This window comes from Thermodesulfatator atlanticus DSM 21156, from assembly GCF_000421585.1.
GTDB lineage: Bacteria > Desulfobacterota > Thermodesulfobacteria > Thermodesulfobacteriales > Thermodesulfatatoraceae > Thermodesulfatator > Thermodesulfatator atlanticus.
Map to the genome: position 1 here is coordinate 1 of NZ_ATXH01000017.1, position 52,919 is coordinate 52,919.

The window sequence follows — 52,919 nt, forward strand, 5'->3', positions numbered from 1 at the left end:
CAGGGCCGCCTTGACATGGCGGTGCTTTTTGAGGGCAGGTGTTATCTTTTCGAATTCAAGGTAGTGGATGATAAACCTGAGGGCAACGCGCTTAAGCAGCTAAAAGAGAAGCGCTACTTTGAGAAGTATCAGGGAAAGTGCGAGAAGATCTGGCTCATCGGGGTTGAGTTCAGCAAGCGGGAGCGGAACATTGTTTCTTTTGAGGTGGAAGAGATTTCCTGAGATCGCCAGAGCTGACTTCGCCCTCCTCCCACACCCCGACCTGTCACCTCTTTCTCTTTCCGTGACACTTTCCTCAATAGGAAGGAGTCTCGTTTGATTGGCAAGAAGAAAACTCGGGTTTATCCTTAGGCTATGCTAAACTTCATACCCAAAGAAATAACCAGCATTCTTAAAATTTTGACTCCGCTTGAAGTATATGTGGCCGGAGGGCCTATTAGAGATGCACTCCTTGGCCGTAACTTTAAAGACATCGACCTTACCGTGCCCCAAGGGGCCAAAGAAATTGCCTTTGACGTGGCTCAAAAATACGGCGATGCCTTTATCCCCCTTGATGAAGAAGAAGGCGTTTACCGCGTGGCGATAAAGGGCTTTTTCCTCGATTTTTCTTCCTTTCGCAAAGGCACAAAAACCATCGAAAAAGACCTTCTTTTGAGGGATTTCACCATTAACGCCATGGCTGTACCCCTTAGGGACTTTCTGGAAACTTCACCTGCAAATTGGCCTATTATTGATCCCGCAGAAGGCCAAAAGGATCTTTCACGGAGGGTTGTTCGAGCCCTTGGCCGCGCAAACTTTTGCGACGATCCTTTGCGCATGTTGCGAGGCTATAGGCTTGCGGCAGAGCTTGGCTTTGAACTTGAGGCAGAAACAAGAGGCCTTGTGCGCGAGCTTCACCCGACCCTAGCTGACGTTTCTCCCGAGCGCGTAAGCACTGAACTTTTGGCGCTTTTTTCGCACCAAGCAGGGGCAATTGTCTCTCTCATGGCTGAAGACGAAATACTGTTTACCATATTCCCCGAGCTTTTAGCAGCCAAAGGCGTGGCCCAGCCTTCTTTTCACCATTTAGACGTATTTGGGCATTTGCTGCTTACCCTAAAGAGCGCTGATGCGGTGATCAAAGAGCCTGAGCGTTTTTTTGGCCCTCAGGCTTTAGCAGAAAGGGTCTTTGAGGGGATTTTAGCCGACCAGAAAAAACAGGCTGCGGTGCGGCTGGCCGCCCTTTTTCACGACATCGGCAAGCCCCATACCTTTGCCATCCGCCACCGCATTACTTTTTACGAACACGACCGGGTAGGAGAAGAGATCTTCTGGCAAATTGGCCGGCGCCTGAGATTTGCCAGAAAGTTTATCAAAGATGTGGCAAGCCTTATCAAGCACCACATGCGCCCCTTTCACTTGTTAAGAGAATACAGGGCCGGTCGTCTTTCCAAGCGGGCTATGCGTCGCCTTTTAAAAGATGTCCCGGATTACCGGGCACTTTTTATGGTAGCCATGGCCGACAGTCTGGCCTCTGCTGGACCAGATAAAGAAGAAGGCCTTGAAGACCTTTTGGCCTCGCTATTTTGGGAAATATACGCCTTTGAACAGGAAATATTTGCCAAACAAGAACAAGAAAGACTGGTTACTGGGCGGGACTTAATCGAAATCTTTGGGCTTGAGCCCGGACCACTTTTCAAAGAGCTACTTGAGGCGGTGGAAGAGGCCCGCGCTGAAGGGCAAATCAAGACCCGCGATGAGGCCCTTTCCTTCCTTACCCACCTGATCAAAGAAAGGTACGGTTTACACGGTACGTAATCCTCGAGGTCTGTTATAAGATCCATCTATCACCTCTGGATTCTTCAGTCGCCTTCGCTCCTCCAGGATGACGGTGGCGAGGCAAGCAAAAATTACCGCAGCAATTCATAAGACTGCTTTTGCATTCCAAAAAATTTTCCACTTAATGACCTTACAACCTTCGGAATGTGAAAAATTTTTCCCACAAATATCGAATATAAATGGAAAAATTTTTCCTACAGAGAAAAATTTTTCACTGCCTAGTTTGAAATTTAATATAAAAAGACCCGAACTTTCTTTAAAAATAAAGCTGATTTTGCTTAAAAAGAATTGGCACTTTTTTTGCTTAACCATAAAAGTAGCAAAAATTTGATATCAAAACGGAGGATTCAAATGAGGTACAAAATTTTAGTTTTGGCTCTATTTTTGGGATTGATCTTGGTTGGACCTAAAGTAAATGCCCAGATGTTTCATGACCTCAACGCCTTAGGAATTTCTGGTAGCGATGACGGAATAACAGGCATTTACGACCAATGGGGAATTTATGCCCGATCCATCATAAACATTGACTTGGGAGCTGATGGACAATTTTCTTCAGGCGATGTCTTTACAATTAACGGTCTGTTTAAATCAGGAACCCTGATAGATTTTACTGGAGGAGCTATCGGAGACGACGAGGGACTTAACTCAAAATACGAAATAACTGGTGTCTGGAATAACCTCACCGGAGAAATTACTTATGTTTCCCCTGCCATTTCCTTCCCTGGTGCAACCGATGATTGGTACTTAGCTACTTTTTCTTACGATCCTGGTACCAGGTTTACCGTTTACGTGGATGATACCCCTGACTTTGACTCATCTTATGACAGTAATGCGGCAACTTTTACCAATTTAGCCTCTGCGAGTGATGGGATCCCAATCCTTGATATAGAAACAACTGGCGGATCGGGAAGCATTATCCTGGTTGATTACGGTAGGGATGGAACCATTGACACTATGCAAAATGGATCTTTGACCTTGAATGGCAAAATCGTCAAAGTATATGAAGAAAATTTCATGTTCATTTATGGCAAAGACTTCTATGATCTTTGGCAGGCAGGCAAGAACATTTTCGCCACGCTGGATGGCAACTTGGACAACTTTGAAAAAATAGGCGATCCCTCTGCTAACTATTGGAAGTCAGACACCAACGGAAGCGTAGATTTTACCGTTCCAGAACCAGCAACTATTGTTCTCATGGGAAGCGCCCTTTTGGGAATTGGTTCCATACTTAGAAGAAAGACCAAGAAGAATTAGTCCACAGAAAAACCGCCAAAAAAGCGGGCCTTTTTGAAAGAAAGGCTCGCTTTTTATTTTCTCCGAATTGGTGCGGGAGGGGGGACTTGAACCCCCACGGGCTTACGCCCACTGGATCCTGAATCCAGCGCGTCTACCAGTTCCGCCACTCCCGCGGCGTGGAGGGCGCGGCGGGATTCGAACCCACGACCTCTGGCTCCGGAGGCCAACGCTCTATCCACCTGAGCTACGCGCCCTGCTAACCAAAGATTTTAAACCCAGGGGCTTTCATGTCAACTTGCCTCGTCTTCAAGCTGCCGCTGGGCATAGCGCTTTTGAATATGCGGGATTAGGCCTCCGTCTTTTAAAAGCTCGCGCATAAAAGGTGGAATGGGCTGGCATTTATAAGTCTTTCCCGTAGTCAGGTCTTTGATAATGCCGGTGTCAGGATCAACCTCCACCTCGTGGCCTTCTTCAATCTCTTGTGCTGCCTCAGGCGCCTCAAGAATCAAAAGCCCGGTGTTAAAGGCGTTGCGATAGAAAATGCGCGCAAAGCTTTCGGCAATAACGCAACCAACACCTGCGGCCTTTATGGCAATAGGGGCATGCTCTCGCGATGAGCCACAGCCAAAGTTTTTTCCGGCCACAATTACATCGCTAGGCCTTACTTCTTTAGCAAACTCAGGCCTTGCGTCTTCCATACAATGTTTGGCTAGTTCTTCGGGATCTGAAGTATTTAAATAACGCGCGGGGATAATGACGTCGGTGTCTATGTCGTTACCAAATTTCCACACGCGTCCTTTTATTTTTGCCATTTTTTTACCTCCGTAAATTAGAGTCCCAACTCCTCTGGGCTTGCAATACGACCGAGCACTGCTGAGGCTGCCGCCACCGCAGGGCTTGCGAGATATACTTCGCTTTCAGGATGCCCCATACGCCCTAAGAAGTTACGATTGGTCGTAGAAACCGCTCTCTCTCCTTTAGCAAGGATACCCATGTGTCCACCGAGACAAGGCCCACAAGTGGGAGGACTCACAATAGCACCTGCTTCCACAAAAACATCGATGTATTTTTTCTTAAGGGCTTCGCGGTAAACCCTGGGGCTCCCTGGAATAATAATGGCCCGCACGTTGGGATTTACTTTACGGCCAGCAAGTATTTTGGCAGCCACTGCCAGGTCTTCAATGCGCCCATTGGTGCACGAACCAATCACCACCTGATCGATATCGATATGACCTACTTCGCTGATAGGCTTGGTGTTAGAAGGAAGGTGAGGGAAAGCCACCTGGGGTTCAATTTTTTCACAATCATATTCCCGAACCTCTAGGTATTCTGCCTTGCGGTCAGGGCGAAAAACCAAAGGCTCTCGCGTGCTGTGTTTCCTCACGTAGGCAAGGGTCTTTTTGTCAGGCACAATGAGGCCTACTTTTCCTCCGGCCTCAATAGCCATGTTTGCCATGGTAAATCTTTCTGCCATGGAAAGACGTTTTATCACCTCACCGCTAAATTCCATGGCCTTATAAAGGGCGCCATCAACACCTATGTCGCCGATGGTATAGAGGATCAGATCTTTTCCGGTAACCCAGGGGCGCAGCTTACCCCGGTAAACAAACTTTATAGTCTCAGGGACTCGAAACCAGGTTCTGCCGGTAATCCAGGCTGCAGCAATATCTGTAGAACCCATCCCAGTAGCAAAGGCCCCCAGGGCACCGTAGGTGCAAGTGTGGCTATCAGCTCCAATTACAATGTCCCCTGAAACCACCAGGCCAAGTTCAGGTAAAAGCACGTGTTCAATGCCGCAACTTCCGCCTTCAAAGTAGTTTTCAATGCCCTGTTCACGGGCAAATTCCCGGCAAAAACGGACTTGTTCGGCACTTTGAATGTCTTTATTCGGGGTAAAGTGATCCATAACCAGGACGATCTTCTTACGATCAAAAACCTTGGGGGCACCTGCCTCGCGGAAGATTTTGATAGCAATGGGTGCGGTGATGTCGTTAGCAAGGACAAGATCCACCGGGGCGTCTATCAATTGCCCAGGCTCAACTACAGGAAGACCAGCCTTGTGCGCCAGTATTTTTTCCGCAAGGGTCATTGGCCTTTTCATGTAGCCCTCCTTAACCAAAGATGGAGCAAAATTAGCTTTAATGTAGCAATTGGGCAAGGGTTAAGAAAGAAATATCTTCTCAAGCACCGGCGCCCGGAATTGGCCATGATTAGTGATCTCCTGAAAGGAAACTTCGCATTCAAGTTCAGGACGAACCCAGATAGTCCCCTTAGGGAAGCCACTGCCTTTAAGGTTTTCAGGGCGTTTGCTTTCAAGTTTTTTAAGCCTGCCCAGAAGCTCGGCCGCAAGATGGGTATTTAAGCCACTGGCCACCCGCCCGCGAAAAACAAGCTCGTTTTCTTTTCTTTCAGCCACCAGCAGGCTTTTCAAGGTGCCATCAGGGCGCAAAAGATACCCCACCACCACACAGCGCCTGCGACCACGGGGCTTAAACTTCAACCAAAAATCAACACGTTTGCCAGGAACGTAGGGGCTTTCGATGTCTTTGGCCATCACCCCTTCAAAACCCATGGCCACTACTTTTTCAAAAAAAGCAACTCCCTTTTCAAGGATAAACGCTGACTCCGCCACAAAGGGACTACTGGGAAGCAATTCTTGCATTAGTTTTTTGCGTTCACGAAGGGGCCTATCAAGAAGGGGTTCTCCCCCTACGTAAAGCAGGTCAAAGACCATGTAAGTTGCGGGAAGTCTCTCAGAAAGCATCTTGATTTTTAGCGGACTTTTTACGTGTTCTCGTTCCTGAAGCAGCCTGAACTGGGGTTTTCCGTCTTTTAAAACAACGATTTCGCCGTCAAAAACCAGGCCGTCTTTTTTAATCAATTTGGGTAAATCCCAGAATTCAGGATATCGGTAAGTTATGTCGTTTAAACGGCGGTTTTGAAGCCTGATTTTCCCGTTTTCAATGAAAAAGAGGCAACGGGTACCATCCCATTTTATCTCGTAAAGAAACCGAGGCGAATCAAAAGGTGCCGAAAGCTTGGCAAGCATGGGCTTAATGTATGCCGGAAGCATTAAGCAGCCTTTTTCTCCGCCTTTTCAAGGCTTGCTTTAAGGGCCTCCATGAGGCTGATAACCTTGGCCTTTTCTTCAGCAGCTTTGAGTTCGAATTTCTCACCACGGGCCTTGGCCTCTACTAACTTTAATACCGCCTCGGCATAGTGATCTACCAGTTCTTCGGGCTTGAAGTGCTCAGTGAGAGAGTCTATAAGCTGGCCAGCTAGCTGTAGATAGCGTGGATCCAGCTTCTCCTCATCTATTTCCACCTTCAGGTCCTCTGCCCGGATAACATCCTGATAAAAATGAAGGCTTGAGGCCAAAAACTTTCCCTCATAGGGCTTGATTAGCAAGGGGTACTCTCGCTGGCGGATGATGGCCTGGCCAAGGGCAGCTTTGCCCTTTTCCTGCATGGCTTTGTAAAAAATGGCAAAGGCTTCTTTGCCCCCCTCGCCTTCTGGCAAAAGATAATGGGCATCAGCATAGTAAATCGGTGCAATTTCCCGTTCGTCAACAAAGTATTTAACCTCAATGGTGTCTGAGGTAGCAAGCTTTAGGCTTGCCAGTTCTTCGTCGGTGATTACCACGTAGTGGTCTTTGTCCAGAAAATAAGCCCGGACAATTTCGTCATCATCAAGGGTTTTATTGCAACGAGGACAAAACTTGAGATACTTGATGCGACTGCCACAATCTTTGTGTATGAGATGAAAAGAAATAGCCCGCTTTACCACCGCCGGGTAAAGCTTAACAGGTATGGTCACTAAACCTATACGCAAAAAACCTGACCAGGTGGCCTTCATACCAGCCTCCCTTATGTTTTCTTCTTAGCGGCCCGTCTGCGCTTCAATTTTTTCCCAAAAACAATGGGAAGGGCCTCTTCCACCCGTGAAACCGGGTGAAAAACAAGCTTGGCACGCACTTCTTTCGGAATCTCAACTAAGTCTTTTTCATTCAACTTCGGGATAATGATTTCTTTTATGCCGGCACTTTTAGCCGCAAGGACCTTTTCTTTTATGCCTCCCACGGGCAAAACCGCACCGCGCAGGGTGATTTCACCGGTCATAGCCACGTCGTGGCGCACGGTTTGTTCGGTAAGAAGGCTTACCAGGGCGGTAAGAATGGTAATCCCCGCACTTGGGCCATCTTTAGGAACTGCCCCTGACGGAACATGCACGTGGATGTCTATTTTCTGGAAGATGTCTTCGTCAATGCCGAGCTCTTTGGCACGAGAACGCACATAAGAAAGCGCTGCCTCTGCGGACTCGCGCATCACGTCGCCAAGCTTTCCAGTCAAAATAAGGCGGCCTGAGCCTTTCATCTTGGTGGCTTCCACGAAAAGTATTTCCCCTCCCACCGGAGTCCAGGCAAGACCTATGGCCACTCCGGGGACTTTTACCCTTTCAGCAACCTCAGGCAAATACTTGGGCGGGCCTAGATACTTTTCCACGTCTTTTAAGCGCACTTTTACCGGCTCCGTGCGGCCTTCGGCAAACTCTTTGGCTACCGCCCGGCAAATAGCGCCTATTTCGCGCTCAAGGTTGCGCACCCCGGCCTCCCGGGTGTAGTAACGAATAATCTGTAACAGCGCCCGGTCAGTAAACTTGAGGTTTTCTTTGGTAAGTCCGTGGGCGTCTAACTGACGCGGCACAAGATAGTATTTGGCAATCTTTAACTTGTCTTCTTCGGTGTAGCCCGGGATCTCGATTACTTCCATGCGGTCAAGCAAAGGCCCGGGGATGGTGTCTAGCATGTTAGCCGTGGCAATGAAGATTATCTTTGAAAGATCGAAGGGGATCTCAAGGTAATGGTCAGAAAAGTTCTTGTTCTGCTCAGGGTCAAGGACCTCTAAAAGCGCCGCTGCAGGATCCCCCCTAAAATCCGCGCCGATTTTGTCTATTTCGTCAAGCATAAATACGGGGTTGTTTACCCCCACGCGTTTTAGGCCCTGGATAATGCGCCCGGGCATGGCACCTACATAAGTGCGGCGGTGCCCGCGGATCTCCGCCTCATCGCGCACACCACCAAGGGAAATGCGCAAAAACTTGCGCCCCAGGGCCTTGGCTATCGAACGCCCAAGGGAGGTTTTTCCTACCCCTGGAGGCCCCACAAAGCAGAGAATTGGGCCTTTTACATCGGGCTTTAATTTGCGCACGGCCAGGTATTCCAAAATACGCTTTTTGACCTTTTCAAGGTCGTAGTGATCCTGGTCAAGGATTTTCTTGGCCTTCTTTAAATCAATGTGGTCTTCAGTGCTTTCTTCCCACGGGAGCTCAAGTATCCAGTCAAGATAGTTGCGAATCACCGTGTATTCCGCAGAGGTAGGGTGAATTCTGGCAAGGCGCTTTAGTTCTTTTTCGGCCTCCTTGCGCACGTAATCCGGAAGCTTTTTCTTGGCAAGCTTTTCTTTTAGCTCTTCGACTTCGGCCTCAATGCCTTCGGCCTCACCAAGCTCCTTGCGGATGACTTTGAGTTGCTCGCGGAGATAATATTCCCGCTGGGCCTTTTCCATGCGGCCGCGCACTTCTTCCTGGATCTTTTGCCCAAGCTCAAGAATTTCTAGCTGCTTTAACAAAAGTTGGTGTATTTTCTGGAGCCTTTCTTTGATGTCAAGGGTCTCAAGGACATCTTGTTTTTCCTGATGCGAGACGTTTAAGTGGCTTACTACCAGGTCCGCCAGGGCCCCTGGTTCATCAAGACCAAGGGCTACAGCCTTAAGTTCACCAGGAAGCTGGGGCGAAAGCTCAAGCACTTTGGTAAAAAGCTGGCGGATACTTGCCACCAGCGCGTCAACCTCGATATCATGAGCAAGATAATCCTCAAGGACCTGAACCTTTCCTTTCAAATACGGTTTATCAGAAATGATTTCCAGAAGTTCAATACGAGAGACCCCCTGCACCACCACCCGCACCTGGTCAGGTTCGATTCTGGTGGCTTTGAGGATTACCGCCGCAGTGCCTATATCGTAAAGCTCTTTTCTTTCTTCTTTGGGCTCTTTTACCGCCACAATGGCCACCATGCGATCACTAGAAAGGGCGTCGTCTATAAGTTTTAAAAGCCCTGGCTCATGCACCATAAAGGGCATGACCATGTGCGGGAAAAGCACCGCATCACTCGGGATAATAGGCATTTCTTTAGTTTGCTCACCTGCAGGTAGCTCTACTTTTTGCGGATCAACAGGCAGCTCTTTTTGTTCTTTTGTTTCTTTTTCCTGTTTTGCGCTCATAGGCAACCTCAGCGTCCTTGGAGTTTTTTTGTACCTAATCGGAAGTTAAACATTAATTTTCTTCTTTCAAATCTCTTGGCCAAAATTAAAACGGATCCGAATTGCGAATCCTTCCCTTGCAATGAAACCCAGTCATGCAGAAGGAACGTAGCCACCGAAACATCTATGAAGGGGTCGTCACCCTCGCTTAGGCTAACTTAACAGTTTGCAAATAGGTCTATTGTTGTTAGAAATGTTGGCATGTCAGAGGATAAGGGTTTTGAATTACGCTTTTGCAATAGTGCTTCCTGTGCTTTAGCAGTGGTAAATACCGAAGAATTACTGCCTAAGCTTGAAAAAATTTTAGAGAACGCCAACCTGGGAGCTTTTTATCAATCCCTGGGACTTAAAGGAAAAAAACGCCGCTGCTTTCGGGTGGCTGTGGCTGCTTGCCCCAATGCCTGCACCCAGGTTCACATTGCCGACTACGGGACTATTGGCCAGGCGGTCCCTGCCCTCGAGGGCGATTGCAACACCTGTGGCGTGTGCGTTGATGTCTGCGAAGAAGAAGCCATTACCCTTTTTGAAGACCGTTTCCCCATGATAAACTTCGAATATTGCATAAACTGTGGTGCTTGTATTAGAGCTTGCCCACAAGATGCCTTGAAAGCCGAGTCCCTGGGGTACAAAATTCTTGTAGGTGGAAAACTTGGCAGACATCCCATGCTTGCCAAAGAGGTTTTTGCTCTGGTTAGCGCAGAAAAAGCCGCAGAAATTTTAGACAAGACCATCTCCTTTTACCAAAAGCACTGTAAGAGCGGTGAAAGACTGCGCGTTATCATTGAAAAGCTTGGCTGGGATACTTATCTTGCCGCTATTTCGTAACCGTGGCTGCCATCCGCTTAAGGAAAATATCGCAGCACAACCTAAAGGGCTTTGACCTAGAGATCCCCCTTTATAAGGTCACCGTGGTTACCGGGGTCTCAGGTGCGGGCAAATCAAGCCTTGTCTTTGACGTGCTATACGCTGAGGGCCAACGACGCTACGTAGAGACCTTTTCGGCCTACCTGCGCCAGTATCTGGAAAGACTCCCCCGGCCTCAGGTGGAAAGCATCGAGGCCATTCCCCCGGCCGTAGCCATTGGCCAGACCAATCCGGTAAAAAGCTCCCGCTCAACCGTGGGGACCCTTTCAGAGATAACAAGCTTTGCCAAGATGCTCTGGTTTCGGGCGGCTTTGCCAGTATGCCCCCTTTGCCAGCGCGAAATCCACGTGGACACTGCGCTCTCGGCAGCCAGGAGGCTCCTTTCGCTTAACGAAAACGAGCCTGTAACCATCGTGGCCCCGGTTAAAGCCAAAGACCCTTTGCTTTTGCGCGAAGGGCTGCTTCAGGCAGGCTACTTTCGCATCATGATACAGGATAAGATTTGTGACCTTGACGAAATCGAAGACCTCCCCCATGAGGTGGAAGTTGTCCTTGACCGCCTAAAGCTTACCCAGGAAAACTTCTCCCGCCTGGTTGAGGCCTTTGAGCACGGCTTCAAAATGGCTGGTGAAGTGCGCGTGCGCATGGGCTACGCCCAAGAAGCCATTTTTGTAGGCGATCCCCGCTGCCCCGCCTGCCACTACCAAATCCCCAAAAAAAGCCCCAATCTATTTTCGTTTAACAGCCCTATCGGAGCCTGCCCCACCTGCCGTGGCTTTGGCCGGGTAATGGATATCGACTGGGACCTCGTGATCCCCGACCCGGGTAAAAGCATCACCGAAGGGGCCATCACCCTCCTTTCCATGCCTTCTTTTTGGGAAGACGAAGAAGAGCTCCTGGAATACTGCCGGGAAAAAGGCATCCCTCTTGATAAGCCCTGGCAGGAACTCCCGGAAGAAGTCCGCTGGAAAATCCTTTACGGTGACGGCAAGTGGTACGGCATAAAAGGAATTTTTGACTGGCTTGAGACCAAAAAATACAAGGCCCACGTGCGCATTCTGCTTTCCCGCTACCGGGCCTACCTCCCCTGCCCGGATTGTGGGGGCACGCGCTTTAAACCCGAAGCGCTCCTTTTCAAGATAGCCGGGCTTAGTATCGCCGAGTTTTACGCCTTAACCGTAGAAGAAGCCGCAAATTTCCTGGCTCAGGTAGAAACCCGCTCCCTTGACCGGGCCACGCTGAACCTCTTAAACGAACTCAAAAGACGCGTTGGCTATCTGAATGAAGTGGGGCTTTCGTATCTCACCCTTGACCGCCAGAGCCGCACCCTTTCTGGCGGGGAAGTCGCCCGGGTAATGCTCACCCGGGCCCTTTCTTCAGCCCTTACCGAGACCCTTTATCTCTTCGATGAACCCACCACCGGGCTTCATCCTCGGGACACCGCCCGCATCATCAAAATGCTAAGGGAGCTTGCCGCCAACCAGAACACCGTGGTGGTAGTGGAACACGATCCCGACGTGATTCTTGCAGCAGACTACCTAATCGACCTTGGCCCAGGGGCAGGAGAAGCAGGCGGCCACCTGCTTTTTGCCGGAAAAGGAAAAGACTTACTTAAAAAAGACACCCCCACGGCCAGGGCCTTAAACGCGACCCTTGCCCCCAAAAGGCTCTCCCCGCTAAGCCCGGTAACAAACGAATTTTTAGAAGTTTTAGGTGCGCGAGAAAACAACTTAAAAGACATAGACGTTAAAATCCCCCTTAAGTCCTTTTGTGTAATAACCGGGGTCTCTGGGTCTGGAAAATCCACCCTCCTTGAACTCATTCTTTACCGAGGGCTTAAGCGCCTGAAAGGCGAGACCACCGAGCCCCCGGGTAAATTTTCCGCGATAAAAGGGGCAGAAAAAATAGACCAGGTAGTCTTAATAGACCAGAGCCCCCTTGCCAAATCACCCAGGGCCAACCCGGCGACTTATCTTAAGGTTTACGATGTCCTGCGTAAGCTTCTGGCCAAAGAACCCCTGGCCAAGGAGCTTGGCCTTTCCGCCACAGCCTTTTCTTTTAACTCCGAAAAGGGCCAGTGCCCCCATTGCCAGGGCCTTGGCTTTGAAACCGTAGAGATGCAGTTTCTCTCCGACCTTTATTTGCCCTGCCCGGTGTGTCGCGGCACGCGTTTCAAAGAAGAGGTCTTGCGGGTGCGCTATCAAGGAAAAAACATCGCCGAAATCCTTGACCTTACCTTTGACGAAGCCCTCCTGTTTTTTGCGGAACACCAAGACATTTGCCAGCGCCTTTACGCGGCCAAGGCCCTGGGGCTGGGGTATCTTAAGCTCGGCCAACCCCTTAACACCCTCTCTGGGGGTGAAGCCCAGCGCCTGCGCATGGCCAAGCATCTTTTCCTAGAAAAAGGAAGAGGGCATCTCTTTTTAATGGACGAGCCCACGGTTGGGCTACACCTGGCAGATGTCGCCGTGCTGCTAGCCGCCATAAAAGGACTCATTGCCCAAGGGAACACCGTGGTGGTAGTGGAACATCACCTGGAAGTGATAAGACAGGCCAGCTGGATCATCGACCTTGGCCCTGAGGGAGGAAACGCCGGCGGGAGGCTCCTTTTCCAGGGTAAGCCCCGTGATTTTCTTAAGGAAGAAACCCCCACCAGCCGAGCGCTCAAGCATTACCTTGGGAGCGGGAGGCTTTAAGAGTAGGCAGACCGGAACGCTGATAAGAAAAAAAGGGAATTGTAGATTTGTGTTTTTCCATATAATACATCAGCAAATAAGGCGTTAAAATACCAATTAAACTACCAAACAATACATCACTTAAGTAATGAGAACCTATGACAACACGACTAAAGGCTATTACCGTTGCACAAAACCAAAAGAAATATTTATAACGCGGAAAAGCTATAGAAAGGGCGACAAAAGCACTAAAAGTAGCTGCAGCATGACCTGATGGAAAAGAATTAACTACATATCCGCAATCAAAAAAATGAAAACCATAAGATCCCGTTTCTAGAAGAGCTTTAGGACGATAACGAGCAAAAAGGATTTTGAGTATATTTACTACTAACCCTGAAAAAATTACTGACAAAAATACCAAAAAACAGTATAAAGACTTTCTTCGATATCCCAAAATACAACAAAGTAAAAACAAAATACAACTAGGAATTAAATAATACTCTCCCCTACCGTAGCGGGTAATACAACAAAAAATTTTTTTAATGTCAGGGCTCAAACTGTTAAAGTAGAAAAACAATGGCCTATCAATAAAACAAAAAAGAGAAGAAAGAAGAAGAAAAAAAAGAAAACACACTAAAAAACAAGACTCTTTTTTGACAATCATAATCTAAAGTCTCATCTTTCTAAATTTATTGAGGTCTTTGCAAAACACCTACCTGCAATCCGTTCCCATTTTTTTCGGAACAAAAAAATAGGAATAGATCCTTTGCAGTTATATTTACAACACTGATCTCACAAATCTTGTGAAAGTTTTTTGTTTGAAGGTATTTAACAGAGAGTTCGGAAGATTTGTTGACAAGATTGTTAAGAAATTAAAACATACAAAATTAGTCCTAGGATAAGAATGACACAACCTGTCAATCAACTACTACCACAAGACGAGAGCTTTACAAAACTACTTAATTCACAATATTTCTCATGATATCGCTAAAGAAATGACTACTCTATCATCTCCCGTTTCCGTTCTAACCTCAAATCCATGAACCTCTACCGGGAATGTTTTAACGAGCTCAAGCGTCAGCTCACTAAAAAGGGCTTTGAGATAAAAACAGGAAAGATTATTGACGCCCGTCTGGTCAAAGCGGCAAGGAATCCCGGCAAAGACGAAGATGCTTCTTTTACCAAAAAGGGCAAAAAGACGGTCAGGCGCCTTATCCAGTCAAGGTAAGATTTTTCGGTACTATAGGAGTATCGTTTGCGCGGGAAGTTTCTCTGGCCTTCTCCAGAGCCTCCGCCTATTCGGCCGCTGCCCTTTCAGTTGGAGATTTTTGGGATGAGGTATTGAGGAATTACCTTTTCTGAGCGAGGGTTAACTTTTGTCCGAAGGTCAGTCTTTATTCCTGCAGGGCCAGCACAGCATGAAGGGAGCCTATAATTCAAGAGACCTTTGAAAAATTTTCGAGATCAGTATTGCAAGCACAACCGCACGGGATCCGTTCTTATTTTTCGTAACGAAAAATAGGAACGGATCCTTGAACGGGCCTTAAGAAAAGGTATTTTGCAAAGGCCTCATTAGCTATCTTTATTTTGCAAAATTAGACAAATTTTGAACAAAAATGAAAATAAATATTTTTATCCTGCGTTATTGCAGAAAATTCATCATAAAATCTATAATTCCAATGTTCGCATTTTTATTGTGAAAAACTATCATCTTAGAAATATTGACAATGACAATATACTTTAAGTCTAAAAAAGTATAAAAATAATGTGAGGAGGAATTGAATAGGAGTTGAGTATATAGTTTGGATATTTATCTTGATTGGTTAAAGTTCTAAATAGAATTAAATCTTCTGGAGGGCTGATTTAATGCAAGTACACGAAATTATCGAAAACATTAAAAAATTGCCAGAAAAAGATTTAAAAATCCTCTTAGAGTGGATAGAAAATTTTGAACAAGAACTTTGGGATAAAGAATTCGAAAGAGATGTAAAGCTAGGAAAACTGGAAAAATTAGCTGAACAAGCCATTATAGATTTCCGGGACGGTAAATGTCAAAAACTTTAAACCATTATGCCAGCCCTTCTTTTTGGAAAGAATATGAGAAGTTACCCGAAGAAGTCAAAAGATTGGCCGATAAAAATTTTGAACTTCTTAAGAAGGATCCATACCATCCATCATTGCATTTGAAAAAGGTTGCTAATTACTGGTCAGTGCGGATTGGTAGGAAATATAGAGCTATTGGGATAGAAATAGAAGAAGGAATTATTTGGTTTTGGATTGGTAAACATTCAGAATACGAGAAGATTATAAAATCCTAACAATCCGCTTCAGCGGACCGGCGAACACTAATAGTATCTCCTTCCGATGTTGAATAAGAAAAAGAAATAGCAGTAAGAGTAATTCAAGAGTGGAATGATTTACACTCTTACTTTAGAAAAAATAGTTTTGTTGCCTTTACATTGGGAAAGCCCGATAGCCCCTGAACATGACATCCGTCCTCAAGTTATAATATTAGGGGAGCATGTTGTATCCGACAAAGAGTCATCGCGAGGCGACTTGTACCCCGGCGCGATCCCAGCTACACCGTTATCACGAGGCGTGCTATCGCACGCCGAAGTGATCTCATGAGATTGCTTCGCTTCACTCGGAATGACCGCGAAGGTGTCATCGCGAGGAGGCCTGTTAAGGCCGACGAAGCGATCTCCGTCCCGAATACAGAGAAGGATCTAGATTACTTCGTGCCTCGCAAGATAATGTTCAAAATGTCATCTGTTTTGTTGTTTTGTGCTCCTGGTAATATACCGATACACAACCTCATTGGGGACAATGGTTTGTAACCAAAAAACTCCAAAACCAAATTTTCATTTCTGAAACAGGGCTTTCTAATACAGCTAGTTGAGCTTGATGCGCCGCAGGCGCAGGGCGTTGGAAACCACCGAGACGGAACTTAAGGCCATGGCCGCCGCGGCTATGGGTGGTGAGAGGCGTAGCCCGTAAAAAGGATAAAGCACGCCTGCGGCAATAGGGATAGCAAGGATATTGTAGGCAAAGGCCCAAAAGAGATTTTGTTTGATTACCCGCAGCGTTTTCCGGGAAAGCCCTATGGCCCGGGGGACTAAATTTAAATCCGGCCGCATAAGGGCCACGTCAGCCGCCTCAAGGGCAATGTCTGTGCCCGAAGATAGGGCGATACCCAGATCTGAAGCAGCCAGGGCAGGCGCATCGTTTACCCCATCTCCCACCATGGCTACTCTTTTACCCTGCCGGCGTAACTCTTCTATTTTTTGACTCTTTTCTTGAGGCAAGACCTCGGCCCAAAAGCCATCGAGCGCTAATTCTTCAGCAATGGCCTTGGCGGTATTTTGGTTATCCCCTGTGAGCATATAGACCTCAAGCCCCATTCTCTTTAACTTGGCTACCGCCTCTTTGGCTTCTTCGCGTAGCGCATCCGCAAGGGTAATGAGCCCGAAAATATATTTATTCCACGCCACCCAGACCACGGTATGCCCCTTGGCCGTAAGGCGCCTTGCCGCACGTTCGAGCTCCTCTGGAATATCTTTGGTGAACTTCAAGGCGAGTTCTTTCTTCCCTACCCCGGCAAGCTTGCCCTGCACCTCTCCTATGATGCCCAGACCCACTTCTGCTTTGACTTTCCCGGCGAGAAAAGGTTCAAAATGTTTAGCCTTTTCGAAAATAGCCTGCGACAAAGGATGCTCTGAATGTCGCTCAAGGGCTCCGGCCACTTTTAGAACCTCTTCTATCTTTTGCCCAGGGGCAGGGATAATCTCTTTGACCTCTGGTCTCCCCTTGGTGAGCGTGCCTGTTTTGTCAAAAATACAAACCTTAACCCGTGCCCCTTGTTCCAGGGCCAGGGCATTTTTTACCAGGATACCTTCCCCGGCTGCACGACCGGTGGCCACCATAACCGCCGCAGGGGTGGCAAGCCCCATGGCACAGGGACAGGCAATCACCAGGACCGAAACAAATGAAAGAAGGGCATTGGTAACCTTGGGCTCAGGACCAACCCAATACCACACCACAAAAGTAATGGCGGCCGTAACTAACACCACCGGTACAAAAATCCCGGCCACTTTATCGGCCAGCCGCTGTATGCGGGCCTTTGAGCCCTGGGCTTCTTCTACCAAGCGGGCAATGGTGGCCAGGATGGTATCTTTTCCGGTCTTTTCGATTTTGACCTTTATCACCCCGTGGGTATTCAAGGTGCCACCGATAACCTTTGCCCCAGGCCCCTTTTCCACAGGAAGGCTCTCTCCGGTGAGCATGGACTCATCAAGGGCGGTCTTACCTTCAATAATGACACCATCAGCCGGGACTCTTTCTCCAGGGCGCACTATAACAATATCTCCAGGGATAAGGGCTGCGGCTGGAATCTCTTTTTCCTCTCCCTCACGTAAAACCCTTGCGGTTTGCGGGGTAAGGCGCAGCAGCTTTCTAACCGCCTCGGTAGCCTTCCCCCGTGCCCGAACCTCTAGGTAGCGCCCAAGTAGTACAAAGGCGATGATCATCACCGCCGAATCAAAGTAAACATGCAACGGAAGGCCAACCCTCACAAAGACTTTTGGGAAAAGAGTCACCACCGTAGAAAAGGAATAAGCCGAAAGCGTCCCCAATGAGACAAGGGTATTCATGTCTGCGGAACGACGCCTAAGAGTAGCCAAGGCGCGCCGGATAAACTCCCCTCCGGCATAAAACTGTACCGGTGTGCTTAAGGCCAAGAGCAAATAGAAGCGAAAAGGAACGGGAATTTTTGCCACCCACGGAAAAAGCCCGGGCATGGAAAAAATAAAGACAAAAGGGGCCAAAATCCAGGCTAAAAAGAGCCTCTTCCGCAGCTCCCGGAGACCTCTTTCTTCAGAATTTTCTAAAGTCTCTTCCTCAGCATCAGAAAAAGGCAAAAGTTCGAAGCCTTCTTGCTTGACTTTTTCTTTCAAGGCCTCAAAGGAAAGCTTTTCCGGATCAAAGGTTATACGCAAGGTTTGAGAGGCAAAATTGACCTGGGCCTCCGTGACCCCTGGCAAAGAATTCAAGGCCTTTTCCAGGCGTGCAGCACAAGCCGCACAACTCATCCCGGATATCTTAAAAAAGAGTTCTTTTTTCGCAGACATATTTAAACCCCCAAAGGGCCTTAGGTCTTCTCTACCTGGTATCCTGCTGCTTCTATGGCCTTGATAACGTCTTCCAAAGACAGGGCCTCAGGCTTCTCAAAGGTGGCCTCAGCGCGCTCAAGGGAGACGCGGACATTTTTGACTCCTGGCAATTCTTCTAAGGCCTTGGTTACCCGTTTGACGCAATGCTCACAACCCATTCCTGAAATTTTTATGGTTGTCTCCATAAAAAAACTCCTATTCAAGTTTCTATACCTTAATAAGGGGAAATATAACACAAAGTTAGATGCCCTCATTTATTTTGAGATCTTCGCGAAATTGCCGAGATCAGTATTGCAAGCATAACCGCAAGGAATTCGTTCCCATTTTTCGTTCCGAAAAAAAGGTGTTTTGCAAAGGTCTCTTATTTTTCTAAGTGGATTCCACCGTTTCGTTTACCCGGGCATAAACTATGGTAAGCCATAGAGCGCTAACCTGAAATAACGTCCCAAAGTGACCAGTATTTTGTTTTTTTCGGAACAAAAAATGGGAACGATTCGGATAGAAATGTCCACAAAAAATGCTCAAGGTAACACATCCAAAAGTTTGCTCACATTTGTATTTTAAAAAGGGCTCGTTAAACTAAATATGTGCTCTCAAGAACACCAGAAACAGAGGCTTTTCCTAGCTATATCCGTGTAGAAGGCGCACGGCATCATAATTTGAAAGACATCTCGGTGGCCATCCCTCGCCACGCCTTTACCGTGATCACCGGCGTCTCAGGCTCAGGAAAATCTACTCTTGCCTTTGACATTGTCTTTGCCGAGGGGCAGCGCCGCTATGTGGAAAGCCTTCCCACCTATGTGCGGCAATTTCTCAAGCTCTACGAACAGCCAGAGGTGGATATAATCAAAGGCCTTCCGCCAACTGTAGCCATTGAGCAACGCACAAGCCTGGCCGGTCCAAGGGCTACGGTGGGAACCCTTACGGAAGTTTATCATTACTTGCGCTTGCTCTTTGCCCGTGTGGGGGTTCCTTATTGCCCTAAGTGCGGCGAAAAACTGGCCCGGGCAGAAAAAGAGGCCCTTGTCGACTCTCTCCTTGAACAATTTGCCGGCGAAGAAGTTATCTTTTTGGCGCCCAAGATCAGAAGGCGCAAAGGTTTTCACCGCCCCATCCTGGAAAAGGCCGCCAAAGCAGGATATCACCTGGTGCGCATCGACGGCCGCCTGCGTGAAATCCCCCCTATTCCTGACCTTTCACGCTTTCGCGAACACACCATCGAAGTAGCCGTAGGAAAGGTCCAGATTATTCCTGAAAAACAAGGTCAAATTACTGACCTATTAATCAAGACCTTTAGCGAAGGCCGGGGCGAAGCCCTTCTTATCAGCCCGCAAAAAGAACTGGTGTTAAATGAAAAGGCCTTTTGCGTAAGATGTGGCCTTTCTCTGCCAGAGCCTGATCCCCTGCTCTTTTCTTTTAACACCAAGGCTGGGGCCTGTGAGCACTGTGACGGGCTGGGAAGGCTTGGCGAAAGACCTTGCCCTTCCTGCCAGGGAAGCCGCCTAAATGCCCTTGCCCTATCTTTTCGCCTTGGTGGCCTTAATATTGCAGAGGTCTCAAGGCTTTCCGCCAAAGAGGCTATCTCCTTTTTAAAAGACCTTGATTTTTCTGGAAAAGAGGCTGAAATTGCCCGTCCCCTTATCCAGGAGATGCTTGCTAAGCTTTCTTTTCTCGCAGAAGTGGGGCTTGGTTACTTAAGCCTTGATCGTGCCGGAGACACCCTTTCGGGTGGCGAGGCCCAGCGCGTGCGTCTGGCGGCCCAGCTTGGCTCAAACCTAACCGGCGTGTGCTATGTGCTTGATGAACCCACCATCGGACTTCATCCCCGCGATAACTCTCTCTTGATCAAGGCCCTTAAACAGCTAAAGGAAAAAGGAAACACTGTCATCGTAGTAGAGCATGATGAAGAAACTATGATGGCCTCAGACTGGATAATAGACCTTGGCCCAGGGGGAGGCAAAAAGGGCGGAGAGATCATCTTTCAGGGGCCTTTTAAAGAAATTTTAAAGGCGGAAAAATCTCTCACCGCCAAAGTACTTACTGATGCCGCGCGTTACCAAATCACCAGCCAAAAACGCAAGCCCGAAAAATTTATTAAGCTTGAAGGGGCTCTTGCCCGCAACCTCAAAAATATCAACGTTGATATCCCTTTGGGGTTACTTGTGGTGGTAACCGGGGTTTCAGGGGCCGGCAAGTCGTCTTTGGTCATGGACGTGCTCTACGAAAACCTGAAACGAAAACTGGAAGAAAAGCCTTTGAAGGGCTTAAAGGACTTAAAAGGCTGGGAAAACATCAAGCGTACCGTGGTAGTGGATCACAGCCCCATTGGGCGCACCCCACGTTCCACCCCAGCCACTTACCTGGGGCTTATGGACCGCATAAGGACCCTTTTTGCCGGCACAAAAGAGGCCCGCGCAAGGGGCTATACTGCCAGCCGTTTTTCTTTCAATATTGAAGAAGGCCGTTGCCCGCACTGTAAGGGACAGGGGCAACTAAAAGTCGAGATGAAGTTCTTGCCCGAGGTCTATATCACCTGTGAGGTGTGCCAGGGTGCCCGTTACAACGAAGAAACACTCAAAGTGCTTTACAAAGGCAAGAACATAGCGCAAGTGCTTTCCATGAGCATGGCTGAGGCCTGTCACTTTTTTGAGGGAGTGCCAGAACTTTGCCAGGCGCTTAAGCTTCTTTGTGATCTTGGGCTTGATTACTTGACCCTTGGCCAGCCAAGCCCTTCTCTTTCTGGCGGCGAGGCCCAGCGTCTTAAGCTGGCCCGGGAGTTTATCAAAGGAAAACGCGGTGGGACACTTTATATCCTTGATGAGCCTACCACCGGGCTCCACATTGCCGATGTGGCCAAACTCCTTAATCTTTTCCACGCGCTAATTGACAAGGGCAACACTGTGCTTGTTATTGAACACAACCTGGACGTCATCAAAGAGGCTGACTGGATCATTGACCTGGGGCCAGAGGGAGGAGACCAGGGAGGCGAGGTCCTTTTCACCGGGCCACCTGATGAATTAATTGACCAAGAAACCCACACCGCCAAGGCATTGAGAGAATTTGTTGAAAAAGACCCCTTATTCAAAGATTTTTGAGAAAACTTTCCGCACGGGCAAAAATTCTTCAGCAATTTCAAGGGCTTTTTCGGCCTCGCTGCGCGTATAAACTTCATCTGGAGTAAGATCTGGCCCGTTAGGGTATCGTAAGGGCATACTCCCCTTCACGATTAAGAATGCGTGCTGCGCACAAATCCTGGGCGGCGGTACGTAACCAGCGCTTAGCCTCTGCTACGTTTTTCCTCACGCTCATAAATCACCTTTCCCTCTCTTAACACATGGCGCATAAAAGGGTTGTTTCTGCCCCGCAATAGCTCTTCCTCTGTCCAGACTAAGATATCCCACGCACTTTCAGGAAAGCTCAATAAAAGATTACGGAAATCTTCTAGGCGTTCCAGATAAGGCTTAGGCTCGTCCACTACGATGAGCAAATCCACGTCACTGCGCCGGGTTGCCTCCCCTCCGCATGAGAACCAAAAAGCAAAACTCGTTTAACCTGAGGCTTTTACCCAAAATAAGCCCTCAAGCGTGCAAATAGGTCATTTGCAAGGTCAACTGACTTGTTCGGTTCCGTATGCATACCAGGCCGCACAGGTCCCTTCGCTTGAAACCATACAAGGTCCTTTAGGGGTCTCAGGCGTGCAAACCTTGGCAAAGAGTTTGCACTCAGGAGGCGTTGCCCTACCGCAAATAATCTCGCCACAAAGGCAGCCTGGTGTTTCTTTTGCTTGCGGAAGCTCAAGAGGCAAAACCTCTTTCGCATCAAAATCTCGGAATTCGTCCCTTAGCCTTAAACCACTCTGGGGGATTAGACCAAGGCCTCGCCAGCGGACATCACAAGGTTCAAAGACCTTTCTAATAAGTTGTTTGCCCATAGGATTCCCTTCCCATGAAACCGCCTCGCGATAGGCTATCTCTACTTCCGCGCGGCCTTCAGCAATCTGCTTCGCAAGGAGATAAATGCCGTGCATTATTTGGTGGGCCTCAAAGCCAGCTACCACCGCTGGCAAAGAAAACTCTTCTGATACAAAAGAAAAATATCGTGCCCCGGTGATCGTAGAAACATGGCCTGGGAGAATAAGGCCGTCTAGTCTGACCTCCCCTGAGCCTAAAAGCGCCCGCATGGCTTCAGGCATAGTGCGGTGGCTTACGGCAAAGTAAATATTCGGGATTTTTTCTTTTCGGGCTTCAAGTACTGCCACCGCCACTGCAGGAGCTGTGGTTTCAAAACCAACCGCGGCAAAAACGACTTTATAATCGGGATTCTCTTTGGCGATTTTTAAAGCATCCAAAGGGGAGTAAACGATCTTCACGTTAGCTCCCCGTGCCCTGGCCTCTTTAAGGGACCCCTGGCTCCCTGGTACTCGAATCATATCGCCAAAAGTGGCAAGGATAACATCGGGCTTTGAAGCCGCAGCAATGAGATAGTCGATTTCTTCCTGCGGAGTCACACAAACCGGACACCCAGGACCCGAAATCAAAGTGAGCTTATCGGTAAACAGGCTGCGCAAACCATAGCGAAAGATATTGACCGTATGGGTCCCGCAGACCTCCATCAGTCTAACTGGACGGGGTAAAAGGTCTTCTATTTTCCGGGCAAGGTCTCTTAGCGATGACATGAGCGCCAATTTAATCCAAAGGACGATTTTTTAAAAGTTCCCAAGCCTTGTCAGAAAGACCTTTAGCAGGTTGGCCAAGAAGCTCTTTTAAGCGTAAGGCATTGGGCACCGCCCATCCAAGGGAATCGTTGTCAAAATAAACATAAGCAGGTATCGCCCAGCTTTTTAGCTTTTGCGCCCAGGCTTGCAATTCTTCCTCGGTATAGCAGGAACGGTAAAGCACACGGGAGCCATGCAAACGAACATAGACAAAGTCTGCCGTAAGTACTTCAACCAAAGAGGGGTACCTACCGGCAGTATCTGAAAGACAGAGGGAAATGTTAAAACGCCTGAGGAGTTCGTAAAATTCTTCACATAAAAAGCTCTGGTGACGAACCTCTATAGCGGTCTTATAAGACAGATCCAGAAGCCTAACAAATTCTTTTAATAAAGAGCGATCATATTTCAAACTCGGTGGTAACTGGAAAAGGATGGGACCTATCTTTTCTTTTAAGGGGCTAATAGCCGCATAGAACCTTTTAAGGGGTTCTGCAACGTCTTTTAGCCGTTTAACATGGGTAATAAAGCGGTTGGCCTTTAAGGCAAAAATAAAATCCGAAGGAGTTTCTTCATACCACTTTTTGAATGTTTTTTCTTTGGGTGTACCATAAAAAGTCGCATTTACTTCGACTGTTTCGAAAAATTCGCTATAATATGATAGCCATTTGGTAGAGGGTAACTTCTCTGGATAAAAAATCCCCTTCCAGTGGGGATAATTCCAGCCAGAAGTTCCTATTTTGACGGCAGGCAACGGCATATTCATTGACATTTTTCTCAAGTCGTATTATATAGCGCGCTGCAAAATAGAAAAGGAGGGATAGTCTTGCCTCAGCATAGATCAGCAGCAAAAGCTCTAAGGCAAAGCCTTAAACGTCGGATGCGCAATAAGTCCATCAAAACCCGTGTCAAAACAGAAGTTAAGAAATTTTTGGCAGCATTGGAAACAGGTACCCTTGAAGAGGCGGAAAAGGCCTTTATTAGGGCTCAGAGCATGATTCAGCGTGCCGTGACCAAAGGAACCTTCCATCACCGCACGGCGGCACGCAAAATTTCACGCCTTGCGGCCAAGTTGAAGGCCAAAAAGGCCTCTGCCGCAGGCGGCGAAGCTTAGTTGACACACACCACCCCCCTCGTTAGCTTTTACTTGGGAGTGGGGATGTAGCTCAGTTGGGAGAGCGCCACGTTCGCAACGTGGAGGTCGGGGGTTCGAATCCCCCCATCTCCACCATGTATTTTTCTTCTGTAACAGGTAAAAAGGCTAAAACTGCTATTTACCTTCTCTTTAAACTCTTTAAACCTATTCTATTCTTTATAGGCTTTGAATCAAAAATTTTCCTAAATGTGCTTCTGAAAAGATTAGCTTTATCCTTCAGATATTTAGCTCTTCCAACTCAAAACTCACCACATTGCGTTCACGCTTGCTAAATTCCACCCCTATGAGAAAAATCTTCCGGCATCTGCCGATATATTTCTCAAAGTAACGCTTCTCCTTAAGCTGCTTAAGAGCACTCCCTTCGGCCGTGTCCTCAACCACCTTGAACTCAAAAAGATAACAGCGCCCCTCAAACATCACCGCCATGTCAAGGCGGCCTTGATTCGTTGCCTCTTCCACCCGTACGTCAAGGCCAAGAGCCGCGAAGTAGCAGTAGAAGATGCTCGCGTAAAAGCCCTCATAGCCCGCTAACTCCGTCTTCCGGTACCAGTCGTGCGGTATAGAAGCAAAAAAAGAACGAAAAATATCTATCAAGTCTTCTACCTTTCCCGATTCAAGAATACGGGCAAGACGAATTTCATTCTGCACCTTGGCACGCAAGTCTTGCACAAAATAATTGAGTAAATGTTCAGAAAAGGCAGACCTGACTTCAAAATTAGGATATCGAAGCTTATAAATGCGTTTTTTGCCAAGCACATATTCTAGCTTTTCAATAGTGAGATAACCAGTCTGAAATAAAATAGTTTCGGGCTTGATAGATTCTATTTCAAAGCTTTCTAAAAGTTCTTCACCCACCTCAAGGTGCTCAAGTTCAGGGATAAAAAATTTCTTCTCGGTAAGAAGCTTGATGAGAAAAGTCGGTGTGCCTGTCTCAAACCAATACGGCCGAAACTCATAGTTGCGCAAAAAAAGCAAAATATCAAAGGGATTATAAACCGGTTCTCCCAACCACGAGTAGCCGTTATACCACCGACGCACTTCTTCAAAATCAACCCCTGCTAGACGATCAGCAAAAGTCTCCTCAAACTCCTCCTGCGTGTAGCCGCAAATAGTGGCATATTCAGAAGAAATTGTAATATCTTCCAGATTGTTAAGCCCAGAAAAAATTGAAACCTTGGAAAACTTCGTAACACCTGTCAGGAAGCAGAACTTAAGATACGGATCGGCATCCTTTAGCACAGAGTAGAAATTCTTTAGCTCCTCGCGAATCTCAGCAGCTACATCGAGCCGATTAATATTGTCTAGAATAGGTTTATCGTATTCGTCAATCAGCACTACAACTTTTTGGTTATATTTTTTACTTAAACGCAAAATAAGTTCTTCAAAACGTTTATTTGGAAGTTTTTCCTGATAGGATATCTGATATTCTTCAGCATGGCGACGCAGCATAGAATAAAAAGTCTCGAGAAGCTCATCTCGAGACCTAATTACTCCCGAACCAAAAGAAATATAGACCACCGGATACTTCTTTGACCAATCCCAATTCTCTTCTAGATAAAGGCCTTCAAAGAGTTCACGCCTTCCCAAAAAGGCCTGGCGCAGTGTGTCCAGAAACAGGCTCTTTCCAAAACGCCTCGGCCGAGAGAGAAAATAATACTTCCCTTCATCAACGAGCTTTTTGACGAAAAGCGTTTTATCCACATAGTAGTAATTTTCCGTACGTATCTCGACAAAACTCTGAATACCTACGGGAAGTTTTTTTCTTGCCATCATAAAAGCATTATAAAGAACCACCTTTATAAGTCAAAAAGTCTTATTCTTCCGGTCCTAAAAACTTGGCATGCCAGGCATCTTCTATAAAGTAAAGCAAAAGTTTCTTATCTCCCTTTCCCTGTGGACAAATGACTAAGTCTCAAAAAATTTGTTTAAAGAGGCTAGAAAAAACAGCAGGTCGTCTTTAAAAAAGGATCTTAAAATCTTATAAGAAGAATTTATCAAAAAAAACGCCTCAGCAGCTACAAGCCACCGAGGCGTATAAATCTTTCAATAAGAACATTTTAAGGAATGATCCCTAAACTGCAGGCTCTGGCAAAGGAGATGACAGGCTCGGGATACACGCCGAAGAGTAAAACACCCACAGCAGAAATCAAAAGCCCGGCAAAAAGATAAGGGGTTAAGTTGAGCCCTACTTCTTGTTCAGGTGGTTTCATGTACATGAGCATCACGATACGGAGATAAGGGTACGAGGCAATAGCACTGGCAAGCACCGCACCTATGACAAGCAGATGGTGCCCTGCCTGATATGCCGCCTTGAACACGAAAAACTTCCCAATAAAACCAGCGGTGGGGGGAATACCTACCAATGAAAAGAGGAATATCAACATCAGAAGAGCTACTACAGGGTGGGTCTTGGAAAGACCCTGGTAGTCAAAAATATTCTCCCCAAGAAAGTCCTTTTGCCTTAAAAGGACGACTATCCCGAAGGCCCCTATATTCATGAAGAGGTAGAAGAAGAGGTAAAGCATCGTAGCCGCCATGCCTTCTTGATTAGCCGCAACAATACCAAGCACCGCGTAACCAGCGTGGGTGATAGAAGAATATGCCAAAAGGCGTTTGATGTTTGTCTGGACAACTGCCAGGATAGCTCCCACAAACATAGTTACCAGTGCAAGAGGAACAAGAAGTGCCACCCACTCCACCCTTGAGACATACAAAGCCTCAAGAAAAACACGCCCCATAGCGGCAAAACCCGCTGCTTTAGGACCAATAGACATAAATGCTGTTACCGTGGTGGGTGCACCTTCGTAAGCATCAGGTGACCACATATGGAAAGGCACCAAGGCTACTTTGAACCCAAAAGCTATCACAAAAAGGGCTGCAGATAATACTAGGGCCTTATTGCCATGCACTCCTTCAAAAAATACACGCTTAGCAATTTCGTCGATATAAGTGGTGCCGGTGAACCCATATAAGAAGGTCATTGCTAGTAGTAAAAAGGCTGATGAAAACGCCCCCAAGAGAAAATATTTCATCGCACCTTCCAAGGAGCGCAAATCAGCATAAATTAACCCCACCAGCACATAAACCGAAAGAGACATGAGCTCAAGGCCTAAGAAAAGAAGAATTAAATCCTTGCTTGAGGCCATGAGCATCATGCCTGTTACTGAAAACATCAAAAGGGCATAATATTCGCCGAAATTGATGCCTACGATCTTGTTATATCCCGGGGAAAGTAACACCACTAACAATAACGCTAGCAAAAAGATGACCTTAAAGAAAAGGCCATAGGCATCTGCCGCATAACTAGCCCCAAAGACGTTTCCCTGAACCGCAAAGACTAAAATGATACCAAGCAATGCGGTTGCAATAGAGGCCCAGGCAAAGACGTTTTTGCACTTGACCCAACGATCAACAAGGGCCATTACACTTGCCACTATGACCAACAAAATCTCGGGATAAACCGCTACGAAGCTAGGAAGGGAGGACCACATTGAACCCCTCCTTTATGATTTCGCTAATTGGCGCCGTAGCACTAGGCGCACTGTGAACATGTTCCAACAAAGCCCTTACCGATTCATGCATAAAACCCAAGAACGGCGTAGGATAACACCCTATTAAGAGGACAAGAATTAACATAGGCACCAAAGCAATTACCTCCCGCATTTTTACGTCACGCAAGCCCATCACCTTGGGATTAACTTCCTGATAAAACACCTGCTGATAAAGGCGAAGCATATAAGTGGCACCAACTATGATACCGGTTGTACCAAGAGCAGCTGCCCATTTTTTAGAAGCAAAAGTTCCCAGAAGGACCAAGAATTCCCCGATGAATCCATTAGTCCCAGGAAGACCCACCGAAGCCAGCGTAAAGACCATGAAAAACGCTGCAAAAATAGGCATTACCGTTGCCAAGCCACCATAATCTTTAATGGCCCTGGTATGCGTACGCTCATAAACCACACCAACGCACATAAAGAGTGCCCCGGTGACAATCCCGTGATTTATCATCTGGAGAATGGCGCCTTCCACAGCATTGCCATTAAGAGAAAAGATACCAAGGGTAATGAACCCCATATGGCTCACGGAACTGTAGGCGATGAGACGCTTGAGGTCTGTTTGGGCAAGACAAATTATGCCGCCATAAATAATGGCTATGACGGACAAAACCAACATGGGAATCATCATTTCCTTGGCGGCCACGGGGAAAAATGAAAGAGAAAAGCGCAAAAACCCGTAAGCACCCATCTTGATGAGAATGCCAGCAAGGATAACCGAACCAGCCGTAGGCGCTTCGGTGTGGGCGTCTGGTAACCAGGTATGAACGGGCCACATAGGCACTTTCACCGCAAAGGCTGCAAAGAACGCCCAGAAGAGCCAGAACTGAAACTTATAAGGCAGGCCCAAATTCATGATTTCTAGGATATTGAAAGTGCCTGCCTTAAGGTAAAGGAAGATGATACCAACCAGCATTAAAACAGAGCCAACCAGCGTATAAAGAAAGAACTTTATGGTAGCGTAAAGGCGATTAGGCCCTCCCCAAATCCCTATAATAAGGTACATGGGGATAAGCATTGCTTCCCAGAAAAGATAAAAAAGAAAGAGATCAAGAGAGCAAAAGACACCTATCATTGCCGCAGAAGTCAAAAGAAGGGCAATATGAAACTCTTTGACCTTTTCAGTAACAGCTTCCCAGGAAATCAATACGCATAAGATGGTGATGAGGGTTGACAAAAGAACCAGCAGGACACTGATACCATCAACACCCAGAAAATAAGAAATGTTCCATGATTTGATCCAGGAAAGCTTTTCTACAAACTGCATTCCCGCAAAGCTCTTATCAAAGTCGAAAAACAAAGGCAGCGAAATCAAAAAATCAGCAACAGCAACTACCAGGGTGAACCATCGTATAAGTTTGTCATTCCTGGGGAGAGCAAGCAGAATAATAGACCCCAGTACCGGCAACCAGATAATGGCCGAAAGCAAAGGAAAATCTGACATGCGCAAGGCCGCTTCCATATTTTAGCCCCCCTAAAAGATGTAAACCAACAATAAAACTATGGCGGCACCAGTGGCCATTATCAAAGCATATGTTTGCACTACGCCACTTTGAACCCGCCTGAGTGAAGCCCCTCCACGACGAATTAGATCCGGTAAACCGTTGACCACGCCTTCAATAAGAACAGAATCAATGACACCCTGCACTATCGCACGGGCGGTAAAGAAGGTCGGCTTTACAATAGTAGCATCGTAAATCTCATCCCAATACCATTTGTGGTAAAGATATTGGTAAAGTTTCGGAAACTTCTCCGGAACAAGCCGCTGAAGTTCGGGCTTTTTCACGTAAACTACATAGGCGACTGCAATGCCCAAAACACCCACTGCCACAGATACTGCCATTAAGAAAAGCTCAATAATTTCTCTTTTACCGTAAAGCCAATAAGGCAGGTGGATATGAGGATGCCCAAGCACTGGCTCAAGAAACTTTCCAAAGTGATTTTCGCCACCAAGAACATGAGGCACACCCAGCCAACCGGTTACCACCGCACCAACAGCAAGAATCATCAAAGGGATAGTCATAACCGAAGGAGACTCATGGGGTTCGTGCCCGTGAAGCACTTCTTTGCCACGGAACTCACCAAAGAAGGTCATAAACACTACCCGGAAGGAGTAAAAAGCAGTTAAACCTGCCACAAGGGTGCCCACAAACCAAACAAACTTACCCCACGGATATTCCGAGACAAAAGAAAGCCAGAGAATTTCGTCTTTACTAAAGAATCCAGCAAAACCCGGAATTCCCGAGATAGAAAGTGAGGCAATAAAAAAGGTCCAAAAAGTAATGGGCATATACTTTTTGAGTCCGCCCATATATCGCATGTCAGTTGGGTCAGGGGCATGGTGCATGGCATGCATCACACTTCCAGCACCCAAGAAGAGAAGGGCCTTAAAGAAGGCATGGGTGAACAAGTGGAACATGCCCGCTGCAAAAGCCCCTACCCCACAAGCCATGAACATATAACCCAGCTGAGAAAGCGTAGAATAAGCGATGACCCTTTTGATATCGAATTGGGTAGGAGCAATGGTAGCCGCCATAAAACAGGTTATGGTCCCAGCCGCAGCAACAACCGCCATAGCTGTGTGAGAAAGGACAAAGATTTCATGGCAACGACAAACCATGAAAACACCAGCCGTAACCATGGTAGCGGCGTGGATCAAGGCTGAAACCGGGGTAGGACCTTCCATGGCATCGGGCAACCAGACGTGTAGCGGGAACTGGGCACTCTTACCCATGGCACCACAAAAAAGAAGCACGGCAATGAGCGTGGCAAGTAGCACGTCAAAGCCAAGGAAATTTACGGTCGTATGCGCGATCTCATGAACCCTGGCAAAGACATCATCATAATAGATTGTTCCAAAAGTTAAGAACACTAGAAATACACCAAGGGCAAAGCCGAAGTCTCCAAAACGGTTAACAATAAATGCCTTTTTAGCAGCGTCTGCGGCACTCTTTTTCTGATACCAGAAACCAATTAAGAGATAGGAACATAGACCAACTGCTTCCCAACCAAAAAAGAGTTGCAGAAAGTTATTAGCAGAAACAAGCATTAACATTGAAAACGTAAAAAGAGAAATGTAAGCAAAAAAGCGGTAATAACCAGGATCATCTTCCATATAGCCTATTGAATACACATGGATAAGAAAGGAAAGAAACGAAACCATCGCAAGCATCAAAACAGAAAGGGGATCAATCTGAAAACCAACTGCAGCCTTAAAAGTATCAGCGATAACCCAGGAGTAGAGATCAAAATTAGCACGTGCTCCACCTATTACATCTAAAAGTGCTTTAAATGACAATAAAAATGAACCAAATACGGCAATACACGGTAACCAATGGGCCTGTTTCCGAATATACCAACGCCCAAAAAGCAAGGTGATAGTAGCAGCAATCAACGGCAAAAATGGTATCCAGATAACGTATTCCATACGTTTACCCCTTTAATAAGCGGAATTGATCCATATGAACTTCACGAGTTTTCTTAAATAAAAGAACTACTAAAGCCAAACCAATAGCAGCTTCTGCAGCGGCTACGGCTATAACAAAAAACACTAAAACATGGGCTAAAGTGTGCTCTAACATACGTCCAAAAGCAACTAAACTAATATTAACTGCATTGAGCATTATCTCAACGCACATCAACATAATAATCACATTACGCCTGATGATAAATCCAAGAGCTCCCATACTAAAAAGGACAACCGTAAGAAAAATAAACCAGGAAAGTGGTATCATAGCTCCTCCTCTTTCATTCTAATTCTCCTCGTGAGCACAACCGCTCCCAAAACAGCAACTAATAAAAGAACACCTACAACTTCAAAGGAAAGAATATGCTCCGTAAACAAAGATTTTCCAAGAATCTTTGCATGGCCTTCAAGAAGTATCTGCTTGGGAGTCATATCTCCAACGGGAGGAGGCATACGAAAATCAGAAATAGCTTTAACTATAAGGATAATCAAAGCCAAACAAACAAGTATTGCTTGCGGCCAAAAATCCATAAAGTTCTTAACTTTTAATTCCGTCCTTAAATTAATCATATAAACAACAAATAAGAAGAGAACTAATACTGCCCCAGCGTAGACAATAACCTGAACCGCAGCAAGAAATTCTGCATCTAGAGTGATAAAAAGAACCGCCTGGTGAAAAAACATCACTAACATCCAGAGGACTGCGTGTACAGCATTACGATTAGTAATCACTAATATGGCCGTAACAATTAGCACAATTGATAGATAAAGAAAAACTAACTTTGATAATAATGCTTCCATTTAAATGCCCTCCGCCTTTCTTTTTGGCCCTGGTAAGAGCTTTTCTGGTACACCACGAGGCTTCCAGAAAGGATTAAAGTACGGCCGCTTTTGGGTTACGATAAATTCATCCCAATTCTGTAGAAGCTTTTCTTTTGTAAAATAAAGCTCTTCGCGACTAAAACCCGAATACTCATAAAATTCAGTAAGTACCAAAGCATTTACAGGACAAACTTCAACACAGTATGCGCAAAAAACACATCTTAAGGCATCGATATCATAACGTTTCACAATACGCTTTTTTGTATTAGGATCTCTCTCTGTCTCAATAAAAATACATCTCGAAGGACATACTTGAGCACATCGATAGCATCCAACACAGCGATCTATACCCGTTTTTGGATCACGAACTAAAGCATGCCTTCCGCGAAAACCAGGAGCGAGTTCTTTCTTAACCTCTGGATACTGAATAGTTACAGGTTTAGCAAAAAGCTTACGAAATGTAAGCGAAAGACCCTTCATTATTTCTGTAAGAAACACTGTCTTAAGAAGACCCATGGCTCCTCCGTTCAAAGCATCATTTAGAACAGTATCTTTATAAACCCTGTAATAACGATATTGAGAAGGGCAAGAGGAATTAAAACCTTCCAACCTAATCCCATTAACTGGTCATAACGATAACGAGGTAAAGTGGCTCTGATCCAGATATAAAAGAAGATTAAAAAGTAAACTTTCACTAAAAACCAAAAGAAAGGAATACCTGGAATCTCAAATGGACCATACCAGCCACCGAGATAGCAAACTACAGCTAAGATAGACATAACAATCATTCCGAAATATTCGGCAAGATAGAAAAGCGCAAATCTCATAGCACTATATTCCACAAAGTAACCAGCAACTAACTCGGTCTCGGCTTCGGGCAAATCAAAAGGAGTACGGTTTGTTTCAGCAACAGCTGCAATCATGAAAACAAAGAAGCCGATAATTTGTGGAATAGCATAAATTTTAAAGGGGCTTGCTATTTGGGCCTTGACGATTTCAACAAGATTCATGGAGCCGGCAAGCATCATTACACCTACCAAAGAAAGGGCCATGGCTATTTCGTAACTCACCACCTGGGCACCAGCTCTCAAGCCGCCCAAGAAGGCGTAACGGGAGTTAGAGGCCCAACCGGCCAGGATAACACCAAAAGATGAAAGTGAGCTCATGGCCAACACAACCAATAACGAAGCGTTAACATTGGTAACTACAAAGTTTTCCCAGATAGGTAGGACAGCGAGACTTGTTGCTCCTGCTACCAGACTGATAAAAGGAGCAACCATAAACACCGCACGGCTATCTACACAACTAGGCGTAATGTCTTCTTTACCTAATAATTTCAAGACGTCAGCAATGGGCTGCAGAAGCCCTCGTGGCCCTACACGATTGGGGCCTATTCGCTGCTGCATGCGGCCTATGATCTTTCGTTCAGCATAAGTAGCATAGGCCACATGCAAAAGGGCAACTACTACTATCACCAAACTCTTGAAAAGAGAAATGCCCAAATACTTCAACAAAAAGTGGTTTGCTGCCTGGTACATTCCTTGTACATCCATAGTTTTTCCCCGCTATCTGTCACATTCTCCTAAAACAATGTCTACAGAACCAATAACCGCAATAATATCTGCCACCATCTGCCCTTTACACAGGGCGGGAATAGCTGAAATGTGTACAAATGAGGGCGCTCTAATCCTCATGCGCCAAGGGTGACCAGAACCATCACTTACAATGTAAAAACCAAGCTCGCCTTTGGGCACTTCGGTAGCTACGTAGACTTCTCCCTCAGGAACAACAGGAACCTCTACCCCTTTGATGAGATATCCCCGCTTAGGATGCGGAGAAGCTTGCGGTTTTTTCAGCTTGCCAAAAGGCATAAACAAACCAGGAGCATCTTCGGCAATTACCGGCTCTCCTTCACACTCTGCGAGTTTATCTAAGCACTGGCGTATAATTTTGTTTGCTTCACGCATCTCTTTCATACGCACCCGGTACCTTGCGTACACATCGCCTTCGTACTCAACAGCCATGTCAAAATCGAGTTCATCATATATGAGATAGGGACAATTCTTGCGAAGGTCGTAGCGTACTCCTGAACCGCGCAAAGAAGGCCCGGTCAAACCAAGGTTTACCGCCTCTTCTCCAGAAATTACGCCCACACCTTTGGTTCGCTTAAGCCAAATCCTGTTCACGTCAATCAAGGTTTCGTACTCAGGAATGCGGTTTGGGAATTCTTCGGTGAAGCGGTAAAGTTCATCGATAATATGTTGCGTGAAATCTAAACGCACCCCACCAATCACAGGATACGTGTGAGTCAAACGTGCACCACAAATTTCTTCGTAAATATTTAAAAGCCACTCACGGTCACGGAAACAGTAAAGGAAAACCGTCATGGCGCCGATATCTAAAGCATGGGTAGCCAACCAAAGAAGATGGCTTGCAATACGGGCCATCTCCGCCACAATCACCCTTATAATCTGCGCCCTTCTGGGGACTTCAAGGCCCATCAATTTCTCAACTGCCAGGCAATAGCCCACGTTGTTGGCAGCAGAAGCGATATAATCCAAACGGTCTGTCAGGACGATTGCTTGAGAGTAGGTAAAAGTCTCCGAAAGCTTTTCAATGCCACGGTGGAGATAGCCTATCCGGGGATCGCAGTGAACAATATATTCGCCATCAAGCTCAAGAAAGATACGCAACACCCCGTGGGTAGCCGGGTGTTGAGGGCCCATATTAACGAGATATGGCTCTTCCCACTCCTCGGCTTCCTGCTGTTTCTGGATTATTTCAAGCGCTTGTGCCATGGCCCTCCTCCTCTTCTACTTGAGCGCTCTCTTGCGTCTCTTCGCTAAGGCCAGGTGGAATTCTCTTATACCAATCGAATTCAGCCAAACGTTTGGCTTTTTCTTTAAGTTCTTTGTATCCCTGCCATTCCTGCTCTGGCTCGGGAGACAGAGGATAATCTTTGCGCAAAGGATGCCCTGGCCAATCCTCTGGCATAAGAAGCCTTCTTAAGTCAGGATGGTTGTTAAAGGTGATGCCGAACATATCGTAAACTTCACGTTCAAACCAGTTTGCCACCTGCCAGATACAGGTCACCGAATCGATACGCGGATCATCTTCAGGAACCTGGGCTTTTACCCTCAAAAAATACCCATAACGTATGGAATAGAGGTTATAGACCACTTCAAAGCGATAGTCTTTTTTCTTGCCATGCCAATCAATGGCAGTAAGGTCTGCCAGGTGATCAAACAAAAGCTCCGGATGGTCGTGTAGAAAACGAAGAATTTCTACGATTTTTTCGCGATTAACAATAACGTAGTGCTGACCGGCAGTTTCTCCGGTTTTAACTATCTCACTAGCAAATTTTTCTTGTAACAACTCAAGCGCTCGCATATCGCCTCCTTAACGGAACATCCCCCAGCGACCATTTTCTGACCGGATTTTCTGTTGCAACTTCATTATTCCTTCAAGCAAAGCCTCTGGCCTTGGGGGACATCCCGGCACATAAACATCTACTGGCAAAAATTCATCACAGCCTTGCGCGGTGGAATAGGTTCGAAAAACCCCTCCTGAACACGCACAACTTCCCATAGCAATGACATAGCGAGGCTCAGGCATCTGGTCGTAAACACGGCGCACAATAGGCGCCATTTTTTTGGTTACAGTTCCTGCCACGATCAAAACGTCTGCCTGTCGGGGAGAAGCCCTAAAAATAATCCCAAACCTATCTAAGTCGTAATGGCTCGCACCTGTGGCCATCATTTCGATAGCGCAACAAGCAAGACCAAAAGTCATGGGCCACAAAGAACCTGTACGAGCCCAGTTAAGAAGCTTATCAAAGGTGGTAACGTAAACATCTGTCCCCGGGACTTGGCTTACCCCTTCGCTTACCTCAACCGTACCTTTTAATCCCATTGAAAAGCCCCCCTGATCCAAGCATAGAAATAAGCAACTAGGAGAAGAGCTATAAAAACTACCATCTCCACATAGGCAAAAAACCCAATCTGATCAAAGGTGGTGGCCCAAGGATAGAGAAAAACAGCTTCCACATCGAACACCACAAAGAGAATAGCAATGGCATAAAACTTAACGTCAAAGCGATGCCTGGGCTCACCTGTAGGAGGAAGTCCGCACTCGTAAGCAATGGCCTTCTCAGGATAAGGGCGTTTGGGCGCCAAAATCCAGTTGATAATGACCATGGCGGCGCCGATAGCAAAAACAATTAAAGCTGTGATCAGAATCGGGATATATTTTAAGCTTAGAGAAAGTTCCATCTACGCCCCCTGTGTTGCATTTTCAGATTCTTTTTGGGTTGCAGACTTGGCTTCAGGTTTTTTCGCACTTTTTGCTTTAGCTGGCCCCTTTTTAGCAGGCTTTTTAGGAGCCTTCTTCTCTTTGACGGTAAGCGCTCCATTTGGACAGGCTTCAACACAATAGGGTTTTTTACCAGCTTTAATGCGGTTGTAGCAAAGATCACATTTTGTCACAACCCCGGTTAAAGGATCAAAAACAGGCACTCCCCAAGGACAGGCAAAAATGCAATTGAGGCAACCTACACATAACTTCTGATCAATAAAAACTACGTCAGCAGAGGCATCGCGGTACATCGCCCCTGTAGGACAGGCATCAGCACACTTGGGCTTTTTACATTGCATACAGGAAAAGTAGGCAAAAGATTCTTTAACCTCACCATCTTTCACTACTTTCATGGAAAGGATACGACAATTAGAAATGCCGGGCGAAAACCCGTGGCCTTTATTACAGGCTTCCACACACTTCTGACAACCGTCACATTTTGAAGGATCATGCTCTATCGTGTACGGCATTTGATTGCTCCTATCTTTTTTCGATTCTATCCATAGGAAGCCTGTATTCTTTCAGTTCAATTTTGTCAAAATAAATATTGAACATTTTTTATATGGAAAAACTACGAAAATCTCTCTTATTTTCTCTTTTTTTTGAGCACTCACAAAAAATTGTGAAAATAAAATCTTTTTAGAACTCCGCTGCATGGGACACTTCATGCTTGAAGGTATCCTTTAGCCAGCGTGCCCTTTTGAGTTTGCTTGCTTCTTCAACCCTTACAAACTTAAGCGCATCCATAGGGCAGCGTGTAACACATGCCGGTTCAAGGCCTTCATCAATACGCTCAACGCAATAATCACACTTATGGATTTTGCCCTCTAGGCTATTCCATTGCGGAATACCCCAGGGACAGGCCATAATGCAAGCCCTACAACCTATACAGAGATCCGATTTAAACATAACTATGCCGTCACTTTCTCTTTTAAATAAAGCCCCTGTAGGACAGGCCTCTACACAGAAAGGCCGCTCGCAATGAAAGCAAGAATTATAAAGAAACATAAGGCGGGGCTTTCCGTGAAACATATCAGGCCCTGAACGGAAAATACGACAGTTGGCCTCGCCAAAAGGGAGCCCCTTCCAGTCCATGCAGCTCAGTTCACAGGCAAGACAACCGATACACCTGGTAGGATCATGATAAATATAGTATTTAGCCATTTTAAGCCTCCTTAAATGTTAATCTCTCTTTTATTGTGGCTCTTATTCTGAAGGTGTTACCTCTACAAAACACTCACAAAGGGCATTGGCTCCTCCTGCGGGGTCATAAACGTCAAGAAGTCCTACCTCTAGACGCTGATCAGCAACCCCGCGGTTATAGGCTCTCGTCTGCTGAGGCACTGTGCGCCCAAAACCATGGAGCATATAAACCGCCTCAGGATGAATGAGTTCTGTAGCGAAAACTTTTATTTTTTTCTCGTAATTTCCATTTTTTACGATCACGGTATCTCCGGTCTTAAGTCCCATCTCCTTAGCCACCTGGTCATTTATCCAGAGGACGTTTTCTTTGAGGTATGGGTGAAGAGCAGGATTGTTCATCCACATACCATGTGTTTGCCAGGCACACCTGCCAAAGAGGAGCCTGAACTTACCCTTAGGGGGTTTTTCGGGGGATTCATACGGCTTAAGGGAAGGAATCCCTGCTTCTTCCCATTTTTTAGCAATAATTTCAATCTTCCCAGAATCGGTTTTAAAGGGAAGCTTTTCCATGCGGTCATACCAGATAGGCTCATCAACCAGGGTAATAAAGCCTTTTTTCTGGATATCTTCTACGTTGATGCCAGTATCCTCGAGCTGTTTTTGCCAGAGGTCTTCGATGGTTTCATAGGGAAAGTGCTCGCCTTTGCCGAGACGCTTGGCAAGCTCAATGTATATCCACCAGCCAGGTTTAGTGTCATGGCGTGGTTCAATAGCCTGGGTCCTGATCCTGAAGCCAGGCTTAAGTCCCTTTTGGGTAGCAATTAGATCAGAGCGTTCAAGATACGTGCATTCAGGTAAAATGACATCGGCATATTTTGCCGTTTCACTCCAGTTAACGTCACAGACCACGAGAAGGTCTAAGTTCTTAAAAATCTCCACCTGGGCTTCGGGATCAGGTAGCCCGGTAAGAGGATCATGACGATGCACAAAATACGCTTTTATGGGATAAGGCTCCCCTGTCTTTATGGCTTCAAAGGCTCGGTGCAAAAGCCCTGGGCCTTTATTGATATACGGATATTTCCAGCCTGCACCGTCGGCACGTTTTTCTTCCACCTTGGGAAGATTTTCGCCTATGCTCTTTAAGCCTTTTTTACCTGCATCCCCAGGGCCCTTCATAAAAAATAGGCCACCAGGGACTTCTATTGCCCCCATGAGCACGTTCAAAAGATAAGTGGTCCGGCTTTCCCAAAAAGCATTAAGGTAACGCGCTCTCATCCAGCCAGGATGAAATATTACGTGAGGGGCATCCTGGGCAATCTCACGACAAAATTGGTACATTTCCTGGGCTGGAATTCCCGTTTCTTTTTCACCCCACTCAGGTGTATAAGGCTCTACGAAGTTTGCCAGCACCTCAAAGCCATTAACCCATCTATTAACAAATTTTTTGTCATAAAGTCCTTCTTTGATAATGATGTGAATCAAAGTAAGGTTGAGAGCATAGTCTGTTCCTGGTCTTATTTTCCACCAGCGGGTGGCTTTTGAGGCGGTAACGCTATACCGCGGGTCAATGTAGGTAAGTCTGGCACCCTTGTCCAAAGCATCCAAAACTGCCTTGGTAGTTTTTATCTTTATGGCTTCCATGATATTTCTGCCATAAAGAACAATATGCTTGGCGTTGCGGTAATCGTAATTAAGGGTCTTGCGCCCAAAACCAAAAAGGGACAAAGCTGCGTGGTTTACAGAAACAGCACAGGTCACGTCGTGGTTGCAATAATTCGGTGAACCTATGGCCTTGAGAAAGGCCTTTCGGTACTCGCCAAAAGGCCCTCCTCGGTCACTTAAAAGAACTGCCCGCCCCCCGTACTGATCAATTATGCCCTTTAGTTTTTCAGCCACATAAGAAAGCGCCTCGTCCCAACTGACACTACGCCAGCGCCCAGAGCCCCGCTCTCCGTCTCTTATCAGAGGAGAAAGAGGCCTTTCAGCATCATTTAATAAGGTGCGTCCCGCAATACCTTTGGCACAAATTCCTGTGCCTATGCCCTTGTCGTGGGGATTTCCCGAAATCCATAAAACATTGTTGCCTTCTACTTCTACGGCAATAGGACACCTAACCGAACACATCCCACATATGGAATAAACAGTCTTTTTTTCACCCATGACATCCCCCTTACGCTTTTTGCTGCATTATATTTTTATGTCTGGCTTTTGAAGCCTTAATTTTTTCTTCTAAAATGTCAGCCAGACTCTTCATCTCTTTTACAACTTCACTACTCTCTCGCATTATACGGTCAAAATCTTTAAATAAAGGCAATTTATGTTTGATTTTTTTGAAAAGCCAGTAAGAAGGCAAATATAAGACGACAAAAGTAAAAATATAACTAACACTGGCACCCACACCTGGAACAATAAAGGGCAAGGGAAACTCAATTCCTCCAAAACGGAACTGCATCCAAGCTAGAACAAAAGGAATAGGAACCAGAAAAGCAGCGGAGTGGGCAATTGTTAGAAAAAAAAGCTTCCCGTAAACATCATTAGCTTCTTTATTAAAGGTATGATAAGCTTCCGTATCACCTTTCTTCACCGCCTCAACAGAAAGATTATTCCAATGAACTAAGTCATTTGTAAGCTTTTTGACATAATTGCGGTTCGCATAAAAAGCAATCCCAACTAAAAACTCTCCAATAATGACACAAATTATTGCTAACAAAAAAGTTCCCAAAAAATATGCCAAGACAGGATCACTAAGTAGTTGGTAAAAGGGCAAAAAAATCTTGTCTAAGTAAACAAGCCAGTGGGTATACATAACATCCTCCTAAAATAAGGCGAGGGGCACAAAATGCCCCTCGCAAGGCCAAGGTTTAATAAGGAGGTACGATGCTCTTTCCTAAGAAACCCTTTGAAGTGTAACGGAGACCAACGTAGATTGCGAGCACTACAAAAAGTCTCTTAAGCCAGATGTCAGGGATATATTTCTGGGTACGAGGACCAATCATGGACCCAATAAAGATACCCACCAGCTCTGTGCCAATAAGAGGCCACCAGACCTGAACACCTTTAAGAAGCATGTACGTACAAATACCCATGATCATTTTGATTAGCACCACAAAAGCTGAAGTGCCGGCAACAATAAACATGGGAAGCTTTACTATGTCGGTCATAAAAGGAACGAGCAAGAAACCACCGCCGATGCCCAAGAAAACAGCAATGGTGGCAATTACCAAACCACCAAAGGCGGCAAGCAGAGGATTGAAGCGGAACTCAACGCCGTAGAAGGTAAACACGCAATTGGTAAGACCAAAAGATACCACTTTAACGCCATCGGCAGCATCGCCCTTTTTGGCTGCTTCTTCAAAACGCTTAGCAGCTTCGCGAGCTGCTTTTCGTTTGGCACGGGCGCGTTCTGTAGTTCCGTAAAACATAAAGCCTGCCACCGCAAAAACAGCCAGACCAAAGTATCCGATATAGGCTTTAAGGCTTATCTTGCCCGCGGTGAGTTCAGCAATACCAAAAGCACCACCTACCGCACCTACTGCCAAAGCGATAGCAAGGGGCCAAACAATGCGCTTCATTTTCCAGTAGTTCACCGCGGAAACAAGCGCACTTAGACCAACCAAAAACATGTTAGATACGCGGATGGTATCGGTAAGGAATTTATTGAGGGCAGGATTGGTCTTTTTAAAGCTTTTGGCAAAGTTTGCCAGGCCAAAAATAGTGATATGGCCAACACCAGCCATGATGCCGCCAAAAGCACCCACGGTGGAAAAAATCCAGCCTACCCAGATGGCCCATAAAAGACCGCCAATAGGACTAGGCTTTGGACCACCGGGAATTCCAAGATAACCTTTAGGAGCGTTAGGATCAATACATCCTGTGGTACAAGTGGGCGTGCAAACAGGTGTTTTCGCAATAATCTTTCCCAGCTTTCCTTTAAGCCCTAGGTCATCATTTAAGAGAACGTTACACGCCTGGGCACCAGCCGCAGCTTTAGCAGCTACGGCACCCTGGGCCGCAGCCTTTTGGGCCTCAGCGGCCATCTTTTGGGCTTCTTCCGAGGCCTGAACCCCAGAATAAAGGCAATAAATCCAAGCTACCACCAAAAAAATGAAAAAAGGCATTAAAAACTTACGAAACTTTTTTAAACTTTCCATTACCCCCTCCTAATTTCATTGATCTTTTGAAAGAATCTCCATAACCTGATAAGCCGCAGGATTTACTTTATAGATGCCTTTTCACCTCCTTTTCTTAATTTTGTGCAAGGCATTGAGCTTTACTGATAGTGGTCTGCAAAAGAAGGGCCAAACAAATGTGAGTTTTTTCTTCACAAAATCAGGGAGAAAAGGGGCTTTTTTGATAAGCATTTGAGGACTGCAACAAAAATAGCTGCAACTTTTTTGTTGCAGTGCCACAAAAATTATTCTTTGCGGAAATCGCTGGACTTGATCTGAAGTTGCCGCATCAAGCGCTGAAAAGCTTGACGCTCAAGGCCTGCCATACGAGCAGCTTGAGTTACATTACCTCTCGTCTTTAAAAGAAGCTCTTCTACATAACGGCGGGAAAAGCTTTCTAACAGTTCTTTTTTGGCCTGAGAATAAGGTTTTTCAAGGTAGAGGCTAAAATAATCAACCTGGATGGGGAGAGTCTTTTCTGAAAAGTCTTGAGAGGTGATAGTGTCTCCCCTACAAAGCAAAACAGCTCTGCGCACGGCATTTTGCAGCTCGCGCACGTTCCCTTTCCAAGGGCGATTAACCAAATAATCAAGTGCTTCCGAGCTAAAGCTTAGCCCTTCTTTTCCGTATTTTTCGCTATACTTATGCAAAAAATAGTTAGCAAGGGGCAAGATATCTTCTTTGCGTTCGCGCAAGGGCGGCACGTATATAGTTACGACATTTAAACGATAAAATAAATCTTCACGAAAGGCTCCCTGGGACATCTTTTCTTCTAAGTCCTGGTTAGTTGAAGCGATAACTCTTGCGTCTACCGGGATGGTCTTAGTAGAACCAAGGGGCCTTATTTCTTTTTCCTGCAAAACGCGCAAAAGCTTGGTTTGCACTGATGGGGAAATATCTCCTATTTCATCCAAAAAAATAGTAGAACCGTGGGCTACCTTAAAAAGCCCGTCATGATCTGCCGTGGCCCCGGTAAAGGCACCTTTTACGTAGCCAAAGAGTTCTGACTCAAGAATGTGTTCTGGAACCGCAGGGCAATTAACAGTTATCATTTCTTTGTCGCGCCGATTACTCAACTGGTGAATAGCCCGGGCAATTAATTCTTTGCCTGTCCCTGATTCTCCCCTGATAAGCACCGTGACATCACTGGGAGCAATGCGTTCAACCATCTCTAGAACCCGCTTTATTGCTGGAGAATCTCCGATAATACCAAGCTTTTCCCGGGCATAGCTTGCAATCTCTGTCTTTAAATGGAGGTTTTCCCGCAAAAGCTTTGTTCTTTCGATAGCCCTTTTAACAACATGAAGTATATGATCGCTGTCGAAAGGTTTTTGAATAAAGTCATAAGCTCCGTCTTTTAAAGCTTGTACGGCCATTTCAATGGTGCCGTAACCAGTTATAAGGATAACCGAGATAGTATGGTCAAATTGTTTGATTTGCTTAAGTAATGCCAGCCCGTCGATACCCGCCATCTTGATGTCCGTGACCACGACATCTGGTGAAAAAGAGGAAAGTTTCTCTAAGGCTTCTTCTCCAGAAAGACATGGCTCAACTTCGGCTTCAGGAATCTGCCGGAACAAACGCAAAAGCATACGAGTCATATGAGGTTCGTCATCAACCACTAAAATGCGCGGATTCATTGCTCTCTCCACGATAAATTGGCAACTTAATCACAAAAACTGTATTTAACTTATATGAAAGGTGTTTTTCTTCCTTCGGAGGAGAAAAGACTTCTATCTTCCCCTCGTGGTCTTCAATGATCCCATAAGAAACAGATAACCCTAACCCGGTTCCCTTACGAGGCGCCTTGGTGGTAAAGAAAGGATCAAAGATTTTGTCCTTTATATCTGGTGGAATTCCGCTTCCTGTATCCCCTATTTCTACAAAAACGTAATCTTTTTCAGCAAAGGTCCATATATGGATTTCACCGTCTTTTTCTATGGCATCACGGCTGTTATTCAAAAGATTTACAAAAACCTGCCTTAATTGGTCTTCGTTACCCAAAATTTCAGGAAGATCAGGAGTTAAATAGAGTTTAATTTCAATTCTATCGAGTTCAAAGGTATGGCGCACCATATCAACTGTTTGGACAATACAATCATTAATGCAAAGCGGCTTTTTTAAGCGCGAAACATTAGAAGACCGCGCAAAACTTAGCAGATCAGCTACTATTTTCTTGCACACCTCCGCCTGAGACTCAATAATTTCAAGTTCTTCGGCAACCTCAGGTTGATCTTTAAAATCTTTTTTAAGCATTTGGGCGTAACCAAGGATTATACCCAAAGGGGTATTGATTTCGTGGGCAACACCTGCGGCAAGTTGCCCCAAAGAAGCCATTTTTTCAGAATAAATGAGTTTTTCTGTCATTTTGCGGTAGTTAGTAATGTCTTTAGCAATTCCTTCACAGCCTATTTTGCAGCCCGATTCTCCTTCAATAGCGTTAGCAGTAATGATCACATATCTCTCTCCACCGCCTTTAGTGATCCAGCGGGTCTCAAAGTCTTTTATGAACCCTATTTTGCAGGTAGCCACCAAATATTTTTGCCAGTCTTCATCTTCAGCAAAAAAGGTCCACATAGGTTTACCAATTAACTCTTCTTTGCTCTGATATCCCAAAAGCTTTACCCCGCTGGGGTTAATATCTGAGATGCGCCCCTCGGCATCACAAAAGAATATTACCTCCCCTGAATTCTCAAAAAGCCTTCGGAATTTTTGCTCGGAGGCTAGTAACTCTTGGGTACGCTTACGGACCTTTTCTTCAAGAGTTTGATGGAGTTCGCGAAGCTCTCTATTGGCAGCTTCTAATTCTTCTTTGGCCCTTTTGAGACGCTCGGCATCTGCGCGCACCAAAGCAATAATTTGTCCCACATTGGGATAAACAAAAGAAAGAACAGCTACCACCACAAAACAAATGCTATTTAAACTACCAGAAATAGGCGCAAGGGCACGCCACCATTCTGTCACTCCTGCGTAAACAAAAACAAAACGCAACATATGCCCGATACTTCTCGATATAGAAAAGGCCACAAAGGCCGTAGAAAGACCAAAAAGATACATAAAGAAAACACTTTCAGGGTTTTCTCTCTTGAGTTGAAGGGCGTAACGAAAGGTCGTAAAAGAAAGAAGGAGCATCAAAAAAGAGCCTACAAAATCTACCGAATATACTGGAAAAAGAGGAAGAGCTTTCATAATCGTTCCAATGGCTGCTTTCCTTGGGCTTTATAGAAGTGGCGAAGACTTTGCATTAAAAAGAACATGGCAGGAACACACAAAAGATGATCAAAATGGGTAATGTAAAAAGCCAGGCGTTCCCAATCAAAAGGCCCTAAAAGCAAATGGTCAAAGGGATTAGGAGGCAAATAAAGGGCCTCGTGGGGAAGTCTTCTTTTCAAAATATGAGCTGCCATGGCATCTAAGTTCCACAAAATAAAGAAGACCAGAGAGAGACGAAAATAACGCCAGGCCTTTTTATTTTCGCCACCTTCTTTACGCAGCCAGAACAGCAAAAAAAGAATAGCCGCTATAAAAAAGACATGTGCCAGGTTGTGAGTGTAGTAGCCTTCCGGGGGGCCATGGACCTGTACGGCAAAAACATTACCTGTACTTATAAGAAAAATAGTAAAAAAAATGGACAACAACCGCATCGGAATAATTTTACTCAAAAAGGAAGATTATTAAAAGAACGAGGCTTCTCAGCAACCCAATGATCGGTATTCTGATTTTTGTTAAGGCTATTTTAGCTATATGCCTTTACATAGGCATCAACTATCTTCCTCATCTCTTCGGTTGCCCTTTTCACATCAGGAGCTCCCACAATAGCTGATATAACCGCTATCCCACTAACGCCTGTCTTGAGAACTTCCTCTAAGTTTTGATAGTTTATTCCACCGATCGCTACCACTGGAATCTTGACGGATTCAACTACTTTTCTCAATCCTTCCAACCCCAGAACTTTAGCATCTTTTTTTGTATTCGTTGGAAAGACTGCGCCAGCACCGAGGTAGTTTGCTCCCTCTTTTTCTGCCAACAAAGCTTCCTCTAGACAGTAAACCGAAGCTCCAATGATCAAATTTGGGGCTAGTTCCCTGGCCATAGAGATTGGCATATCATCTGGTCCTAATTGAACACCGTCCGCATCAGTTGCTAGAGCAATATCAAGTCTGTCATCCACAAAAAAAAGTGCATTATATTCTTTGGTCAGCTTCCGGAGCTTTTTTCCGATCTCTATCATTTCCCTGGTTGGAGCATCTTTAATTCTCATTTGTATTGCGGTGGCACCACCTGCAAGAACATCTTTTGCGGTTTCTACTTCGTCCCTAAGATTTCTCTCGGTAATCACATAAAGTTTGAGCTTTTGTCTAAGGTCCAATTTCCGTCACCTTACCCATTTTGTTAATGAGATCGACATCAATTTTGTAAAGCCAATCGTAGAGTTTTACGTGAAAGCTACCCAGATATTTTGCCTCTTCATAAGCTTTCTCAGCTACAATTCCAAAAGAAACCAAAGCCGATACAGCGGCTTTCAAAGGTTCTTCAACTGCTACAAAGGCGCCAATGAGTGCACTAACCATACATCCTGTTCCGGTGACTCTCCCAAGCATCTCATGCCCGTTATATATCGCATAACTTTTTTTGCCATCGCTCACATAATCAACAGGCCCTGTGATAACTACAACTGTATCAAATTCTTTAGCGGCAGTTAGCACAAGCGTCTTTGCTTTATCCTCTTCATATATTGCGGAATCAACGCCTCTTGTCTTTCCATGCTCACCAAGCAATGCGGCTATCTCCCCAAAATTTCCGCGAAGAACAGCTATGTCTCCGTATTCAATAAGCTTTAACGATGTTTCAGTTCGCAGCTTGGTAGCTCCCGCACCAACGGGATCAAGGACTGTGTTTTTTCCTAACGCTTTGGCAAGCTTAACAGCTTTTTCCATAGAGTTAAGCCAGTTGTCGTCAAGTGTTCCAATATTTATCACAAGGGAGTCTGCAATCTTTAGCATGTCTTCGAGTTCATTTTGGGCATGTGCCATTACAGGAGCAGCTCCAATGGCGAGAAGAGCATTGGCAGTTGTGTTCATAACCACAAAGTTTGTAATGTTTTGAACAAGTGGCCTTTTCTCTCTAACTTTTTCCAATGATTTAGCGAACCATTCCACGCTATCACCTCCAAAACAGGAAAACTTTTATCCGGAAGCTTTACAACATATTACTAGGAGCGTAAAAAAGACGACAACTTGAACAATGTCATTTCGAGCGAAGCAACCTAGATCCCTTACCGTGTTCGGAACAGGGATTGCGTGGGCGTACAAGTCTCCTTGCGATGACACCTTGTCGGATAAAACATGCTCCCATTAAGACACTTTTTCATGTTTTTCGTTGTGAGCAATCGCTCATAACGGTAACAGGAACGAATCCCTCAGAAACTGCAACACGGATCTTGGCAATTTTGTAAAGGTTTCTTACTTCTTTTCTTCTAAAAGTTCGCCCATCTTGCGCCACAGGCGGCCGAATTCTTCAAGGTTGCCTTTTTTAAGGGCTTCTTCTGCCTGAAGATAAAGTTCAAAAATAGGCTTTAGAGCAGGAACAAGTTGTTTTTCAAGGCGCTCTGCCTGGGCGGGGGTCTTTTTCTTAATCTCACCAAAAATGGCGTTCAGAGCCTCGTCCAAAGTCCTTTCCATGCGGATTTCATTCTCATAAGCCACAATGACCCGCTTAAGCTCTGGGATCTGACCAGCTTCCGCCTTGAGATAAAGGGGTTGCACGTAAAGGAGATTTCCCTCTATCGGTATAATAAGGAGGGTTCCCAGGATAACCCTGCTTCCCCGCTGGTCCCAAAGGGAAAGCTGGCGCGAGATCTCAGGGTCTTGGTTTATGCGGCTTTCTATTTGCTGCGGCCCATAAACAAGTTTTTGTTTGGGGAAACGATAAACCAGCATTTGACCGTAATTTTCAGGATCACAGCGCACGCACATCCAGGCAGCAAGATTATGCTTCTTGGCGGGATTAAAAGGAATCATGAGAATAAACTCAGCCCTTTTCTCGCCGGGAAGCTTCATAATGGTATAATAGGGCTTCATGTAACGGCCGTCGCCTTTTAGGCTACGTGGTATTTCCCATAAATCTTCCCGGTTATAAAACACCCGCGGATCCTCCATGTGATAAGCCCCAAAGAGCCTTGCCTGTAAAAAGAAAAGTTTGTGCGGATAGCGAATATGTTTTCTAAGATCTGGAGCAAGCTCGTTTATGGGCTGAAACATGCCCGGGAAAATTTTGGCATAGGTTCTGATGATAGGGTCATGAGGGTCTTTGAGATAAAAAGAGATAGTTCCGTTATAGGCATCTACCACCGCAAGCACGGAATTGCGCACGTAATTGCCAACGCCTTCAACTCTTCGCGCATAGGGATAACGATTAGAAACTGTGTAGCCATCAACAAACCAGAAAAGGTGCCCTTCTTTGCTAATTACCAGATAAGGATCCGTATCAAAGATGATAAAAGGGGCGGCCTTGCGCACCCTTTCTGCCACAGACCGGTAATAAAGGATTTTACTCTCAGAAGTAATATCCCCTGAAAGAAGAATCTTGCTTGAGCCAAAGCGCATGGTAAAAAGAAGCCGCCTTAAAGGGCTTCCCACCTTAACACCTGTCTTTCCGTTATAGCTAGTGTAGACGTTTTTCTCCCCTGCGGGATAATCAAATTCCCTGGCTTTAGTACGCACAATGACATATTCATTAGAAATCTCGCCAAAATAAATGGCGGGTTGGGTTATTTTGATATCGCATTCCGAAACAGGAGGAATGTCTTTAATCAAAAGCTTGGGGAGCCCTTCTTCGGTCACTTCGTTCACTACGCCAAGGGTCAAACCATAGCCGTGGGTATAAACCAGTCGTTCATTTATCCATGACCTGCTGGGAAGGTCTTCATAAGATAACTCACGCGCTGAAAGCATTACCTGGCGAAGTTCGTTGTTTATTTGATAGCGGTCGTTATCAACAGAAATAAACTTATAGTAAGTACGGATCTCTTGGATCTGGCTAAAGGTATCAAGCAGAGGCTCATGGTCCCAGAGCCTGATGTTTTTAATGGTGTCCTGATTACGGGCAAGTATTTCTTTGGTAAGAGGTGGGCCAAATTTAAATTCCTGCTCATCAACCTTATCAAGCCCAAAGGCCTCACGGGTAGCAGCTATTTCGTAAGCCAGATATTTTTTTTCTCTTTCAAGTTCATTAGGCTGGACAATATAGCGGTGCACTACTCCTGGCAAAAAGTTGAGCCCCACAAAATAAAGCCCGGCATACGCGATAATCAAACCAAATAGGATTTCCTTACGCGGCCTGAACACAAAAATTGCCGAAAGTACCGCTGCAGCAAGAGAAACGAAAACCAAAGCGTTTAAAACCGGAAGCACTACTTTTGCTTCGGTGAAGCCTGCGCCAAAAACAACCCCTCTTTCATCGAAAAGAAGATCAGCCCTATCAAGCCAAAGATCAAAGGCCAGGCGCAGGAAAAAAAGCGCAAGCATTAAAGCAAGATAACGCCTAAAAGGAGTAGTGAGGATAAGTTTTTTCTCATAGGAGGTCTTAATGTGCCCAAGAACTAAAAAGATAAAAAGGCCAAAGCCGGCACAAAGAACCCAAAGGGCAAAAGTTAGGTTTGCCAGATAACGCAAAAAGGGAAGGCGAAAAACATAAAACGAAATATCAAGCCCAAGGAGTGGGTCGGTTTTGCCAAAAGGCGTTGCCTTCACAAAAAGAAGCGCATCTTCCCAAAAGGGCATGGCCGAAAGGCCGAGCATAATCGCCAAAAAAAGCGCTAAAACTTTGAGAAAAAGTCTAAACTTTTCCCCAAGCCATACCCTAAAGCGTGGATCAAAAAAGTCTGCAAAGGCCCCGCCTTTTGAGGCTGATTGATGAACAAGGCGTCCGTTTAGATAAAAAAGCCCGCCCACAAAGGCAGCAACGACAAAGAAAAGCAGACTTTGGAGCCAGAACTTGAGCAAGAAGACCCGTTCAAAGCCGAGATCGTGAAACCAAAGATAATCGGTATAAACCCCTACAAAGGGCCTACCAAGTAAAATAAAAAGCCCCAAAAGGGCAAACGCCAAAAGAATAAGCCGGTTTACGATACGCATTAATCTTCCTTAGCTAAATTTAGTAGTGAGCCTGCAAGAATTATCTTGCGGTCTCTTTCGGTAAGGTCGATCTTCCCTTTGATGATACCCTTGCCAGGGATTTCGATGTCAATCTCAGTAGCCCCTGAAGCCAAAACCTCTCGCACGTTTTTGAAGACAAGCACATCACCTTGGTTGATCTTTTCGTAATCTTTAGGATCAGCAAAAGTAACAGGCAAGATGCCAAAGTTAATCAAATTGGCCTTGTGAATTCTGGCAAAACTTTTGGCAAGCTTAGCCCGCACCCCTAGGTATCGTGGCGCAAGGGCTGCGTGTTCCCGAGAAGATCCCTGACCGTAGTTTTCACCACCAACTACCGCTACCCAGGTGCCCTTTTCCTTAAGCTCAAGGGCCTTTTTCGCAAAATCAGGATCAATAGCCGAGAAAACATATTGGCTGATAGCAGGAAGATTGCTACGCAGGGGAAGGATTTTGGCCCCTGCAGGCATGATGTGGTCGGTAGTAATGTTATCTCCAACTTTTAAGAGGACCTGGCAGCGCAACTCCTCAGGCATAGGCTCAAAAGCTGGAAGCGGAACGATATTCGGCCCGCGGATAATTTCCACCTTGCTTGCTTCCTCTTCAGGAAAAGGCGGCAGCAAAAGGGCATCGTTAATAATAAAACGCTCAGGAAGTTCTATTTCAGGATAGGCGCCAAGTTTGCGCGGATCAAAAAATTCCCCATGAAGGGCCGCCGCCACCGCCACTTCAGGGCTTACGAGATATACCTGGTCGTTTTTGGTACCAGAACGCCCAGGAAAGTTACGGGTAAAAGTGCGCAAAGAAATAGTCCCTGTAGCAGGGGCCTGGCCCATACCAATGCAGCCCAGGCAGCCTGATTGATGAATGCGGGCCCCTGCGTGGATAAGATCCTGCAAGGCGCCTAAAACATCGAGATTTTCAAGCACCTGTAAAGACCCAGGGTTAATCTCAAAAGAAACCGAAGGATGAACCTTTTTGCCCTTAAGTGCCTTGGCCACCACCAGAAGATCACGCAAGGAAGAATTAGCGCAGGACCCCACAATGACCTGGGCCACAGGGAGCCCCTCAAGCTCAGCCACAGGTTTTACGTTGTCAGGAGAAGACGGACATGCGGCCAAGGGCTCAAGACTTGAGAGGTCAAGTTCGATTATTTCGTCATATTGGGCGTCAGGGTCAGGGAGAAGCTCCTGCCATTCTTCATCACGCCCCTGGGCAATAAGCCAGGCACGGGTAACCTCATCGGAGGGGAAAACCGTGGTGGTAGCTCCCATTTCAGTACCAAGATTGGCAATGGTAGCCCGGTCTGGCACCGAAAGACTTGCTAAGCCCTCGCCGAAATACTCAAGAATTTTGCCAAGCCCGCCTTTTACCGTAAGTTTTCTAAGCATCCAGAGAGCAACATCCCTTGCAGAAACCCAGGGAGGAAGCTTGCCTTTCAGGTGAATACCAACAATACGGGGCATAATCAGGTGAAAGGGCTTTCCTGCCATGGCCATAGCCACGTCAAGCCCCCCTGCCCCAATGGCAAGCATAGCACAGCCACCAGCCGTGGGGGTGTGTGAGTCTGAACCAAGTAAAGTTTTCCCTGGGCGGGCAAAGCGTTCTAAATGGACTTGATGGCAGATACCATTTCCCGGCCTTGAAAACCACAGGCCATATTTGGCAGCAATGCTTTGGAGAAAGCGATGGTCATCAGCATTGCGAAAGTCTGTTTGCAAAAGATTGTGGTCCACATATGAGACTGAAAGCTCGGTCTTCACCCGCGGGATACCAATAGCTTCAAACTCAAGGTAAGCCATGGTGCCGGTGGCATCCTGCGTAAGGGTCTGGTCAATCTTGATGGCAATGGGAGTGCCCCTTTCAAGAGAGCCTGAAACAAGATGTGATTCAATCAGTTTTTCAGCAACGGTAAGTCCCATAATTCTCCTCCTCATGATACAGGTATAAGGCCAAAAGGCTCAGGATAAATTTTTTTTAGTTCCTCTAGAAGCGAAAAACTAGCCTCTTTCAAAGGATGGTTTTCTTGCGCAAGAAAACGGGTCAAAAAAGGCATGTATTGGATCAAAGGCTGGTAAATAAAGCCAGAGGTTGCCACTGCCTGGGGATACATTTCCGGCAAAGGCTCTAAATCGTTAAAAACAGAGACAACCCTGGTTAAAAGGTTTTTGTCAAAGGGATTGGCAAGACAATATGTTTTGGGATTTTCGCCGGTGATAAGGGGTTTAGTTTCAGCCTGGTAAAAAAATAAAAGATGCCCTTTAGCCACCAGAAATTCAGTCAGGAAGTAAAGATGTCTCAGTTTAACTGCTAATTCTAGTTCGTTTAGTTCGCTTTGAGACAGGGCACGAAAATTTATACCAATAGGAGGAACAATGCCCCTTTTGGGCCAAAGATCTTTAAAAAATTCCGGATAGTTTTCACAGAGAAAAGTAAGTAAGGCTTTGGCTACTTTTTGCTCCTTGAGCTCTTGATAAAGGAGTCTAAAGTCGAGCAAGGTTCCTGAAAGGAGATAACGTTTTCTTTCGATTTTGTCGATATTTATGCGGCATGGCTGCTGCTCAAGGAACTTGTAAAAAGGTGTCTCGCTATCCAAGGTAAGCTCAAGCACAAGACTAGTCAGAGAAAAAAAGATCTCGTCATCGGAAAATTTTTGGACAAAAACCTCGATAGCTTCTTTGGGATTATTTGGTTTAGGCTGGAACTCAAAAACACGCAAAACCGGCTTTTTTACTTCGATATCCATAGCGGGCTAAATTAGCATTCTTTTTTGTATTTGACGAGGGTTTATAGAGGAAAACACTTGTCACGATGCATCATCAACTTTTTAGGACAAAGCTATTCTTAGGAGCGGGCAACACTTGAACAAAGTCATGGTGAGCAAAGTGAAGCAATCTAGATCCCTCTCTGCTGTGTTCGGGACAGGGATCACTTCGGCGTGCGATAGCACGCCTCGTGATGACGGTGTAGCTGGGATCGCGCGCGGGCGTACCAGTCGCCTCGCGAGATACTGTGGATTTTGTCAAGCCATTTGCAACTGCAACTCCTCCATCGCTTTCTTATACTTGGCAAACGCAAATAACAGGAGCTTACGCGCACAGGCCGTCACCGCTACCTTTTTCGGCTTACCTTTCTTCACCAATCTGTCGTAAAATTCCCTCAATACCCCTTTACCGCTCGCTATCGCACTAAGGGCTCCCATGTAAAGTAGTCCCCTTAGCCTCTTGTCCCCCTTCTTGCTTATCTGCGCCGCCTTCTTCGTATTCCCTGATTCTTTGGTCTCAGGATCTAATCCCACAAGCGCCACCGCTTCT

The 52,919-nt window shown here is 46.0% G+C and carries 46 protein-coding genes, 3 tRNA genes and 3 pseudogenes; 12 read left to right on the forward strand and 40 right to left on the reverse strand.

The features are described from left to right. The 4 genes from H528_RS13145 to pepA form a co-directional block, all read left to right on the forward strand. Positions 1 to 222 (forward strand): PD-(D/E)XK nuclease domain-containing protein (locus H528_RS13145; RefSeq protein WP_033396419.1); only part of this gene is annotated, 222 nt, incomplete at its 5' end. A 132-nt stretch (positions 223 to 354) separates the two neighbouring features. Continuing rightward, the gene (locus H528_RS13150; protein WP_022853733.1) at positions 355 to 1,797 is read left to right on the forward strand and encodes a CCA tRNA nucleotidyltransferase; all 1,443 of its coding nucleotides are present in this window, start codon (positions 355 to 357) and stop codon (positions 1,795 to 1,797) included. A 73-nt stretch (positions 1,798 to 1,870) separates the two neighbouring features. After that, a complete protein-coding gene (locus H528_RS0107620; protein ID WP_022853734.1) occupies positions 1,871 to 2,149 on the forward strand; it encodes a hypothetical protein in 279 nt (92 codons plus the stop codon). Positions 2,150 to 2,169: 20 nt separating this feature from the next. Next, a complete protein-coding gene (gene pepA / locus H528_RS0107625) occupies positions 2,170 to 3,072 on the forward strand; it encodes a flocculation-associated PEP-CTERM protein PepA (protein WP_022853735.1) in 903 nt (300 codons plus the stop codon). Positions 3,073 to 3,140: 68 nt separating this feature from the next. On the opposite strand, the gene H528_RS0107630 is transcribed toward pepA, so the two are convergent. The 7 genes from H528_RS0107630 to lon all read right to left on the reverse strand — a co-directional run bounded on the left by H528_RS0107630 (position 3,141) and on the right by lon (position 9,332). Next, positions 3,141 to 3,227: transfer RNA gene (locus H528_RS0107630), tRNA-Leu, on the reverse strand. Positions 3,228 to 3,231: 4 nt separating this feature from the next. Further along, positions 3,232 to 3,308: transfer RNA gene (locus H528_RS0107635), tRNA-Arg, on the reverse strand. 36 nt (positions 3,309 to 3,344) lie between these two features. Beyond that, complete coding sequence (gene leuD / locus H528_RS0107640; protein WP_022853736.1) at positions 3,345 to 3,866, reverse strand: 3-isopropylmalate dehydratase small subunit; 522 nt, start codon at positions 3,864 to 3,866, stop codon at positions 3,345 to 3,347. 17 nt (positions 3,867 to 3,883) lie between these two features. Further along, the gene (leuC, locus tag H528_RS0107645; RefSeq protein ID WP_022853737.1) at positions 3,884 to 5,155 is read right to left on the reverse strand and encodes a 3-isopropylmalate dehydratase large subunit; all 1,272 of its coding nucleotides are present in this window, start codon (positions 5,153 to 5,155) and stop codon (positions 3,884 to 3,886) included. A 60-nt stretch (positions 5,156 to 5,215) separates the two neighbouring features. After that, complete coding sequence (gene ligD / locus H528_RS0107650; RefSeq protein WP_022853738.1) at positions 5,216 to 6,127, reverse strand: non-homologous end-joining DNA ligase; 912 nt, start codon at positions 6,125 to 6,127, stop codon at positions 5,216 to 5,218. Beyond that, entirely contained in the window at positions 6,127 to 6,909 is a 783-nt protein-coding gene (ku, locus tag H528_RS0107655; protein ID WP_022853739.1) for a non-homologous end joining protein Ku, read from the reverse strand. The genes ligD and ku overlap by 1 nt, the downstream gene beginning before the upstream one ends. Before the next feature lie 11 nt (positions 6,910 to 6,920). Further along, positions 6,921 to 9,332 carry an endopeptidase La gene (gene lon, locus H528_RS13155; RefSeq protein WP_022853740.1) on the reverse strand — a complete coding sequence of 804 codons (2,412 nt, stop codon included), beginning with the start codon at positions 9,330 to 9,332 and terminating at the stop codon, positions 6,921 to 6,923. Between the two features lie 240 nt (positions 9,333 to 9,572). Between lon and H528_RS13160 the strand changes: the two genes are divergently transcribed. Further along, positions 9,573 to 10,196 (forward strand): 4Fe-4S binding protein, encoded by a 624-nt coding sequence (locus tag H528_RS13160; protein WP_022853741.1) that lies wholly within the window; start codon positions 9,573 to 9,575, stop codon positions 10,194 to 10,196. A 2-nt stretch (positions 10,197 to 10,198) separates the two neighbouring features. Next, positions 10,199 to 12,931 (forward strand): excinuclease ABC subunit UvrA, encoded by a 2,733-nt coding sequence (gene uvrA / locus H528_RS0107670; protein WP_022853742.1) that lies wholly within the window; start codon positions 10,199 to 10,201, stop codon positions 12,929 to 12,931. Here the strand turns inward: uvrA (H528_RS0107670) and H528_RS14090 are convergent. Beyond that, positions 12,900 to 13,466 (reverse strand): phosphatase PAP2 family protein, encoded by a 567-nt coding sequence (locus tag H528_RS14090; protein ID WP_169352785.1) that lies wholly within the window; start codon positions 13,464 to 13,466, stop codon positions 12,900 to 12,902. The genes uvrA (H528_RS0107670) and H528_RS14090 overlap by 32 nt on opposite strands. A gap of 441 nt (positions 13,467 to 13,907) precedes the next feature. Here H528_RS14090 and H528_RS0107680 point away from each other — a divergent pair. The 3 genes and pseudogenes from H528_RS0107680 to H528_RS0107690 all read left to right on the forward strand — a co-directional run. Beyond that, a pseudogene (locus H528_RS0107680) lies at positions 13,908 to 14,114 on the forward strand (IS5 family transposase); the annotation flags it as partial. Positions 14,115 to 14,776: 662 nt separating this feature from the next. Continuing rightward, entirely contained in the window at positions 14,777 to 14,974 is a 198-nt protein-coding gene (locus tag H528_RS0107685; RefSeq protein ID WP_022853745.1) for a hypothetical protein, read from the forward strand. After that, entirely contained in the window at positions 14,959 to 15,228 is a 270-nt protein-coding gene (locus H528_RS0107690) for a type II toxin-antitoxin system RelE family toxin (RefSeq protein ID WP_022853746.1), read from the forward strand. The genes H528_RS0107685 and H528_RS0107690 overlap by 16 nt, the downstream gene beginning before the upstream one ends. A 573-nt stretch (positions 15,229 to 15,801) precedes the next feature. Here the strand turns inward: H528_RS0107690 and H528_RS0107700 are convergent. Beyond that, on the reverse strand, positions 15,802 to 18,036 hold the full coding sequence (locus tag H528_RS0107700; protein ID WP_028845854.1) for a heavy metal translocating P-type ATPase: 2,235 nt from the start codon (positions 18,034 to 18,036) through the stop codon (positions 15,802 to 15,804). A 20-nt stretch (positions 18,037 to 18,056) separates the two neighbouring features. Beyond that, a complete protein-coding gene (locus tag H528_RS0107705) occupies positions 18,057 to 18,263 on the reverse strand; it encodes a heavy-metal-associated domain-containing protein (protein ID WP_028845855.1) in 207 nt (68 codons plus the stop codon). A 402-nt stretch (positions 18,264 to 18,665) separates the two neighbouring features. On the opposite strand from H528_RS0107705, the gene uvrA (H528_RS0107710) reads away from it, so the two are divergent. Continuing rightward, entirely contained in the window at positions 18,666 to 21,173 is a 2,508-nt protein-coding gene (uvrA, locus tag H528_RS0107710; protein ID WP_022853748.1) for an excinuclease ABC subunit UvrA, read from the forward strand. On the opposite strand, the gene H528_RS14780 is transcribed toward uvrA (H528_RS0107710), so the two are convergent. From H528_RS14780 to H528_RS0107730, 4 genes and pseudogenes are all read right to left on the reverse strand, one after another. After that, complete coding sequence (locus tag H528_RS14780; protein ID WP_022853749.1) at positions 21,156 to 21,290, reverse strand: HEPN domain-containing protein; 135 nt, start codon at positions 21,288 to 21,290, stop codon at positions 21,156 to 21,158. The two genes, uvrA (H528_RS0107710) and H528_RS14780, sit on opposite strands and share 18 nt — an antisense overlap. 65 nt (positions 21,291 to 21,355) lie before the next feature. After that, positions 21,356 to 21,583, reverse strand: a pseudogene (locus H528_RS14895) (nucleotidyltransferase domain-containing protein); the annotation flags it as partial. A 102-nt stretch (positions 21,584 to 21,685) separates the two neighbouring features. After that, on the reverse strand, positions 21,686 to 22,753 hold the full coding sequence (hypD, locus tag H528_RS0107725; protein WP_028845857.1) for a hydrogenase formation protein HypD: 1,068 nt from the start codon (positions 22,751 to 22,753) through the stop codon (positions 21,686 to 21,688). A gap of 10 nt (positions 22,754 to 22,763) precedes the next feature. Further along, positions 22,764 to 23,549, reverse strand: a complete 786-nt coding sequence (locus H528_RS0107730; protein WP_245540434.1) for a DUF72 domain-containing protein — start codon at positions 23,547 to 23,549, stop codon at positions 22,764 to 22,766. A gap of 66 nt (positions 23,550 to 23,615) precedes the next feature. On the opposite strand from H528_RS0107730, the gene rpsT reads away from it, so the two are divergent. Together rpsT and H528_RS0107740 are read left to right on the forward strand one after the other, a co-directional pair. Beyond that, positions 23,616 to 23,903 (forward strand): 30S ribosomal protein S20, encoded by a 288-nt coding sequence (gene rpsT, locus H528_RS0107735; RefSeq protein WP_022853752.1) that lies wholly within the window; start codon positions 23,616 to 23,618, stop codon positions 23,901 to 23,903. A gap of 41 nt (positions 23,904 to 23,944) precedes the next feature. Then, positions 23,945 to 24,020 (forward strand) — tRNA-Ala (locus H528_RS0107740). A 141-nt stretch (positions 24,021 to 24,161) separates the two neighbouring features. On the opposite strand, the gene H528_RS0107745 is transcribed toward H528_RS0107740, so the two are convergent. From H528_RS0107745 to H528_RS13180, 26 genes and pseudogenes are all read right to left on the reverse strand, one after another. After that, positions 24,162 to 25,718, reverse strand: coding sequence for an ATP-binding protein (locus H528_RS0107745; RefSeq protein ID WP_022853753.1), 1,557 nt, complete (start codon positions 25,716 to 25,718; stop codon positions 24,162 to 24,164). A 284-nt stretch (positions 25,719 to 26,002) separates the two neighbouring features. Continuing rightward, entirely contained in the window at positions 26,003 to 27,436 is a 1,434-nt protein-coding gene (locus tag H528_RS0107755) for an NADH-quinone oxidoreductase subunit N (protein WP_022853755.1), read from the reverse strand. Continuing rightward, entirely contained in the window at positions 27,417 to 28,961 is a 1,545-nt protein-coding gene (locus H528_RS0107760) for an NADH-quinone oxidoreductase subunit M (protein WP_022853756.1), read from the reverse strand. Before H528_RS0107760 ends, H528_RS0107755 begins: the two co-directional genes overlap by 20 nt. 12 nt (positions 28,962 to 28,973) lie before the next feature. Next, the gene (gene nuoL, locus H528_RS0107765) at positions 28,974 to 30,926 is read right to left on the reverse strand and encodes an NADH-quinone oxidoreductase subunit L (RefSeq protein WP_022853757.1); all 1,953 of its coding nucleotides are present in this window, start codon (positions 30,924 to 30,926) and stop codon (positions 28,974 to 28,976) included. Between the two features lie 4 nt (positions 30,927 to 30,930). Next, on the reverse strand, positions 30,931 to 31,233 hold the full coding sequence (gene nuoK, locus H528_RS0107770; protein ID WP_022853758.1) for an NADH-quinone oxidoreductase subunit NuoK: 303 nt from the start codon (positions 31,231 to 31,233) through the stop codon (positions 30,931 to 30,933). Then, complete coding sequence (locus H528_RS13175; protein WP_022853759.1) at positions 31,230 to 31,766, reverse strand: NADH-quinone oxidoreductase subunit J family protein; 537 nt, start codon at positions 31,764 to 31,766, stop codon at positions 31,230 to 31,232. The genes nuoK and H528_RS13175 overlap by 4 nt, the downstream gene beginning before the upstream one ends. Further along, entirely contained in the window at positions 31,767 to 32,303 is a 537-nt protein-coding gene (gene nuoI, locus H528_RS0107780) for an NADH-quinone oxidoreductase subunit NuoI (protein WP_022853760.1), read from the reverse strand. Between the two features lie 23 nt (positions 32,304 to 32,326). Continuing rightward, positions 32,327 to 33,340: an NADH-quinone oxidoreductase subunit NuoH gene (gene nuoH, locus H528_RS0107785; RefSeq protein ID WP_084677681.1), complete on the reverse strand. Its 1,014-nt coding sequence runs from the start codon at positions 33,338 to 33,340 to the stop codon at positions 32,327 to 32,329. A 12-nt stretch (positions 33,341 to 33,352) separates the two neighbouring features. After that, a complete protein-coding gene (locus H528_RS0107790; protein WP_022853762.1) occupies positions 33,353 to 34,585 on the reverse strand; it encodes an NADH-quinone oxidoreductase subunit D in 1,233 nt (410 codons plus the stop codon). Positions 34,586 to 34,703: 118 nt separating this feature from the next. Then, positions 34,704 to 35,177 (reverse strand): annotated as a pseudogene (locus H528_RS0107795) (NADH-quinone oxidoreductase subunit C); the annotation flags it as partial. Positions 35,178 to 35,186: 9 nt separating this feature from the next. Beyond that, the gene (locus tag H528_RS0107800) at positions 35,187 to 35,699 is read right to left on the reverse strand and encodes an NADH-quinone oxidoreductase subunit B (RefSeq protein ID WP_022853764.1); all 513 of its coding nucleotides are present in this window, start codon (positions 35,697 to 35,699) and stop codon (positions 35,187 to 35,189) included. Continuing rightward, the gene (locus H528_RS0107805) at positions 35,690 to 36,058 is read right to left on the reverse strand and encodes an NADH-quinone oxidoreductase subunit A (protein ID WP_022853765.1); all 369 of its coding nucleotides are present in this window, start codon (positions 36,056 to 36,058) and stop codon (positions 35,690 to 35,692) included. The genes H528_RS0107800 and H528_RS0107805 overlap by 10 nt, the downstream gene beginning before the upstream one ends. Further along, the gene (locus tag H528_RS0107810; protein WP_022853766.1) at positions 36,059 to 36,610 is read right to left on the reverse strand and encodes a 4Fe-4S dicluster domain-containing protein; all 552 of its coding nucleotides are present in this window, start codon (positions 36,608 to 36,610) and stop codon (positions 36,059 to 36,061) included. Between the two features lie 169 nt (positions 36,611 to 36,779). Then, entirely contained in the window at positions 36,780 to 37,304 is a 525-nt protein-coding gene (locus tag H528_RS0107815) for a 4Fe-4S dicluster domain-containing protein (protein ID WP_022853767.1), read from the reverse strand. A 42-nt stretch (positions 37,305 to 37,346) separates the two neighbouring features. Further along, positions 37,347 to 39,443, reverse strand: a complete 2,097-nt coding sequence (locus H528_RS0107820; protein ID WP_022853768.1) for a molybdopterin-dependent oxidoreductase — start codon at positions 39,441 to 39,443, stop codon at positions 37,347 to 37,349. 10 nt (positions 39,444 to 39,453) lie between these two features. Next, positions 39,454 to 40,089 (reverse strand): hypothetical protein, encoded by a 636-nt coding sequence (locus H528_RS0107825; RefSeq protein ID WP_022853769.1) that lies wholly within the window; start codon positions 40,087 to 40,089, stop codon positions 39,454 to 39,456. 55 nt (positions 40,090 to 40,144) lie between these two features. Beyond that, complete coding sequence (locus tag H528_RS0107830; protein ID WP_022853770.1) at positions 40,145 to 41,434, reverse strand: sulfite exporter TauE/SafE family protein; 1,290 nt, start codon at positions 41,432 to 41,434, stop codon at positions 40,145 to 40,147. A 263-nt stretch (positions 41,435 to 41,697) separates the two neighbouring features. After that, positions 41,698 to 43,092: a sigma-54-dependent transcriptional regulator gene (locus H528_RS0107840; protein WP_022853772.1), complete on the reverse strand. Its 1,395-nt coding sequence runs from the start codon at positions 43,090 to 43,092 to the stop codon at positions 41,698 to 41,700. Further along, the gene (locus H528_RS0107845; protein WP_022853773.1) at positions 43,067 to 44,641 is read right to left on the reverse strand and encodes a two-component system sensor histidine kinase NtrB; all 1,575 of its coding nucleotides are present in this window, start codon (positions 44,639 to 44,641) and stop codon (positions 43,067 to 43,069) included. The genes H528_RS0107840 and H528_RS0107845 overlap by 26 nt, the downstream gene beginning before the upstream one ends. Beyond that, a complete protein-coding gene (locus tag H528_RS0107850; protein ID WP_157608199.1) occupies positions 44,638 to 45,096 on the reverse strand; it encodes a hypothetical protein in 459 nt (152 codons plus the stop codon). The genes H528_RS0107845 and H528_RS0107850 overlap by 4 nt, the downstream gene beginning before the upstream one ends. Positions 45,097 to 45,188: 92 nt before the next feature. Beyond that, complete coding sequence (gene thiE, locus H528_RS0107855; RefSeq protein WP_022853775.1) at positions 45,189 to 45,821, reverse strand: thiamine phosphate synthase; 633 nt, start codon at positions 45,819 to 45,821, stop codon at positions 45,189 to 45,191. Continuing rightward, complete coding sequence (thiM, locus tag H528_RS0107860) at positions 45,811 to 46,611, reverse strand: hydroxyethylthiazole kinase (protein ID WP_022853776.1); 801 nt, start codon at positions 46,609 to 46,611, stop codon at positions 45,811 to 45,813. The genes thiE and thiM overlap by 11 nt, the downstream gene beginning before the upstream one ends. A 303-nt stretch (positions 46,612 to 46,914) precedes the next feature. Next, positions 46,915 to 49,587, reverse strand: a complete 2,673-nt coding sequence (locus H528_RS0107865; protein WP_022853777.1) for a UPF0182 family membrane protein — start codon at positions 49,585 to 49,587, stop codon at positions 46,915 to 46,917. Further along, a complete protein-coding gene (locus H528_RS0107870) occupies positions 49,587 to 51,527 on the reverse strand; it encodes an aconitate hydratase (protein WP_022853778.1) in 1,941 nt (646 codons plus the stop codon). The genes H528_RS0107865 and H528_RS0107870 overlap by 1 nt, the downstream gene beginning before the upstream one ends. 11 nt (positions 51,528 to 51,538) lie before the next feature. After that, positions 51,539 to 52,351 (reverse strand): hypothetical protein, encoded by an 813-nt coding sequence (locus H528_RS0107875; protein WP_022853779.1) that lies wholly within the window; start codon positions 52,349 to 52,351, stop codon positions 51,539 to 51,541. 276 nt (positions 52,352 to 52,627) lie between these two features. Next, positions 52,628 to 52,919, reverse strand: a 292-nt coding sequence (locus tag H528_RS13180; protein ID WP_022853780.1) for a transposase, incomplete at its 5' end; no start/stop codon positions are given.

Excerpts from the sequence above, each read along its gene's own strand:
- H528_RS13150 (WP_022853733.1), top strand. The coding sequence starts at position 355 with ATGCTAAACTTCATACCCAAAGAAATAACCAGCATTCTTAAAATTTTG.
- pepA (WP_022853735.1), top strand. The coding sequence starts at position 2,170 with ATGAGGTACAAAATTTTAGTTTTGGCTCTATTTTTGGGATTGATCTTG.
- leuD (WP_022853736.1), bottom strand. The coding sequence starts at position 3,866 with ATGGCAAAAATAAAAGGACGCGTGTGGAAATTTGGTAACGACATAGAC.
- leuC (WP_022853737.1), bottom strand. The coding sequence starts at position 5,155 with ATGAAAAGGCCAATGACCCTTGCGGAAAAAATACTGGCGCACAAGGCT.
- ligD (WP_022853738.1), bottom strand. The coding sequence starts at position 6,127 with ATGCTTCCGGCATACATTAAGCCCATGCTTGCCAAGCTTTCGGCACCT.
- ku (WP_022853739.1), bottom strand. The coding sequence starts at position 6,909 with ATGAAGGCCACCTGGTCAGGTTTTTTGCGTATAGGTTTAGTGACCATA.
- lon (WP_022853740.1), bottom strand. The coding sequence starts at position 9,332 with ATGAGCGCAAAACAGGAAAAAGAAACAAAAGAACAAAAAGAGCTGCCT.
- H528_RS13160 (WP_022853741.1), top strand. The coding sequence starts at position 9,573 with ATGTCAGAGGATAAGGGTTTTGAATTACGCTTTTGCAATAGTGCTTCC.
- H528_RS0107685 (WP_022853745.1), top strand. The coding sequence starts at position 14,777 with ATGCAAGTACACGAAATTATCGAAAACATTAAAAAATTGCCAGAAAAA.
- H528_RS0107690 (WP_022853746.1), top strand. The coding sequence starts at position 14,959 with ATGTCAAAAACTTTAAACCATTATGCCAGCCCTTCTTTTTGGAAAGAA.
- H528_RS0107700 (WP_028845854.1), bottom strand. The coding sequence starts at position 18,036 with ATGTCTGCGAAAAAAGAACTCTTTTTTAAGATATCCGGGATGAGTTGT.
- H528_RS0107705 (WP_028845855.1), bottom strand. The coding sequence starts at position 18,263 with ATGGAGACAACCATAAAAATTTCAGGAATGGGTTGTGAGCATTGCGTC.
- H528_RS14780 (WP_022853749.1), bottom strand. The coding sequence starts at position 21,290 with ATGCCCTTACGATACCCTAACGGGCCAGATCTTACTCCAGATGAAGTT.
- hypD (WP_028845857.1), bottom strand. The coding sequence starts at position 22,753 with ATGTCATCGCTAAGAGACCTTGCCCGGAAAATAGAAGACCTTTTACCC.
- H528_RS0107730 (WP_245540434.1), bottom strand. The coding sequence starts at position 23,549 with ATGCCGTTGCCTGCCGTCAAAATAGGAACTTCTGGCTGGAATTATCCC.
- H528_RS0107745 (WP_022853753.1), bottom strand. The coding sequence starts at position 25,718 with ATGATGGCAAGAAAAAAACTTCCCGTAGGTATTCAGAGTTTTGTCGAG.
- H528_RS0107755 (WP_022853755.1), bottom strand. The coding sequence starts at position 27,436 with ATGTGGTCCTCCCTTCCTAGCTTCGTAGCGGTTTATCCCGAGATTTTG.
- H528_RS0107760 (WP_022853756.1), bottom strand. The coding sequence starts at position 28,961 with ATGGAAGCGGCCTTGCGCATGTCAGATTTTCCTTTGCTTTCGGCCATT.
- nuoL (WP_022853757.1), bottom strand. The coding sequence starts at position 30,926 with ATGGAATACGTTATCTGGATACCATTTTTGCCGTTGATTGCTGCTACT.
- nuoK (WP_022853758.1), bottom strand. The coding sequence starts at position 31,233 with ATGATACCACTTTCCTGGTTTATTTTTCTTACGGTTGTCCTTTTTAGT.
- H528_RS13175 (WP_022853759.1), bottom strand. The coding sequence starts at position 31,766 with ATGGAAGCATTATTATCAAAGTTAGTTTTTCTTTATCTATCAATTGTG.
- nuoI (WP_022853760.1), bottom strand. The coding sequence starts at position 32,303 with ATGGGTCTTCTTAAGACAGTGTTTCTTACAGAAATAATGAAGGGTCTT.
- nuoH (WP_084677681.1), bottom strand. The coding sequence starts at position 33,340 with ATGGATGTACAAGGAATGTACCAGGCAGCAAACCACTTTTTGTTGAAG.
- H528_RS0107790 (WP_022853762.1), bottom strand. The coding sequence starts at position 34,585 with ATGGCACAAGCGCTTGAAATAATCCAGAAACAGCAGGAAGCCGAGGAG.
- H528_RS0107800 (WP_022853764.1), bottom strand. The coding sequence starts at position 35,699 with ATGGGATTAAAAGGTACGGTTGAGGTAAGCGAAGGGGTAAGCCAAGTC.
- H528_RS0107805 (WP_022853765.1), bottom strand. The coding sequence starts at position 36,058 with ATGGAACTTTCTCTAAGCTTAAAATATATCCCGATTCTGATCACAGCT.
- H528_RS0107810 (WP_022853766.1), bottom strand. The coding sequence starts at position 36,610 with ATGCCGTACACGATAGAGCATGATCCTTCAAAATGTGACGGTTGTCAG.
- H528_RS0107815 (WP_022853767.1), bottom strand. The coding sequence starts at position 37,304 with ATGGCTAAATACTATATTTATCATGATCCTACCAGGTGTATCGGTTGT.
- H528_RS0107820 (WP_022853768.1), bottom strand. The coding sequence starts at position 39,443 with ATGGGTGAAAAAAAGACTGTTTATTCCATATGTGGGATGTGTTCGGTT.
- H528_RS0107825 (WP_022853769.1), bottom strand. The coding sequence starts at position 40,089 with ATGTATACCCACTGGCTTGTTTACTTAGACAAGATTTTTTTGCCCTTT.
- H528_RS0107830 (WP_022853770.1), bottom strand. The coding sequence starts at position 41,434 with ATGGAAAGTTTAAAAAAGTTTCGTAAGTTTTTAATGCCTTTTTTCATT.
- H528_RS0107840 (WP_022853772.1), bottom strand. The coding sequence starts at position 43,092 with ATGAATCCGCGCATTTTAGTGGTTGATGACGAACCTCATATGACTCGT.
- H528_RS0107845 (WP_022853773.1), bottom strand. The coding sequence starts at position 44,641 with ATGAAAGCTCTTCCTCTTTTTCCAGTATATTCGGTAGATTTTGTAGGC.
- H528_RS0107850 (WP_157608199.1), bottom strand. The coding sequence starts at position 45,096 with ATGCGGTTGTTGTCCATTTTTTTTACTATTTTTCTTATAAGTACAGGT.
- H528_RS0107865 (WP_022853777.1), bottom strand. The coding sequence starts at position 49,587 with ATGCGTATCGTAAACCGGCTTATTCTTTTGGCGTTTGCCCTTTTGGGG.
- H528_RS0107870 (WP_022853778.1), bottom strand. The coding sequence starts at position 51,527 with ATGGGACTTACCGTTGCTGAAAAACTGATTGAATCACATCTTGTTTCA.
- H528_RS0107875 (WP_022853779.1), bottom strand. The coding sequence starts at position 52,351 with ATGGATATCGAAGTAAAAAAGCCGGTTTTGCGTGTTTTTGAGTTCCAG.